The organism is Chitinophaga caeni (genome assembly GCF_002557795.1).
Classification (GTDB): domain Bacteria; phylum Bacteroidota; class Bacteroidia; order Chitinophagales; family Chitinophagaceae; genus Chitinophaga; species Chitinophaga caeni.
Genome location: NZ_CP023777.1, coordinates 1,380,001 through 1,437,671, shown reverse-complemented (window position 1 = coordinate 1,437,671; position 57,671 = coordinate 1,380,001). Strand labels below are relative to the sequence as shown.

Below are 57,671 nucleotides of genomic sequence, written 5' to 3'. Positions count from 1 at the left end.
CTTCTTCCCTTTCTCAAAATTGCTACCGCAGGCAGCGCTGCTAACATTTGTAAGAATCGTGATCGTATCGATTTTACTCCCTTTAAACACCTGTTCCACCTTAAATCGATAATATGCCTTATCTCCTACTTTGTAATCAACAACGGTGCCTATAAACACCCTATCCGCCCTTTGAAAATCCTGTGTCAACGAAACCAAGGCACACCTGCAAGCAAATACCTGTTGTACACTGAACAAACAAACCAAGGCTAGTAAACATAATTTCTTCATAGATCCATCCGTTTGTTTTGCAAAAATACGTATAAATATTTTGCTTTATAAATCAACATAAAACACTAATATCAATAATTGATCTATCAATATTAATTAAATACATCTACAGGTAATATCATCCGTGCAATCCTTAAATAAAACGTAATACGTGACTATTAACGTAAAAAGGATGGCAATTGTTACCATCCTTTCTATATATATTAATTATTTAATCTTTCAACATTAAGGCTGATGCAAGTTTACAGTATCAACCTCGGTGATACTACCACTATTTACATCCACCGTAAAACTAGTATCTTGATAAATTTCGTTCGTAGCGTCAAATTCCAATTGCCAAGTTCCTTGATCTAAACCACCGAAGAAATAATACCCGGTAGCAGCATCCGGCAATGCCAATAAAGTATCTGTATTCTTGATAGCCCAAACTTGCGCTGCGGCTGCTCCTGGCAGCACCCAACCTTTAACGCTACCACCTACAGCATCCATAAAGGCACGGATTACCGGTTTCAAGATGTATTGACCGCTATTACCTGCGCTAACCACGGATCTATTAGCATCAAAATCTATATACATCCTGTAAACGATCCCCGCATCGATATCCTGGTTAACCTTCAATTTTAACCCGGATTGTTGCCCTGATGGGGTTTTCAAAATAAATGGCGTGCCATCTATTACAACCGTGTTATTTTCCCCAAGCACCAGGCGTATTTGTCCTATTTTACCCGCCGGGATCATCGCGTCAGCCAACACGGTATCTATGCCGTTTTGGAAGTCCAACAAATTATATACACCGGGGGATATCAGCGGTAATTCTTTCCAACCATCCGTTGCAGCAGTATCGTTGGATACGTTGATCATGACAGACTGAATATCAACATTTACGGCGTCGTAGTTGGCAGGGGCATCGGTCAATAATACTTGTAAACGAGCGTTACCATTGCCCGTATCATCATCTTTCTGGCAAGCAATCATGGAAATAGAAGTGAAACCGACTATCGAAGCGGCTATCAGTAAGTTTTTCATTGATTATGATTATGGTTAAGTTATAAGTTTAACACCGTAGGCATTACAAACATTAAGCCAAAAGGCTTCTTATGCAGTAATACAGCCCCCTAAACCATAGCGGGAAAGATTAAAAAACACTACTTTCGCAGCAAAATTGAACAAGCCAGCATGAACATGATGACAAAGGTCAAGACCAATGCAAAAAGTTTTCTCCTTATCATATTAGGATCCCTTGTATTCGCAGCGGGAATAAACCTGATCGTTATACCCAACCAATTATCGGAAGGTGGTGTAACAGGTATTAGTATTATTACCTATTATTATTTTAAATGGTCGCCGGGTATTACCAACCTGGTTCTAAATATCCTGCTGATGTTTGTAGGATACCGTTTGCTAGATAAAAGAACGATGCTTTACACCATCGTGGGTGTTGTATTCTGTTCATTGTTCCTTTACTTGATACCGACAGATCATGCCCCGTTCACCGAAGATACTTTACTAGCCGCCATCTTCGCGGGACTACTAGTAGGTATCGGCATCGGCTTGGTATTTTCCGGCGGCGGTACAACCGGCGGCGCCGCGATAATTGTCCGCCTGATGGAAAAATACCTGGGTTGGGGTTTAGGCAATGCGATGTTGATAGTAGATTTAATCGTGATTTTTGCCTCATCATTTATGATTGGTTTAGAAAAAACGATGTATACCATGATCGCCGTTTACCTTGGCGCCAGGATGGTAGATTATATAGTTGAAGGGTTCAATAGCAAAAGGGCAATTACGATTATATCAACGGAAGCAGGCAGGATATCGGCTGGCATAACGGGGCAATTGCAGCGCGGGGCAACCATCCTCCATGGCCAAGGCGCTTTTACGAAACAGGAGAAAAACGTTTTATACGTAGTTTTACAGAAACAGGAAATTATGGATCTGAAAGAATTAGTGCAGGAAATAGATCCGGAAGCATTCATCGTGATACATGAAGTGCACGAAGTACTTGGAAAAGGCTTTTCTATCGTCAAATAAAAAGGGACATGCGTTCCGCTAAAAGCCGGCCATAGCGCCGGCTTTTTTGCATATTGAAAAACTTGTCAATTCTAAATATTTGAATATCAATATTTCATGTATGAAAAAACGCTAGGCAGCTATAAAAAATAAAAACCCGGCTAAATAACCAGGTTTTCTTTCAAAAAGGATTGATTAATTAAAACTACAACAAAATAATTTATATATTGATTTTCAATTAGTTAAGTTAAAAATGCTATTTCATAGTACCTCCACCATTCCCAAATTGCCCTTTTAATTACAATCCAGGGCAATTGGGTCCAATGGTGAATCTTGCTTTCCAACGGATTTATTGTACTTAATCCTTACCGGTAATGCCAACCTTATAACATTACCTTCATTAATGCATGGTTCCGTTTAAAGATGGTGCAAAATTAAGCCTGCCCATGGGCTGATAAATTGGATTATTCAGCAATGGACTTGGATTATTTGAACATTTCGTCCCGGAAATCCTGCGGGGAAAACCCGGAATGGTTCCTGAAAAACCGACTGAAGTAAGCCGGGTCTTCAAAACCGAGCTCGTAACATATTTCTTTTATACTTCTATGACTATAAGCTAATTGACGTTTTGCTTCCAAAACCAACCTATCGTGTACCAACTCCGAAAGTGTCTTTCCCGTGGCTTCCTTCACTATTTCATTCAAACGCTTCGAGGTTAACGCGAACTGCTCTGCATAAAACTTGACCTGGTGTTCCTGGCGAAAATTGCTTTCAATTAATTTCCGCAGCTGTAGCACCCGCGCATCGAAATGCCTCGCCGGTCGTTCGGGCAGATTTAAATGTAGCTCCCGCTCCCGTTCCAGTATAAGCATCAATGCATTCAGATAATGTTTCAGTATATTTTTGCCACAGCTACCCTCCTTCCCAACTTCACCGTACATTAAGATCGTTAATGCCTCCAGCTTGGCCACGGTAGCTTCAGAAATATTAATAGGCGCATACACTTGTGAATCATCATATAAACTGGTGAAATCGAATATGGAGCCCCTATCATTATTATTAGAAAAATAAAAATCTTCGGTGAACACGATCGCGTGGCCATCTTTGCCATCATCCAACAACTGGTGAACTTGCCCGGGCCGCAGTAAGTACACGACATTATCCTCCAGTTCATAATTAACAAAATCTACCACGTGCTTTCCTTTACCTTTCTCGAACCATAATATTTGGAAACTATCATGGCGATGTGGAAAGCGGGCCAAATCGTTGCTAAAACTACCTAAAGAAAATATCGAGAACTCCCCTGTTACCGGAAGTTGTTGATATGGTATATCTTGGTTATATAAATGTTTTCCCTGGGGCATTAAATTCCCTTCACTAGCAAAATAAAACTACAATTTCCATTGAATATGGTTCGTAGGAATAATATAATGTTTAATTTATGGGGGATAAGCGGTCAGAATATTAACTTTATATGGCCAAACTATTGCGATTATCTTTGTTAACTTTGCCTATACATAAATAATATTTTCAATGCAATTATATTGCAATTCACTTACATCATATAAAAGATTGCCCACTTTAGAAGTTAAAGTCGGCGATTTACTGTTAGGGAATTATCAACCGATCCGCATTCAAACGATGACCACCACGGACACTATGGATACGGAAGCGACTGTAAAACAAGCTATTAGGTGCATCGAGGCCGGCGCTGAATTGGTTCGCGTAACGGCTCCCAGCAAAAAAGAAGCGGAAAATTTACTCCATATAAAAAATTCCTTGCGCCAACAGGGCTATCACACCCCCCTGGTGGCAGATATCCACTTCACACCTAATGCCGCTGAAATTGCAGCCCGTATCGTGGAAAAAGTTCGTATCAATCCCGGCAATTATATCGATAAAAAGAAATTCGAATTCCTGGAATACACGGATGCCGCTTACCTGGAAGAGATCGAACGGATTCGTGACCGTTTTACGCCGCTGGTAAAAATCTGCAAAGAATACGGTACCGCCATGCGCATAGGCACCAACCACGGTTCCCTAAGCGATCGCATCATGAGCCGCTACGGCGATACCCCGATGGGGATGGTAGAAAGCGCGATGGAGTTTCTTAGGATCGCGGAAGATTTACAATTCCGCAATATCGTCCTGAGTATGAAAAGCAGTAACCCCCAAGTGATGGTGCAGGCATACCGGTTGTTGGTTCAAACCATGCAAACCGAACTCGGCCATTGTTACCCGTTACACCTGGGCGTTACCGAAGCCGGCGACGGTGAAGACGGCAGGATAAAATCTGCTATCGGTATCGGAACCTTGTTAGAAGATGGCGTGGGCGATACGATCCGGGTGTCGTTAACAGAAGATCCTGAATTTGAATTACCCGTTTGCAGGGATATCATTTCGCGTTATCCGCAGAGTATAATACCTGCTACGGATGAACCGCTCGATGAAAAAATTGTGCTCCCTTATTCACCCTTCGAGTATAAAAAAAGGGAGACGGAAGTGGTAGATAATATTGGCCAAAAGCAAGTGCCCGTCGTGGTGGCGGATGTTCACCATATAGAGTTGCTGTTACCCAATGATCTCAATGCGGTAGGCTATCATTACGATGTAGCCACAGACAAATGGAATATTGCCGATATTGCGGCCGATTATATTTATACGGGCGATCGCTTGCCCGGGTTTTCATTACCGGGCACCCTGCAAGTGATCTGCAATTACGACGCATGGCTTGAACAAGCCGATCCGCGCAGTAAACCATTAATCCCGGTAGAAACTTATCTTAGCGGCAAGGTTACAGCGCCGAAATACTTCGTGCAAGTAAACTTGGCCACTTTCGATACAGAACATCAAGTCCCATTATTCCAGCAGCTAAAGGCCGAACACGGTAAAGCCGTATTGGTATTAGAATGTGGGAATATGCAGCAAAGCCGCCGTTTTATGGCATCTATGATGGAAGCGGAATTGACCATTCCCGTCATCAACCGCGTACATTTCGATGCGGATGATCATTCCAAAATGTTGATACATTTCGCGATAGAAACCGGCGCTTTATTGCTGGATGGGTTCGGTGACGGTATTTGGTTTACCAAGGATGTTTTGCCAATAGATGACCAGGTCGTGAACAATATTGCATTCGGGATATTGCAGGCTACCAGGACAAGAATATCCAAGACTGAATATATTTCCTGCCCGTCTTGCGGTAGAACATTATTCGATTTACAGGAAACTACAGCAAAAATCAGGGCAGTCACCAACCATTTAAAAGGGGTAAAGATTGCGATCATGGGATGTATCGTGAATGGCCCTGGTGAAATGGCCGATGCCGATTTCGGCTACGTGGGAAGCGGTGTAGGAAAAATCACTTTATATAAAGGAAAAGAAGTTGTGAAGAGAGGTTTAAATAGTGATGTTGCCGTAAATGAACTGATTAATCTAATCAAGGAAAACGGCATGTGGGTAGACACACGTAATTAATACAATAAAAAGCTGCCGGCAAGTTGCCGGCAGCTAAGTATATTCAGAAAATAGTGTTTGGGGCATCCCCGGAGGGATTTGGGGTTAACTGCTGTTAAGCATTTTGTTTCACAAAGGTAATAAGCAATATTGCCTAATGTCAAGCGTAGTTCTACGTAATTTTACACGTAATTTCCCTCTTTGACAGCGCGCGGTAACATGAAGATGCCCCGGAATTGCCAGGTGAATAAGAATATGCAGTCGAATTTCAAATTTATCAAGACTCCTAACGATATTCCCATATAAACTGAAGCTTATTTTTGCCGTATGTTGGATTTCAGGTTAAAAGTATTTTATACGGTCGCGAAGGAACTTAGTTTCACGAAAGCAGCCCAGGCGCTATTTATATCGCAACCTGCCGTAACAAAGCATATACATGAGCTGGAGCGCCAAGTTGGAATTGCTTTATTCGAAAGGATCGGCAATAAAATACAGCTAACCGTAGCGGGAAAAATATTATACCACCACGCGATAGAAATATTCGAGCAGTACCGGTCTCTCACTTTTGATATACAACAATTAAAGGAAGAACATGCCGGGGAGCTGAACCTGGGAGCCAGTTCAACTATTGCACATTACGTATTGCCGAGGTACATGGCCAAATTTTATACCGGTCATCCTAATGTGCAGCTCACTTTACTAAACGGCAATACTTCCCAGGTTGAAAATGCTTTGATTAATAAAGATATCCAGCTGGGCGTGGTGGAAGGGAACTTAAAAAACCCTTCGATCAAGTACAGCCCTTTTATGCAAGATGAAATCATCCTTGTAGCAAACCCTAAATTTGCAACAGGTTTAGGGAAATGCACGGTAAAAAAATTAACAGGTATTCCTCTACTTTTAAGGGAACAAGGTTCCGGAACATTGCAGGTTATTACGGAGGCCTTGATGCAATACAAGATCAAGCGTTCCGAACTGAAGGTGCCCATTCAGCTCGGGAGTACGGAAAGCATCAAATCATACTTATACCAGGCCCCCGTTGCAGCTTTCTTATCGAAACAAACACTTCAAACAGAATTGGACTTCGGTTTACTAAAACAGATTGAATTGCCCAATTTCAAGATAGAACGTAAATTCTATTTTATCCAGTTGCAAGGTCATCAGGATAAATTAGCGCAGACTTTTATCAAGTTCATGAAACAATCTCTCGCGGCTGATGAAAGTTAGTATTCTAGGCAGAACAAAATGATGCAGCTCATGTTATAAGATCTTGCAGGACGATAGCTTTGCGAATATTATTTAACATGAATCTTTATGACAGCACAAGAAGCCATCCAATTAGTACAGCCGGGACATTCAGTCTTTATTCACTCGGCGGCGGCTACCCCGAAAGAGCTCGTTAAAGCCCTGGCACAACGTAGTGGTGAACTTAGCAATGTGCGCATCAGCAGCATCCATACAGAGTGGGAGGCTCCCTATGTAGAGCCAGGAAATGTACATGCTTTTGAAGTAAATGCATTCTTTGTCGGCAGCAATATCAGGAAAGCCGTGAATGATGGCCGCGCCAATTATATACCGATGTTTTTAAGCGAGATACCCAAATTGTTCCGGGGAGGAAATTACCCGATAGATGTAGCTTTAATCAGCGTTTCTATACCCGATGAACATGGTTATTGCTCCCTGGGCGTTTCCTGCGATGTTTCGAAAGCTGCCATAGACATGGCGAGAATTATTATTGCAGAAGTAAATCCAAATATGCCAAGGGTAATAGGCGACGGCATCATCCACCTATCAAAGTTAACGGCTACCGTGGAGGTCGATTATCCTTTGTACCAACAGAAAATATTAGATCCTACGGATCGCGAGATGCAAATTGGCCAACATGTAGCCTCTTTAATCGATGATGGCGCCACGCTGCAGATGGGAATCGGCGGCATTCCAAACGCCGTATTGAAATCCCTTACACATCATAAAGATCTCGGTATTCATACTGAAATGTTCTCCGATGGTATTATCGATCTCGTTGAAAGCGGGGTCATTACCGGGAAACACAAGGTTATACATCCCGGCATCGTGGTTTCCAGCTTCGCTATCGGTTCCGAACGTTTATACAAATTCATGAACAATAACCCGGTCATCCGTATGCTGGATGTAGAATATGTTAACAATCCCGCCACTATTAGGAAAAATCCTAAAGTAACGGCAATTAATAGCGCCATAGAAGTAGATCTTTGCGGGCAAGTATGCGCCGATTCTATTGGAACGATGCAATATAGCGGGGTTGGCGGGCAAGTTGACTTTATGAGGGGCGCCGCATTATCATCCCATGGAAAACCCATTATCGCGATACCTTCGATTACAAATAAGGGTATCAGCAGGATTGTAAGCAGCTTGAAACCAGGCGCTAGCGTGGTAACCTCCAGGGCGCACGTACACTATGTTATAACGGAGTATGGTATCGCGCATCTGCATGGGAAAAACCTAAAACAAAGGGCCAGGGCTTTGATTGATATAGCCCACCCCGAACACAGGGAACAACTTTTCGAAGATGCTTACAATATTTTTAAAGCGCATGTTTAACAATCTAACCGCGAAAGTTGTTATAAGCTAAGACATATCCTATAGAATATCATGAAACGCTTCAGCGCTATTTCCTGTATATCAATATTGCTTTGGGCATGTAATGCTCCCGGCACATCTAACCAACAAGAAGCTAATGATAGTAGCGCCGCGGCGCCTATCAGTTCTATTCCCAGCGATGAAAAAGACCTTCATGTAACATTGTTAGATCAATATTTCTTATCAAATAAGATCCATTTTGAGGATAGCATTTCTTGTTATGTTGTGACGGATAACGCTAAATTCGAAAACATGTTCGGCGTCGCTAAAACGATGACAAACAAGATCACTGTCCCCAACTTCGAGAAAGAATATGTATTTGCAATCGCGGTTCCAGCTACGGAAGTGAAAACAAGCTTCGTCATTGACAGCGCCAGGGTATCTGGTAATAATGCTGATATTTATTTTAGCATCACGCGGGGAGGGCGCCAGGGCTATAAATCTTCCCCGGTAATTTTAGGAACTTTTGATAAGTCGCCCAGCATTCAAAATATTGGATTTTATTATAAGGGGGAGATGGTTAAGATGATCCCGTTACCAGGTTGATTCGCGGATTCACAGGTTGATTGTTTTGGCAAGCATTTATAAATAGGGTTGGCAAGGGAATTTAGTTCGCCGATGAGTGACTATTTCGCAGGCCAGCCCTTGTTCACGGATTTTTTTGGGATTTAGGGATTGCACAGATTGCTTATTTTTTTGGGGGGAGTACGGGGCGAGCCCCGTACTGGGTGTTTATATTTTTAATCATTGTTGCCCGGCTAAAATTGCTTAAAATTTGCTTGAATTCCTTACCTGGTCAAGGATATAAGCGAAGGATGTTATATTCAATACCGGGTAGCCCCGCCAAGTAAACCGTGGAACTTCGCACCGTTGATAGCGAAGGGTAGCTTGGCCATACAGTAGTACAAAGGCCCGATCGAGCGATCAAATTAGTGGCCGTAATGGCCAATTTGTGCCCTTTTTTCGTGCTTTTTGGGTAAACAAAAAAGTACAAGAAACGAGCAGATGAACATTGAATCGAACTATTGAGGGATCAAAAGTGCTTCCCGGTTAAAATTTAGTCGGACAATAATGATTTTCAATTTTTTTTACATGTCGTATTCAAGGTTGGGGCGTAGCCATTTTTCGGCTTCTTCTACTGTCCAGCCTTTTCTTTCTGCGTAATTTATTACTTGATCCTTTTCTATTTTGCCGATGCCGAAGTATTTTGCTTGCGGGTTGGCGAAATACCAGCCGCTTACGCTACTGGCGGGATACATGGCTAGCGAGTCTGTAAGGGTGATGCCCGTGTTTTCCGTGGCCCTGATCAAGTCAAAAAGTTTATACTTTTCAGTATGTTCCGGACATGCCGGATAACCGGGCGCAGGGCGTATACCTGTATATTCTTCTTTTATTAATTGATCATTATTTAATGCTTCTCCCGGAACATAAGACCAAAATTCCTTCCTTACCCTTTCGTGCATTAATTCTGCAAATGCTTCTGCCAGCCTATCTGCCAGGGCTTTCAGCATTATGCTGCTATAATCATCATGTTCCTTGTGGAAATGCTCTAGCCATTTTTCAATCCCGATACCGGATGTAACAGCAAATGCGCCGATATAATCCTGCTTGCCGGTACTTTCAGGAGCGATGAAATCAGCTAAACAGAAGTTAGGTTGCCCCGGGGCTTTCTTAACTTGTTGACGCAAGAAATGTAAAGGCACTTTATTGCCATCGACCCCGGTTACCATCACGCTATCATTACCTATGGCATTAGCCGGGAAGATGCCAATCGCGGCTTTCGCTTGCAACCATTTTTCCTTCACCAGTTGATCCAGCATTTTTCGGGCTTCTTCATACAATTTAGTCGCGGCTTCACCTACCACATCATCACTTAATATCTGTGGGAACTTCCCGTGCAACTCCCAAGCAATGAAGAATGGCTGCCAATCGATATACTTTGCAATCTCCGCGAGATCATAATCTTCAAATACCGTGATTCCCGGCTTTTTAGGAGCAACGGGGCTATACTTTTCCCAATCAATTTGGCTTATCTGCTTGCGGGCGTCTTCCAAAGGCAAGTATTGTTTAACAGGCCTTTTGTTGCGGAAGTTCTCGTTTAACTTGTGATACTCGGCGGTAACCTCTTCTAGAAAATTTTTCTTTAATGCCTTGTTTAATAAGTTGCCTGTTACCGTTACGCTACGGGACGCATCCAGCACATGGACAACGCCATATCCATACTCCGGGGCGATCTTAACCGCCGTGTGCGTCCTCGAAGTGGTAGCGCCGCCGATCAATAGGGGAACATCGAAATTTTGCCGTTTCAACTCCCGTGCTACATTCACCATTTCGTCTAAACTGGGCGTGATTAAACCACTCAAACCGATGATATCCACATTTTCTTCCTTGGCGACCTGCAATATTTTTTCTGCCGGCACCATCACACCTAGATCTATAATTTCGTATCCATTACAGCCCAAAACCACCCCTACAATATTCTTACCGATATCATGCACATCACCTTTCACGGTAGCCAATAATATTTTTCCGGCGGATTTGTATTCACCGCCATGCTCTTCGATATATTTTAACTTTTCAGCCTCGATAAAGGGGGTCAGTACGGCCACGGATTTTTTCATCACGCGGGCGCTCTTCACAACCTGCGGCAAGAACATTTTACCGGCCCCGAACAGGTCGCCTACAATATTCATCCCATCCATCAACGGGCCTTCGATTACATCCAATGGCTTTGGATATTTCTGGCGGGCCTCTTCAGTATCACCCTCGATGTAATCAGTGATGCCGTTTACCAAGGCATGGCTCAAGCGTTCTTCTACCGATCCTTGCCTCCAGGACTCATCCTTTTCAATCACTTTCCCTTTAGCCTTCACTGTTTCAGCATGCGCAATCAACCTTTCAGTAGCATCCGGGTTACGGTTCAGGATGGCATCTTCACATAAATCCCTCAATGTGGGCTCAATTTCATCATAAATTTGGATCATGCCCGCATTCACGATTCCCATATCCATACCTGCCTTGATAGCATGATACAGGAATACGGAGTGCATCGCTTCCCGCACCAAGTCATTCCCCCGGAAAGAAAAGGAGATATTACTAACACCTCCGCTCACTTTTGTTAAGGGCATTAACTGTTTAATTTGCCTGGTGGCTTCGATAAATTCAACAGCATAGTTATTATGTTCTTCTATCCCCGTTGCAATAGCGAAAATATTCGGGTCGAAGATGATATCCTGCGGATCATACCCAACAACTTCAGTTAAAATTTTATAAGCCCTATGGCTGAAAGACACCCTTTTTTCCAAGCTGTCTGCCTGTCCATTTTCATCGAAAGCCATCACTACTACAGCCGCACCGTATGCCAAGCAAATTTCTGCTTGCTCGATAAACTTCTGTTCACCTTCTTTCAAAGAGATAGAATTTACCACGCATTTGCCTTGGATACATTTCAATCCCGCTTCGATGATCGAGAACTTGCTGGAATCGATCATAACCGGGATCTTGGATATATCCGGCTCGCTCGCTAATAAGTTCAGGAAAGTAGTCATCGCTAGTTCACCGTCAAGCAGGGCGTCATCCATGTTTACATCCAGTATCTGCGCACCGTTTTCAACTTGCTGACGGGCCACCGAAAGCGCTTCCTCGTAGAGTCCTTCCCTAATGAGGCGGGCAAATTTCTTGGATCCCGTAACGTTGGTTCTTTCACCGATATTAATGAAGTTGGTTTCCGGGCGAACCACCAATGGTTCCAACCCGCTTAATCTCATGTATGGAAAGATTGTATTTTGATTAGTCATTGTACCGGGTTTCCCCTATTAAGCATTTACCAAAGAAGTCTCCGTAGCGGGTAAAGCCCTTGGAGCGATATTTTTCACATGTTCCGCGATATGGCGAATATGATCGGGAGTAGTTCCGCAGCATCCGCCGACGATATTAACAAAGCCGGAGCTGGCAAAGTCTTCCAGGATGCAGGCCGTATCTTCCGGTTCTTCATCGTATTCACCAAAAGCATTCGGCAAGCCGGCATTTGGATAGCAGCTCACGTAGCAATTGGCAATTTTAGCCAGCTCTGCAACGTAAGGACGCATTTGCTGTCCGCCTAAAGCGCAGTTTAACCCGATTGAGAAAGGTTTAGCATGCATCACGGAAATATAGAAAGCTTCCAGGGTTTGCCCACTTAATGTTCTTCCGGAGGCGTCCGTAATGGTGCCTGAAATCATTATGGGTAAAGGTTGGAGATTATTTTTCTTAAAGAAATTCTTGATGGCAAATATCGCTGCCTTGCAATTCAAGGTATCGAAGATCGTTTCAATCAGTAACAGGTCAGCGCCGCCATCAACCAAACCACGAATCTGTTCCATGTAAGCATCCACCACTTCATCGAAGGTTACGGAACGGAAGCCCGGGTTGTTTACATCTGGCGAAAGGGAAAGTGTTTTGTTGAGCGGCCCGATGGCTCCCGCTACAAACCTGGGTTTAGCAGGGTTCTTCGCGGTATATTCAGCCGCCACCTCCTTAGCGAGCTTTGCCGAGGCCAGGTTTAGCTCGTAAGCCAGGGCCTGTAAATCATAATCGGCCTGTGCAATTACGGTAGACGAAAACGTATTCGTCTCTATAATATCCGCCCCTGCCTCCAAGTATTCACGGTGAATGGCTTGGATGATTTGTGGCTGTGTAATACTTAAGATATCGCTATTACCTTTCAGTTCGATGTGATGGTTGGCAAATCTTGTTCCCCTGTAATCGGCTTCTTGGAGCTTGTAGCGTTGGATCATGGTACCCATGGCACCGTCAATTATAAGTATGCGCTCTTTCGCGCAATCGTAGATCGATTTCATGCTCAAACGTTTATTAGTTACTGTTAAAGGATGAAGCCCCCGGGTCGAACAATAAACAAATCCACCCTAGAGCGATGCAAAGATAGCAAACTCCCCGGTCAAAACGAAAGGGCATATAAAAGCCTATAATTTGATGACAATTCGATAAAATTCACATAAAGTTTACAAGCAGCTCCCCTTAAACCTCCCTAATTCAAGTTATTTTTACATCGTGAATGTTAGTACAGGAAAAGATTCCATTAAAAAGTTATCCAAATATTTTGAATACTCTATAAACCCTATTATATTTGTAGAGTATTAAACAAAACTGCTTTTTAGAGGTTGATATTATAGAAAATTGGTTTATAATTCAATACAATGGAGTCTATACCCTTACCCTGGTTGCTTCGCGGGGCATCCCGGTAAAAAATTAGGGACATTTATATTTTAACCCATTGATTTATAACCGCAAAGCATTAAATTGTATGTATCCCATGCAAATATCGATGCTGTTACAAAATTTCGAGTAATCATCTGTTTAAAGACCTTTATATGAGCATTCAAGAATACCTACAACAGCTCAAGGCAGACTTTGATAAATTCGGTTTACAAAGGGTTGCCGCGGAAGAGCCAGACACATTGACGAATCATACTTTCAAAGTATGCTTTATTAACAAGTTTGAACTCAGCAGCCGTCAAACGCTGTCGCAAGATATACAACCCGATTTATCGGCCACCCGAAAAGGTGAAAAATAAAATGCAACAACAATTGCGTATTCATAACGTGGAATAGTTACCGTAGACAGGTGCTTTCAAGCACCTGTATTTTTTATTCAAGCCGTTACGCCCAAGCAAACTATACTCAAAGCATCTACATATGGCAGCAAGGCTTGCGCAGCCGATTCCATAGTAGCACCCGTAGTTACCACATCATCGATTAACAATACATGTTTGCAGCTTGCCGTTCCCTGATCGCGTACTTCGAAGATACCTTCGACATTCTCCCAACGATCTACCCGCCCCTTCCGGGTTTGTGAATTGTTATAGGATTTTCTGCGCAAGTAATCAGCCATCAGGGGCAATTGCAATTTCAGCGCTAAACCCCGGGCCAATTCTTCTGCTTGATTATAGCCCCTAACTTTATACTTCTGGGGATGCAACGGCATCGGGACAATAGCATCAAATAGGATCGGGATACCCGCTTCCAGGAACTGCTCCCCCATGCATTTACCGAACCAAACCGCTAAATGAGGCGTCTCTTTATATTTAAACCGGTGTACTAACCGTTGCAAGATGGAGTCCTTATGATAATAATAAGTTGCAGCAGCCATTTTCAAATCCACCCTGCCGTAAAACATTTTGGCCACGGGATTTTCAGGCCAGTGAAGAAAATTAGTTGAAGGTAGTTTGCCGAAACAAGAAAGGCATAAATACCGTTCCGAATTAGTCAAGCTAAGGCCACAAGCCTCGCAGCAATGCGGGTAAAATAAATTCATCAAGTTGGTTAACATAACAATAGGGTACGAATTAGATCATACCCTGTGAATTTATGACTTTAGAACGGCATGTTAAAATAACAATTGGTATACCTCTTCTACCCTCCCGACAGGAACAATTTCTATCTTAAACTTGGAGAGGTTTAATCCCTTTTTATGGTATTTGGAAATAAAGATTTTTTCAAAGCCAAGTTTCTCCGCTTCCGCGATCCTTTGTTCAATACGGTTTACCGCGCGGATTTCCCCGCTTAATCCTACCTCCCCTGCAAAACAAACATGGTTCGAAAGCGGGATATCTTCATACGAAGAAAGCAATGAACAAAGAACGGCTAAATCGATCGAGGGATCTTCTACCCTTATTCCCCCGGCGATATTTAAAAATACGTCCTTCACACCGAAATGAAAGCCACCCCGTTTTTCCAACACGGCCAGCAACAATTGCAACCTACGCAAATCGAAACCCGTCGCCGTTCGTTGCGGGGTACCGTAAACGGATTGTGTGACCAAGGCCTGCACCTCGATCAACATCGGTCTTAACCCTTCAATAGTGGCCGCTATCGCGATCCCGCTCAGCTGGTCTTCCCTCTGGGATATTAATATCTCCGAAGGATTGCTCACTTGGCGCAAGCCATTGCCGGTCATTTCATAGATACCCAGTTCAGCCGTGGAGCCGAAACGATTTTTAATAGTTCGCAATATCCGGTATGCATAATGTTGATCTCCCTCGAACTGCAAAACGGTATCTACCATATGCTCCAAAACTTTTGGTCCGGCGATGGCTCCATCCTTGGTGATATGACCGATTATAAAAACGGGAACTTGTGATTCCTTCGCGAAACGTTGCAATTCAGCAGTTGTTTCCCTCACCTGGGAAACGCTGCCGGGAGCTGAATCGATCATGGGGGAATGAAGTGTTTGAATAGAGTCGACGATAACCAAGTTCGGTTGCAACTTTTTAATCTCTTGGAAAATTTCTTGGGTGGAGGTTTCCGTTAGCAGGTAGAAATCATCGTTCAAAATATTCAAGCGATCCGCCCGCATTTTTATTTGTTGTTCACTCTCTTCACCGCTTACATAAAGTATTTTAATTCCTTTTAAAGCCAGCGCATTCTGTAAGAACAAAGTTGATTTACCAATACCCGGTTCACCACCAACGAGGACGAGCGAACCTTCAACGATACCTCCACCAAGCACCCTATTCAATTCCGCATCAGGAGTGAGTATCCGCCTTTCTTCAGCACCTTCAACCGCCGACAATTGCACGATCTTCGTTTTAGCAACATGCGCCTCTTTGGAGTCTCTCCAATCATAATGCCTCGGGGAAATATCTTTTTGAATTTTTTCTTCGACGAATGTATTCCAACTATTACAAGAAGGACACTTACCGGTCCATTTTGCAGATTCATAACCACAAGCCTGGCAGAAGAAAGCCGTTTTAATTTTACTCATTGCATAAAAATAGGAAGATAAAATTATTCGAAGAGGGGATGTATTAAATGCCCCTTGGTAATAAAATAAAAAGTAAGTACAATTTTGTCAGTTTGGTAGTAGAAAAAAAAGTATGGAGAGTTTCTAGGTAGATAAAAATTAACCGGTTAATGAGAAAAGCTTGTAATCAAACTTTATTATTATCATCGTAAAAAATACTTAATCAATTTATTAGGAAAATTTTTTTGCGCAGAAATATTCTTTGGCAACAAAAGGTAAGTTTTATCAACTTGGGCTAAAATGAGAAAAGAGCCAACGGTTTTCACCGCTGACCCTTTCTACTTACTAACCCATTAAATTCAGGACTAAATTACTAAATGCGGTCAGAATAAAAAAGTTTATTTAATGGATGTGAATAACTTTTAAAGTATATCGCATTGCTACTGCCAGTAGGCTAGAAAGCCCTATCATAGCCCTTTTAAATTCAAAATTATTAGATGTAAGCGTACATAAATTATTGATAGATAGGAGAAGTGGGGAGCTTTACAATATATAAAATATGTTTAATATTAAACAAATAATATATATTTATTCAAGGGTTTAAAAAGCAGGAAAAATCTTCAAAAAATGACAAAATGACAGCAATATTTTTTTATTTTAGGTAAAGTGCTCCTTACCTGGCGACAAAAATACCATTCCCCGGCTATATTTGTTAAAAATTTCCCAATTGCCGGGTTTTGGAAGGCAATTTGATCGATTATCCTAAACTAAATAACAAGCTATGACACCAAGCGTAATGGTAATTTCCCTAATATTTGTAGGGATCAGCATGCTGGTTAGCTGGCGCCTTAAATCCAAATTCAACCAGTACAACCAGGTATTTCTTTCCAACGGTCTCACGGGAAGGGAAATTGCTGAGAAAATGTTGAGAGACAATAACATACACGATGTGCAGGTAAAATCATCGGAAGGCTTCCTTTCCGATCACTATAACCCGGCTAACAAAACGGTAAACCTGAGCCCCGATGTATATAATAACGCCACCATTGCCGCCGCTGCCGTAGCAGCCCATGAATGCGGTCACGCGGTGCAGCATGCAACGGCTTACCGCTGGCTCAATTTCAGGAGTAAGATGGTTCCCGTGGTACAATTCAGTTCCGGTATCGTGCAATGGGTGCTGCTGGCAGGTATTTTATTAATAAAGGCATTCCCGGTGCTACTATTGGCCGGAATTATCCTTTTTGGCTTGACCACCTTATTCTCTTTGATAACCTTGCCGGTAGAATTTGATGCTTCCAACCGTGCCTTGGCCTGGTTAAACAACACGTCAACTTTAAACAAAGGGGAACATGATAAGGCAAAGGACGCCTTGTGGTGGGCAGCGATGACCTACGTTGTAGCCGCAGTCTCCTCAGTCGCAATATTAATCCAATATATATTTATCTACCTGGGCGCCAGCCGAAGGGATTGACGATCAAGATAAATTTATTTCATAAAGCCCGGCCCGTCCAAATTAGGACGGGCCGGGCTTTTTTTTGAAAACTTATATATATTTTTGAATTTATAATAAAAAGAATTATTTACTTTGGTATCTCTAAACGCAGAATCCAGGATACCCTATGCATTAAAGAACATTAAAATCAGAGCAATTTAGCCCTAGCGAAACCAAATTCCCTTCTCAAAATTGGAAATCACTAATATTTACTCAATACCCTAAATTGTGTGTATGCGCATTATTCACCTTGCTATAATGGGACTAATACTACTATTCCCTATAGTAACTAGTGCTCAAATTAGAGCAGTCCACGGAAAGGTTACAGACTCGAGAGACAAAGCTCCTTTACCCGGTGTGACAATTAAAATAAAAGGAACACTAATCACCACGGTATCGAACATTCAAGGAGAATATTCAATGACTCTTCCTGAAAATGTAACAACTTTAGAGTTTTCCTTCATAGGCTATACTACTATGGAAGTTCCCATTCATGGCGATGAGATAAATGTATCATTAACCTTAAGTGAACGTAGCTTAAATGAAGTTTTGGTAGTCGGATATGGCACCCAAAAGAAAAGGGAGGCAACGGGCTCACTAGTCAAACTTAACACGGTAGACGTAGCGAATTACCCTGCTCCCAGTTTTGAATCAGCTATCCAGGGAAAGGCCGCTGGCGTGGTAGTTGAATCAAGTAGCGGCAAAGTTGGCCAAGCCATTAAAATCCGTATACGTGGGACTTCTTCGATTTCAGCAACGAGCCAACCATTGTACATAGTAGATGGGCAGCCAATCGTGTCTGGCAGCTTATCAGATATCAACAATGATCCGACAAACCCTTTGATCGATATTAACCCTTCAGATATTGAATCTGTTGAAATTTTAAAAGACGCTGCCGCTGCCGCGATATATGGAGCTAGGGCTTCAAACGGGGTAATCTTGATTACTACGAAAAAAGGGCGGCAGAACCAGAAAACTGTATTCTCCCTAGACTTGAGAAGTAGTTGGGGGAAACCAACCATGAAAAGAGGATTTCTAAACACCAAGGAATATGTAGAACTCTTAACTGAAGCTGCTGTCAATGACGCAAAAACAAGCTTTGAAAATGGGCAATACGGCACGATCGATGAAGCAATGGCAGTGTACGTTGGCAATGTTGAAAGTCTTTTCGATGATCTATCCCTTGGAACCGATTGGAAAAACCAAGAAGTTAATACCAATTGGGAAGATCAAGCATACAGAAAAGTAGCTAAAGGTCAAGGCGTAAACATATCAGCTACAGGTGGCAACGAGAAGACCAATTTTTATATTTCCGGTTACTATGATAAACTTGAAGCAATCGTTATACGGAATGAATTTCAAAGGTATGGCTCTCGCCTAAATATTGCACATCATCCTAACGACAAGGTACAATTTGGTGTGAATATGGCCATCAACCGATCAGAATTAAACAGGATAGCGAATGACAATAGCTATTCGACCCCAGGGCAGTTATTCGCGCAATCACCATTATCTCCAATCATAGATCCCACTTCCGGCCAATTAAACTCTACTACTCTTTATAGCAATGGCTTGATCGATGCAAAGTTAAATAGTGATGACCAAGTTACCTTCCGCATTTTAGGTAATGCATTTGGTGAGTTGAAAATCCAACCATGGATAAGTTTCCGTTCTGAGTTCGGAGCTGATATAAACCAGCTTACACAAGAATCCATTGCTGCTAAGGGCTCCATAGATGGTGGCGATAAAGGTTTGGGACAAGGAAGATATTCACAAGCGGTCGGTTATAATACTAATAATTACTTTACGTTTACACCGTTATTTAAGAATGCTAACCATTCGTTTAATGCTACTCTCGGTATGAGCTACCAACAAAATAACAGCTACAATACAACGGTTCAAGCAGAAAACTATCCTTCGAATGCCCTGAAATACCTTTCGGGAGCAACGAATATACTGTATGGAAGTTCCCCCCACAGTAAATATAATTTCATGTCTTATTTCTTGAGAGCCAATTATTCATTTGCCGGTAAATACCTGTTGGCCGCTAGCATCCGCAGGGATGGTTCTTCAAGGTTCGCTGAGAATAATAAGTATGGCAATTTTTATTCCGGATCAGCCGGCTGGTTAATTTCAGAAGAAAATTTTCTTAAAGAAGTGCCCTTTTTAAATATCCTAAAATTAAGAACCAGCTATGGAATAACAGGTAATGCGGAGATAGGAGAAGGAGCTTATTATAGTTTATACAGCGTGGCCAACTATCCGGATTACCCGGGTTATATGCCGATCCAAATTGGCAACCCTCATTTACATTGGGAAAAGACAGATCAGTATGATATAGGGTTAGAGTTTGGATTGATTCATAACCGTTTGTCAGGAGAAATTGATTACTACAATAAAAAAACTGCTGATTTGTTGCTAAATGTCAATATACCAGGCACCACCGGGTTTTCTACACTTCTTCAAAACGTTGGTAACATGACAAATAAAGGATTAGAAATTACGTTGAACTCTATAAACATAAATGGGGCATTCTATTGGACTACCAACTTCAATATCTCGTTCAATAAAAACAGGGTAAAGAATATAAAAGGGCAAATTATAGAAGATGGACAACAACGTGCAGTTGAAGGGCAGCCTATAGGAGTATTTTACATGCGTGAATATGCAGGTGCAGACCCTGAAACCGGCGTTGATACTTATATTGGCGACGATGGAAAGCCAACTATTGATTATGATGCAGCCCCAAGAAAAGTATTCGGCTATTCCAACCCAGACTTTACAGGTGGAATTACCAACACCTTTAATTTCAATGGGTTCGACCTAAGCGCATTCTTTATGTTTGTTTCCGGCAACAAGATTTACAACAGGGCTGGTATATACCAAGCTTCCGGTTTCAGTGGGGCATATGACAATCAACTTAAGGAAATATTAAATAGATGGCAAGAACCAGGAGATCATTCATATATCTCTAAATTATCATTTGAAAATGGTAATCTTTACAGGCCTTCCAGCCGCTATTTATATGATGGATCCTACATACGTTTGAAAAATATAACTTTGGGTTACAACCTTCCCAAGACAATTAGCAATAAATTGAAACTAAATAGTGCCCGCCTTTATGTTTCAGGCTATAATCTTTGGACTTCTACCAAGTATATCAGCGATCCCGAAGTCAATACCGAAGTTTTAGGCAACATTTCAGGAGGCATCGATTTTTATACAGTACCCCAAGCAAAGCAAATCCAAGTAGGCCTGAATGTGAAATTCTAGGTCTAGAAGTTATTTTAAATTAATCCATTATGAAATTATTTAAATCTAAACATATAATGGGAGCTTTCTTAATTACAATGGTATTTACTAATACTGCTTGTAATAAGAAATTGGAAGTCCTCCCTATTAATATGATCACACCGGATCAAATTCAAGATGATGAGGATATTTTTGCCATTTTAAGCGGGTGCTATAACTCATTCCAAAATTTTGATAGCTACGGTGAACGATTCTTTATCGTAGCAGATCTCTTGGCAAATGCCGGGCAAGTATACTGGGTTGGAAATTACCCTTCCTACAGGGATATTGAAGATAAAAAACAAATATCCGACAACGATCTAGCCGCAGGTATGTGGTTAAATAGTTACTCTATTATCTACAGCGCCAACACCGTATTAAAATATATAGACCTAGCAAATAATAACAATAAAACTGCTTACGAAGCCGAGGCCCGTTTTATCCGTGCGTTAGCATATTTTAACCTTGTGAATTTTTACAGCTTACCGTATTCAGATGGTAATGCAGCCTCAAATGAAGCTGTTCCATTGATTCTAAATGCCTACGAAGATTATCAAGAAACTAGGGATAAAGTAAGCCGTACTACTGTTGAGAAGGTATATAATCAAATCATTGATGATCTAACTTTTGCTGCAGAAACAGAAGATTTCGCAATTGCTAAAGGCAGGGGCAATAGGTACGCTGCTTACGCATATTTAGCCAAAGTTTATTTAAACCAGGGTAAATATGCCGAAGCTGCTAATGCAGCTAACAAAGCCGCAAGCACTAACTTCGTATTAAGCAAGAGCTTTGAATCCGAGTTTAACAACTCTGATCCGACCCCGGAAGACTTATTCGGTATTCTCCAATCATCCCAAAGCAATTCAGGTACTGCTAACAATGGTATACACACCCTGTTGGCACCTCATCCAGAAGGTCGAGGGGACATCCGCATCGATACTTCGTTATTAAATATATACGAAAATGGAGATGACAGAAAAGATTTCATAATTTGGGGAGCCGGGATTGCCGTACTAACTCAGGGGCTTTATACAAAGAAATATTTAGAATTATACCGCGTCATCCCCATCATCCGCTTAGCCGATGTACTCTTGATGAGAGCCGAAGCTAATTTGCGTAACAATTCCACCATAGGGGCTGATCCTTTAGACGATATTAACGCCGTAAGGGGACGAGCACATGCCAGTTTACTGGATGACGTTACTGCCGACGACGTTGTTGCAGAGCGTTTACGCGAGCTAGCTTTTGAAGGAGATCGCCTTTGGACCTTAAAACGCCTGAAGATGGATGTAGGTGATTACCCTTACAATGACCCGATGCTGGTATTGCCAGTTCCGCAAAGGGAACGTGATGCCAACGGTAACCTGAGCCAAAACGAAGGTTACAATGATTAATTGAATAATTATTTATATATATTTTTTCAAACAGCCACTCTTTCCGGGGTGGCTGTTTTTCATTTGTCCCATTCTCGATCGGCAGAAATAAGCTAATTTTGGGTTGAATATGCTCTTCCAAAGCCGGATTTTCAACTATGTTAATAACATTTTGTCAAAATTTTTATTGAAAATCAATTCATTGTAAAAGCCCCATGAAAAAAAGCCCCTAAATTTCATTGTTATATTACCAATACATATTAGCTTTGCGTTCCCTAATAAGCGGACAAAAAATTTATTCTATTAAGCGATGAATACTTTAAGTTTCAGAACAAAATCTGCTAACGAAGCTACAGTAAAGCGCGATTGGTACGTTGTAGACGCGACCAATATGACGTTAGGCAGAATGGCTGCAAGGATTGCGGCTATCTTAAGAGGTAAAAACAAACCTTATTATACTCCTCATACTGACTGTGGAGATTACGTAATCGTTATTAATGCCGACAAAATCGTTTTGACCGGTAACAAAATGAACGATAAGGAATACGAAAACTACTCCGGTTACCCAGGTGGTCGTAAAGTAGAGATCGCTAAAGATCTTTTACGTCGTCGTCCAATTGTACTGACAGAGAGAGCAGTGAAAGGTATGTTGCCTAAAAACCGTTTAGGCCGTGCGATGTACAAAAAATTATTTGTATATGCAGGTGCAGAACATCCACATGCAGCACAAAAACCACAGTCATTAACTTTCTAATTTTTTCTAATACATGGAAAAACAAAAAAATACTCTCGGTCGTCGTAAAGAAGCAGTTGCACGTGTTTACATGAGCAAAGGCAGTGGTAGCATTACCGTGAACGACAAGGACTATAAAACATACTTTCCCCTGGTTTACTTACAAAACCAAGTTGAAGCGCCGTTGAAAGCAATCGATGCTTTAGACAAATTCGACGTGAAAGTAACTGCTCAAGGTGGTGGTATTAAAGGTCAAGCTGAAGCTATTAAGTTAGGTATTGCCCGCGGTTTATGCGAAATCAACCCTGAATTCCGTCCTGTATTGAAAGCAGCCGGCTTCATGACCCGTGATCCTAGGGGCGTTGAACGTAAGAAACCAGGTAAAGCAAAAGCAAGAAGGAGCTTCCAGTTCTCTAAACGTTAATCTTTTAGCGAGGATCTTGACCGCGGCCTTTGCCCGGTCTTTATCACCTAATTATTACTGATATTTTAATTTCGAAATATAACATGGAAAATAATACCTCATTACAGCAGCAGTTACTGGAAGCCGGTGTACACTTTGGCCACTTGAAGAAAAAGTGGAATCCAAAAATGCTGCCTTATATTTTCGCAGAAAAGAAAGGTATTCACATCATAGACCTCAACAAAACTGTTGAAGGCTTACAAGATGCAGCTGCTGCATTGAAATCTATCGCTAAAAGCGGTAAGAAAATCATGTTCGTAGCTACTAAAAAACAAGCGAAAGAAATCGTTGCCGATGCCGCTAAACGCGTGAACATGCCTTACGTTACCGAAAGGTGGTTAGGTGGTATGTTGACTAACTTCGCAACGATCCGTAAGAGCGTGAAGAAAATGCAAAGCATTGAGAAGATGTTGACTGACGGAACTTTCGATAACATCACTAAAAAAGAACGTCTTACCTTAACCCGCGATAAAGAGAAAATGGAGAAAGTATTGGGCGGTATCGCTCAATTAGCTCGCGTTCCTGCTGCTCTTTTCATCGTGGATATCAGTCACGAACACATCGCTTTAGCTGAAGCTAAACGCTTGGGTATCGCTACTTTCGGTATGGTGGATACTAACTCCGACCCTACCAAGATCGACTTCCCTGTTCCTGCCAACGATGACGCTACTAAGTCTATCGCTATCATCACTAACTTCATCGCAGCTGCTATCGCTGAAGGTTTGTCTGAAAGAGCTAACGAGAAAATCGAAGATGTAGTTGAAGAAGAAGAATCAGATGCTAAACTGCGCAACTTCGATGTTGAAGGTGGTGAAGAATCTGAAGGTGGTAGAAAACCTCGCACTGGCGGCCCTGGTCGCGGTCAAGGTGGTAACCAACGTGGTGGTCAAGGTGCTGGCCGTGGCGGTCAACGCGGTGGTGGACAAGGCGGTGCTCGTCGCCCATCTAACGCCGGTGCTAACAAACGCCCAGGTGGTGGCCGTTAATCCTTAACGAACATACATCCTTTATAATATGTATAGTTAACAGTACTCCGTTGCCGCCGGTTATCCGGGTTTTCAGCAGCGTTGAACTGTTAACTTTACAGTTTCGGGCTTAGCCCATTTCCATTTTTAATCATTTAAACTCATTATATACCATGGCACAAATTACAGCGGCCGACGTAAACAAATTGCGTCAGCAAACAGGAGCTGGAATGATGGATTGTAGAAAAGCTTTAGTGGAAAGTGATGGTGATATCGAAAAAGCGATCGACTACCTGCGCAAAAAAGGTCAAAAAGTTGCTGCTTTACGTTCTGATCGTGAAACTAAAGAAGGTGTGGTAATTGCTAAAGTTAATGGTGACGCCTCTGCTGGTGTGATCCTTTGCTTGAGCTGTGAAACCGACTTCGTAGCTAAAAACGAAGATTTCGTGAACTTCGCTCAAACTTTGACTGATCTGGCTTTGACTTCAGGTGTTAAGACTTTGGATGAATTAAATGCTACCGCTTTCGATGGCGCTACCGTTGCTGATAAAGTAAACGAACAAGTGGCTAAAATCGGGGAAAAAGTAAACCTTAGCAAATTCGAAAGAGTTGAAGCTGCTGCCGTTACTGCCTATATTCACGGTAACTACCGCATGGGTGTGTTGGTTGGCTTCAACAATGCTGTAAACGAAGAAGTGGGTAAAGATGTAGCGATGCAAATCGCCGCTATGAACCCATTGGCTATCGATGCCGACAGCGTTCCTGCTGAAACGATCGCCCGCGAAAAAGAAATCGCGGTTGAACAAGTGAAAGCTGAAGGTAAACCTGCTGAAATGGCTGAGAAAATTGCTGCCGGTAAGGTGAACAAATTTTTGAAAGAAAACACCTTGCTTGCACAAGCTTTCGTGAAAGATGGCAACAAATCCGTTGCCGATTACTTGAAGTCTGTTGGTGCGGACCTTAAAGTAACCACTTTCAAACGTGTTGCATTAGGATAATAAATCCTCAAAATAAAAAAGGAGAGAAATTAACATTCTCTCCTTTTTTTTGCACTTATGACTCTTTTATCCCCATCTACTGATGGAGAACTGGAAAATTGACCCCATATTTGTATATTAGAAAAGAATTCGAGAAAATAATCTTACTATAATCAAAGCATCATGTTGCCAAAGTACAAACGTATCCTGCTAAAATTGAGTGGTGAATCTTTAATGGGAGAAAGTAATTACGGAATTGATCCGAAAGTTATCCAGCAATATGCTCAAGATATCAAGTCCGTAACTGACCTGGGCGTACAAGTAGCTGTCGTAATAGGCGGTGGCAACATTTACCGTGGAATGAACGAGGCAGAAACCGGTATTGAAAGGGCACAAGGAGACTATATGGGCATGCTCGCCACCGTGATTAACGGTATGGCCATGCAAAGTGGATTGGAAAAAATCGGTCTTTATACCCGCTTACAGTCTGCCATCAAAATGGAACAGATCGCGGAGCCTTATATCCGCCGCAGGGCCATCAGGCACCTTGAAAAAGGACGGGTAGTGATTTTCGGCGCCGGAACCGGTAATCCTTATTTTACTACGGATACGGCTGCTTCCCTTAGGGCCATCGAAATACAAGCCGATGTAATCCTGAAAGGCACCCGCGTAGATGGCATCTATACCGCCGACCCGGAAAAAGATAGCTCCGCCGTGAAATACGAAACCATCTCTTTCTCGGAAGTTTACCAAAAATCCTTAAACGTGATGGACATGACCGCTTTCACGCTTTGCCAGGAAAATAAACTCCCCATCATTGTATTTGACATGAATCGCCCCGGTAATTTACTACATGTTATCATGGGTAGAAATGTAGGTACCTTGGTACAAGCATAGGACTATTGAATATAAATGAAATTATAACGGCCATATCTGCTCGATATGGCCGTTATTTATATCGTGTGGAGTGTTTTTCTATTTAGGTAAATATTCAGCGTTTACAACGTCTTTTATTTCACTAAAAGGAACGAAAAGTGTTATTTGTCCATTGGCATACGCTGCAATCTCGTAAGGCGCATAGCTAAATAGGACGCCCCTATTGGTAAAGAAAAAATTATCATTCGGCTCGATCTTATTTTCAAATAAGACTGATTGTAGGGGTTCATTATCTTTCAACTTATATTTCGTTCTTACCGCTTTTGCCAATGCGTTGCCCAATGTGGCTTCAAATCCCGGTTTAAACACATCGGTAACTTCCAATTCCTTTTTCTTGGCGAGATCGAACATTTGATACCTTGAACTATGGTTCCCATGGGCGCCCCCTGTAAAGGCATAGATAAATCTTTCCAAGGCTAGGTAAGGGTAACTATTCCAAGCAACGAGCATCTTGGTTTGCTGATCCCAATTATAAGACATCCCCATGCCTTCGGATATCATACTGCTTAAACCCGTAGTATCATTCATCATCACGTAGCTGGCCTTGAAGGAATCAACATATTGCTGGGCATATTGAGCCGGATCAGTATAAACTTGCTTACAATCCAGGGAAGTAATTGAATCTCTCAAGAAATTCAGCGTAGCGGCATCTGCACCGGCAGCCGGCCATAAAACTGTTGCAGAAACGCGACCAATCGGAGATTTTTCTTTCCAACTCGGTACCAAGAGTACGGAGTCCGCTGCTACGGTGACAGCGAAAGAGATAGTCGAATCTTCTTTAGTTACCGTTAAATGAAATGGAAAAGATTTATTATCGCCGTGCCAAGTGCCTTCAAAAGTACCTTGGTCGTCAACTTTACCTTCGAAATATTGCGGGACTTCCCCGGCATCATCTTCATGCAATACCAGGTTACCGGTAGAGTCAACGCTACCCCAAATCTTTATGGGTTGGTTGATTTTATCATAACTATACCAGCCAGCATATTCCTTGCTGCCCGATTTCAATAACTCCATGGTAACCGCTGCGTCTGCAACTGTACCTTTCAAATGCTTAGAGAAATATGGATCTGTGGCCAATGCAATAGATTCCGTAGCTACATTACTCGAATCCCCGTTTTTCTTATTGGAGTTTTGCCCACATGAAAATAGCCCAATTGTAGCGGCTAGGAGCAGCAAACATTGTTTTTGCATAGAACAGCTATTAGGTACGCTACAAATATACCTAAACATTGGCAATCACTTGCACAATATAAAATTAAGATACCTTTGTAGATATGTAAAAACTCGAATGCCATGATCAATCCTAAAGTAGCGGATTTACGAAAAGATTACCGCAAGGCCTCGCTAGATGAGCAAGATATAGCACAAGACCCCTTTGTACAATTCGATACCTGGTGGCAAGAAGCCTTGAATGCAGGCGTTGATGAAGCCAATGCCATGACCTTATCGACAGTGTCGAAAGATGGCTTCCCGACTAGCCGTATCGTATTATTAAAAAGCTATGACCGGGATGGGTTCATTTTCTTCACGAATTATAGCAGTAAGAAAGGACAAAACATGGCTGAAAATCCGCATGTGGCCTTGCTATTCTTTTGGCGAGAGTTGGAGCGCCAAGTACGTGTAGAAGGTAGTGTTCGAAAAGTCAGCCCGCAGGATAGCGATATTTACTATAATAGCCGCCCGCTCGGTAGCCGTATCGGGGCGATTGCCTCGCCGCAGAGCCAAGTAATCCCCAACCGTGAATATTTAGAAGCTGCCGTAAGCAAATTAGAAGCTGAATATAAAGACCATGCGCCGCAGCGACCGGAACATTGGGGTGGATATATTGTTGTACCCGAATTGGTAGAATTTTGGCAAGGAAGGAGCAGTAGGTTACATGACAGGATTCAATATACTAAAGACGCGGGAGGAAAATGGCAACCAGTCCGCCTGGCGCCCTGAGAAATAGGTAAGATCAAGAAGAAATATGCATGAGAAAAAGCCGGGACCGGAAAGATGATTATACGGTACCCGGCTTTTTACGTTAAGCTTTAGCCTTAGCAGCCTTGGTAGCTTTCTTAAGTTTGGCAGGTCTTTTCTTTCCGAAAGAGCCTTTAGCGATTTTACCTCTCTTTGTTTTTACATCACCTTTTCCCATGATATAAGAATTTTAGAATAATGATAAAATATGCTGTCCATCATTAATGTTCTACTTTAGAGCGTCAGACAGCGGAATACAAAAATAAAAAAAGCAAGAAACAAAACTGTTCCTTGCTTAAATAAGTTGGGTTCCAACTGATTAAAGCTTGTCAGACAAAGCTTTACCAGCTTTGAATTTAGCCACTTTCTTAGCTTTGATCTTAATGATCTGGCCAGTTTGGGGGTTTCTACCGTTACGAGCTGCACGTTTAGAAACAGAGAAAGTACCGAAACCTACTAAAGTTACTTTACCACCTTTTTTCAAAGTGTCTGCAACTGCTTTAGTGAAAGAATCCAAAGCATCGTTAGCTTGGGTTTTAGTGATTTCAGCGTCTTTGGCAATTCTGTCGATCAATTCGGCTTTGTTCATAGTTAGTTAAGATTTAACTAGTGAGAAAATGTTTGATGTGAGCAAATATAGTACGTTTTACCAGATTACCAAATTTTTACAACCTTTTTTAATTACATTTTTATCGGCTGAAAAACCCTACAGGTAACGGTTACAGGCGATTGCCCCCACCCGCCCCGTGGAACGTAATCCGTGGAACATTTACTAAAACGCTGTACTACAGTGCGTTTTAGCTTATATTCTTGTAAACGTCGCTACAGCTTCAACTATTGTACCAAATTACAAAGCCCTTGAAAATAGTGAATTTCGTGTGGATAAATTCCGGGTTAAACGACCTGCATAACCGTCCTGAAGGCCACGAAATTGTCGCCCCACATATCGAAAGAGAGCTCCCTGAACTTGGCTGCATACTCCTGGAGGTAAGTTTGGTAGTTCTCGTAACTATCCGTGTAATACTGGACCGTGTACGTTGGCCCATCGGTGTCATCTTGCTCTAACAACCTGGACATCCTATAATCGTGGAATAAACCTGTATCGAGTATACCGGGGATATGAATTTCTTTCATCCAGATAAGCCAGTCCAAGTTTATTTCCGGGGATACCTTTATCGTAACGTTATAAATAATCATACAGTGCTACTGGAGCCTTTTAGCGTTCCTAACATTTTCATCCTTATTAATTGACATAATAATAATTAGGATGTTTTCAATTGTAAATATACGGGACAATGGTCGGAGTGCTTTACATCTTGCATGATGGAAGCGCCTACCAATTGGCTTTCCAGGGGATTTGTAACGTTGATATAATCAATGCGCCATCCCTTATTATTTGCCCTGGCATTGGCCCTAAAACTCCACCAGCTGTATTCATCTGGCTGCGGGTTGAATACGCGGAAGCTATCAACGAAGCCATTTTGGAAAAATTTATCCATCCAAGCCCTTTCTTCCGGCAGGAAGCCTGATGAGTTTTTATTTGATACCGGGTTATGAATATCGATTGCTTTATGGGCGATATTATAGTCTCCGCATACAACCAATTTGGGCCGGGCCGTTTTCAACTCGTCCAGGTAGCCGTAAAATTCCTCTAACCATTGGTATTTATAAGTTTGCCGCTCATCCCCCGAGGTGCCGGAAGGGAAATAAGCATTTACCAGGGTGATATCTTCAAAATCCAGCCTGATGACGCGGCCTTCCGCATCGCTTTGCATATAACCATTCCCGTACTGAACGAAACTAGGTGTCATCTTGGTTAACACGGCTACCCCGCTGTATCCCTTTTTCTGGGCAGGATACCAATAGTCGTTATACCCGAGGGCCTCGAACTGTTTAAAGTCAACATTTTCACGGTGAGCCTTCACTTCTTGCAGGCAAATAATATCAGCCGGATTGGTTGCTAACCAATCAACAAAGCCCTTATTCATTGCAGATCTCAGGCCATTCACATTATAGGTGATGATTCTCATATCCAGTATTTCAAACAAAAATAAGGAATTGTCCGGGTATAGTAACATAGAAAGGGGCGCCTCGATGGGGCGCCCCTAATTACAAAATATCCTGTTACGCTTACAAGCTAAGGCCCCCTAAAAGGTTGTTTAAAGTGCCTGAAAGCGTACTTAATAAATTACCAACAACCGGCAAACCGGAGCCAATATCGACACCGCCGCCGCCATTGTTACCACCACCTAAACCGACACCACCTAGTAAATCACCGATAGCGTTCAAATCTAAAGAAAGGGTCAGTACACCATTGTTGTTTGCAAGGTTTAAGAAACCGCCGTTAATATCCTGAAGATCATTGATGGCTAGTTCTTGGCAGCCGAACTGCTGCAATTGTAAATTTTCCATATATGTTATAGTTTAAGACATGATTAAATAAAAGACCTCCGGCCATATTAACCGAAGATTAAACTTTTGTTAAGGGACAATAGCAAGCGGGTTAATTATACCCCTGTTTTTTTAAGAATTGCTTAGTTTTAAAGCTAGAAATGAAAGTTAAGTAAGTGCAGCCAGATAGACGCCGTTCATTTTATTCATTTTGCCAAACAGTTACTATAACTATTCATTCTATACAAAATGGAGAGAAATTTCTTAGATTGTAATAAAAGTTGGCATCTTTTCTGCCATAAGGGGTAACTGGCAATTTCTTGTTTTATTGAATGTTTATGATGAAAACATTAAGCATCGCTTTAATATATCTATGTACCCTTTTACCAACCGCACCCTCAAAGTCCCAGGTAAAAACATATTTATCGCCGGAAGAAAGCGTCAATGATAGCACGAAGCTGGTTGACCATTATAATTTTCTTGCATCCAAATATGCAACGATTCAACTAGACTCTTCATATTACTACTGTTCATTGGCTAAAAACTTGGCTGACCGTATCGATTATACGAAAGGTAAAGGCATGGCCATGCATAATATCGGTATATACCATACTTTGCGTAACAATTGGATATCTGCCGCCAACTATTACGCCCAAGCCCTCGATCAATTTGAGGAAACCGGGGATACCGAAAATACGGTCATCACCATGTCCGACATCGCCTCTTCCTATTATTTCTATCAAAACAGGGAGGAAGAAGCCATCTACTTTTTCCGCGAAGCCATTAGGCGGGGCGCCCACCTAGCGAAAGATTCCGTGAATGCTTACGCCTGGATCAATTATTACAGCATCCTACAGAAAGATAGCACCAAGCTCGATTCTGCAAAGTTAGCGCTAGAAGAAGCCAAGAGGATAGCCCTGAAATACCACGACCAAAGAATCATCTTGTATACCGAGTTAATTGAAGCCACGCATGAATTTGATACGCTACGCTGGCAAGCAGGTGAAAAAAAATTCATCTCACTCGCTGATTCTGCCATCGCGATGCGGGATCATTACCTGGCCATTCAAGCCTATTGCACGGTATGCCAGCTACTGTACCCGGTAGTTCCGGACACCGCGATCAAGTTCTACCAAAAAGCATATGACCTCGGCCTTGAATCAGGTTACTTCGAAGCCTTAACCGACGTGGCCTACTCCCTTTTTTCACATTATATGAAGCACGGGCAGGAAGACAAGGCATTACAATTGGCAGATACATTTATTAACAATGCCCACAGGGCGGAGCAATTAAAAAAAGAGCAACGGCATTTCAACCTCGAATATTTATTAAAAAATTCGGAGAATACCAACGAGACCTTGGCAAACAATAATAGGAAACTAGCGCTATCTGTTATGGTGATCTTGGCAGTATTCCTAATTATCATAACATTTATTTTTTACAGCTCTTACCGTAAGGCCAGGCAGTACGCCATCCTGATGAAAAATAAAAACGACGAGATAACAGAAAAGAATAAGCAACTAAATAATGAGGCGGAGTTTAAAAACAAGCTATTATCCATTATAGCACACGATTTTAGAACACCCCTCGCGAATATCATACAGTTGGCAGCCGTACATAAGGATCAACCGTTTGACAATGCTTCCCTCGGCATGATGCTCGACGCTATTTCTACGACATCCCAAACCACCTTGGATTTGTTTGAAAATACGCTCCGGTGGATTAAATCCCAACTACCTGGCTTTATTTATCAACCCGTACCATTATCAGTTAATATTTTGATAGATAGCGCGGTAGATTTATACAATGATGAAATCCGGCAAAAACATCTACAGCTCCGGGAGAATATTAGTCCGGAAACCGGCATTTTAGCCGATAAAGAGATGGTTCAATTCGTGAATAGGAACCTCATCCACAACGCAATTAAATTCTCGCCGCAGAATGGTAGTATCGAAATCAATACCGCTCAAAATGAAGGCAAAGTGTCGATATCGATAAAAAACACCGGGTTTCAATTAAACGGGGAGCAGCTCGGGCATCTCTTCGAGATACAGGGAGATTCGGCTTCCCGGAATAACCAGTTTAAAGGGGCCGGTGTGGCCCTGATAATATGCAAAGACTTTATTGAGAAGATGGGCGGTACCATCAACGCTTTCCGTGAAGGCGATTTTACCGTTTTCCAATATGAATTACCCGGCGCATAATAAATTAACCCGGCGGAACCAGCTATTGAAGCAACAGGACATATTAAAATGAACAGTATATTAGATTTCCGTACCTGAATGAACAAAATGAATAAGATCCGTGTATCTTAATTCCCTATCTTTACTTTAAATCAATTGCAATCAATCTCTCTTCATGATTGCTGGGGCGCATAAAAGCAGTATTTAATTTGTATTGGCCTACAAATAATCTTAGTGAATAGATTACCAAACTCTTTAAATGGTTTCTTATGATAACCAACTGTTACATTGCAACAAAAAAGCAAAAATTAGATGCGCTAAAGACAATTTTCCTTATTGCACCCATTTATCTAAAATCATTTTCCAGGAATTATTAGCTGGCCGGCTTATTGGTATACGGTTAATTATCCTAACTAAGTTCGCATTAGTATAATAGTAAAGGAAAGGCTATATATTTTGGGGATTGGATGAACATTATTCATTGTGCTTCATTATGAGGTATGAATAAGTTCGATAGCATAGAGCGGAGATATATGTCTATATATTTCCTTAACAAATGCGATCCATTTTTCTAAAAAGAATATCGTTGACCTTGGATTAAATTATGCGGCAGTAATTAACATTGCAACTAACAGAAGTAATTAACATTGCTACTAACAATTAACGCTCCGAAAGCGTACGATGCTGTATAACAGTCTTGTCATTTTACAGTTTAATACATCATCGTAGCACATTATCCTAAAGTGGGGTTATAATCGGATGATATAAAATCGACCTATATCTATAGGTTGATCCTTTCAGAATCTTTATTAGTTAACCCGTATTGAGGACTGCAATACATAAATATTCTAGATCGTGTATAAACATATTCGTTCCCCGCCCGCGCGGCAATCAAACATACTTCTATTGACCATTCAACACAATTGTCCAACTAAAACTTGATACTAATTGGTTGTATCGACTTATAGGGAAGCGCTATAGGCTGTAAAAGTCACTTGTACTCCTATAGGGGATTATCCATTAATAATGTGGATGTCCAAGTAACATTGAGGATGTTCAAGTAACATTGAGGATGTTTCAAGTAATAATGGAGATGTTCAAAAAATGGCGATCCGAAGCTTGTTAACACAGCAAAACAAAGCTTCGCCGGGCAATTTAATGTGTAAATGCTTTGGCCAATATCATAACGCTTTGTAAGCGTTCCCTATCTGTAGACAGAAAGTGTATGCGGTGGGGCAAAAGCAATTTGCCCAAATATCTATAGGGATTAGTTTTAGTAGGACTACTGATAATATTGTATTGTGCGAGATCGATACGTGATCGATACGTGATCAAAAGTTATGCATATCTCTCATTATTTGAGCTACTATATCGAATATCCTTTGTTTGTTAATCCTAGCAATCCATGCATGTAGCGATTCTTAAAACGCATTGAGGCATGCATGGATGCTATAAATCAGTTATCATGAAACATATTTCAATGAGCTCTTTCGACAATCCGGGTTTGCTACCCTTAACTATTGCAGAAATGAAAAATACCTCGGGAGGGAAATTTCCCAGCATTTTAAAACGGTTAACCTTCGCCGCCTTAGTTACCTGGACAATTGAAAACTGGACAGATATTAAAAAAGGGGTCAATGACGGTTGGGATGCTGATCATTGGGAATAATATAGATGCCATTCTCGATTATTGAATGCATAAATATTGTGCCTACGCTCTTTATATTATAAATACAATAAAGAACTAGGATCGGCAAAATTGAGCTGAGAATTTATGCATTATCATATTACTATTATATCATCATAACAGTAAAAACTATTAATTAACATGCACCATAAATTTAAAACATTATGAAGATTGAAAAATATAACTGTACGCCCCTTACAGCGGAAGAAGCCGTTAACATTAATGCGGGAGCCACACCTAACAGCGATAGCAACTTTGCTTATGATGTCGCTTTCATAGTTGGCAGGATATGTAAAGGATATTGGGAATTTATCAAGGCAAATAGACGGGAAGGGTTACCGAATGCTTCCACTTACAAGTAAGGGTTGCAGCAAGGGAGCATGTTGTTCCTGTAAAGGTTCATAAATAAAACAATTAGGCCTTCCATTTGTAAATAAAGCTAATAAATGCTGTCTATGAGTAAAACATATTCCCAGTTATCGATGCGAATAGAAAGGTTATCGAATTGGAAACGGATTCTCATACTTTACTTCTTAATGATCGTGATGACATATTCGTTATTAGCAATCATACCAGGAAATAAAGAATATAGGGCTGAACAGTTTATTTACTTTAAGAATACCTGGGAACGGTTTCTCTATGTTATATTTCTCGGGCCATTAATAGAAACAATGTTTTTCCAATACGCGTTGATAGAGTTATTTCAAACCTGGATAAAGAAAATATACTGGTCGATAATATTATCAGCTTTCGCATTCTCAGTATCACACTTAGGGTTTAGCAGGTATATGATTGTATATTTTCTCGCGGGATTGATTCTCGGTTTTTGCTATTCCCTAAAAAATAGCATTTGGATGAAAATTGGCAGCACATTTATCGTGCATGCAATGGTTAATCTAACAACGTTTGTAATTCAACAAATTTTAATGTCTAAGCATTAAGATCCATTCATTTTTATTTGTTGAAAGCAATACAACTTTTCCTGTTAAGCGGTCACATCATAACAAACAACAGCTTTAATTTGAAGATTTAAAGATGCATCTTCATTCTTGTTTGATGCTAGATGGATGGAAATTCAAATTAAGTTTTAAAACGGTGGGTATAATCTTATACCTACTTATTAACTATATCTGCTGGAAATATTTCCTCTACGCGCTGCCGCCTGTAAGAAAATATATCTTGTAATTGACGTTGCACGAATAAGTTATTTGCTAAACGACCGAGCCAACCGAGGGGCAACTTATAATGAACGATATCTATCATCTCCGTTCCCCCATCATTAGCTACAAATCGATGTTCATGATGCCAAAATGAATAAGGGCCGGATTGCTGTACATCTATAAAATATTCATGTTCCTTAACCTGGGAAATAATAGTTACCCATTTCATGGGTATACCCAATACAGGCTTCACTTTATAGGTAATCAACTGGCCAGCGTAAATACCATTCGTATGCAATTGAGATATAATCTTGAAATTCATATACTGCGGTGTAATTAGCTGGAGGTTTCCGGGATTTGAAAAAAACTCCCAGGCCTGCTCAATGCCGGTAGGCAACTGTTGAGTTGATCGTATAGAATATAACTTACCCATAGTCCATTCTTTATGTAATTTAATATTAACCCTTATTTTAAAGATACTTCAAATTTATTCGCAGATCCCATTTATCGCTACCTTTGGTATCCGATCACATTGATTCTGATTTAAATTGACGATCCAGTGAATGCCAGTTTACCATATGCTGAACTTTTTCAAAGATTGTACCAGCATACCACCATCCAAGGATTTGACGATCCTGACCAACAATATGCAAGTATCGTACACGGGATAACTCAACTCGTTAAGAAAGGCGTTCCCGCCCATGAAATTGCAATTGTTCTCCCGGCTTCATATACCGCGCGATCTTTATATAAGCAAATTGAAGAACAACTGGGTATTATAATATATACCGAATCAAATAAGCATTTGTTCAATTCGTGGAAAATATTGGAGTATATAATCTTTGAATGGAATTATCGCGGATCCTGCGATGATTTACTATTTGAAATTTTGCATTTCCAATATTTCAATATTGATCCTTTAAAAATTATCCAAGCCAACAGGTCAGCCTATTCCAAAAAAATGACCTTTTCAAAATTCTGCCGGCAGTTGGAACAGCCGGTGCAATTCAGTTTATTTGAAAGTGGTAGCCCTGACCCTATCCAGGTAGCTTATCAAAATATTCAGAAGTGGATGTCATTAGCTTCAGCAGAAGGCATCCCGAAAGTTTATGAAGAGGTTGTAGGCTTTATTCAATCTGTAACCGCAGTTAATCTAAAAACCGATCCCCATTATATCGAAACATTAGACTTTTTAAGGCAACTCAAGCAACATGATGATCAACCATTGTACTGGGTAAATTGTTTATTCTTAATAAATGCGGGTAAGTTACAGCTACCAAGGCCAAGCTTACCTAGCAACCAATTACGCATAATAAGAACTAATGAGCCCCCGCCTGCCGGGGTTTCGAAAATATTCCTCGTAATTGACCAACCCAATGGAGGGTTCGCTTCCCGAAACTTTGAAAGCTATTCACCTATCTTCCTGTCCCATTGGCTGGACAGGGAAAGCCTGGCTCCTATTCATTTATATATTACATACAATAATGAAAAAGCCCAAGATGTCTTCTTAGCAGCGCTTTTAGATAACATGGACCGGCAGCAGGCCCAAATACCTGTTTCAATACCGGCTGTAACCCCGGTTCATATCAATTATATCCCGTTAGGTATGCTTAGGCCCCTATTAAAAGGATTCAACTTGAGCGCCAGCTCTTTAAATAGTTTTTTAAGCTGCCCGCTCCAATTTCTATATGAACACTTATTACGTAGCCCAAAGTCAAAATCCGCAGCAATGGCTTTCGGATCGGCTATCCATCATGCATTGGAGCAATTCTTCCTGGATAAACAAAAGAGCAGGGACCGGCAACAACAAGATGAAGTGAAATCATTGCCGGGGTATTTCTTAGAAATAATGCAAACTTTCAAAAAACACTTTGCCCCGGGGGAGTATGAACAACGACTTCAATATGGTCAAGAAATATTAGAACATTATATAAAAAACGGGCAGGTTACCCGTTCAAATATTTACAGCATAGAAAGAAATTTCAAGAACGTGCCGGTAAAACACATGCTATGGCAGGGAAAAATCGATAAACTCGAATTTGATGGGAATGATGTTGCCATTTTAGATTACAAAACGGGGAACCCGGGCAAAAGATCCACGCAGTTTGCCCGCCCTTCAGGAGCAGCGCCGCTCGGTGGAAATTACTGGAGGCAGGGTATCTTCTATCGCATCCTGGTTAATAACTTTCCCGGCAAGGCATGGAAAGTAAATGAATGTACTTTTCATTACATAGAGCCGGATGCCGACGGAAAAATCATCGAGGTGCCGGTCGAAGGTCACGAGCCGGATGTTACAACGGTTGTTGAACAGGCGGCTATAGCTTGGGATCAAATCCACCAGTTAAACTTATTTTCCGGTTGCGGTAAGCCGCGATGCTATTGGTGTAATTTCGTTAAAGAACACCGGTTAAGCACCCCCGGCAACCAAGAAAATGTTAAAAAATAAGAAAATTGCCATTTCAATAGCCTATTTCATAGAATGTTCTAAGTTTGCAATACTTTATTTTACGAAGGATGGGAAATCTGTATCAATTAAGAAAGTTTTTACCAATAACTATATTATTTTTTATTGTCATATATTTTTCAAATTGTGCCAATATTGTGCCCCCGGGTGGTGGTCCGCGCGACACGATTCCACCCGTGTTTGTGAGCGCAACCCCGAAGGATTCTTCCTTGCATTTTAATAGCCACAGGGTAACTTTTTATTTTAACGAGTATGTTGAACTGGATAATGTCTTGGAAAAATTGATCGTTTCCCCGACCTTAAAAAGAACCCCGGTAGTAACTGCCAAGTTCAGAACGGTTACGATTAATATAAAAGATACACTTAAACCTAATACTACTTATACATTCAATTTTGATGACGCTATCAGGGATGTGAACGAAAGAAACCCCGTCAAAGATTTCCAGTACGTAGTTTCAACCGGCGATTACCTGGATTCATTAGAAATTAAAGGAATGCTCAAGGTAGCGGAAACAGGCTTGGCGGATAGTAACGTAGCAGTTATGCTATATACTAACTTGGAGGATTCCGTAGTATCGAAGGAAAAACCTCAATACCTTGCCAAAACAAAAGGTGACGGCAGTTTCCATTTCCGAAATCTAGCACCCGGCACTTATAAAATGTTTGCCATCAAGGAAGAGGATAGGAACTTGCAATATTCATCCATGGAAGAACCCATCGCATTTTTGGATAGCACGATTTCTATCCTATCTGAAAATGTAGAGGATGTACAGCTTTTATTGTTCAAAGCCTATGATACCACCCAACCTTATGTTGCCCCCCTACTCGAAGAAGAAGAAAGCAACGATAAGAAGGCCAAAAAACCGAAACTCACCGTTAGCAATAATCTTAGCCAGGGCAAACAAGAGCTGAATGATACCTTTCACTTGAAATTCTCTATCCCGATCGCGGACCTTTCGATGGTAGACAGTAGCAGGATGACACTCGCAGAAGATACTACCCTGCGTACAGTTCCTTTCAGGACTTTGTTTGATAGTACGGGTACAAGGTTGTCTATCCTGTACGATTGGAAGGAAGGTCGTCCATACCGGCTAATTTTGCCAAAAGGCTTTGCTACCGACACGCTCGGACAAACAACCGCGAAGGCCGATACCTTAAATTTCTCTGCCAAGACGAAGACGGATTACGGAATTTTCATAGGAAAACTTGAGATATCCGATGAAACACGGAATATTTTAAATGCCGATACCAGTTTGCGGCTCATCATGCAATTGGTCGCTGATAAAAAGGTGGCATATTCAGGTGACATCACCGGGGGAACCTGGAAGCAAGAACTGATCAATCCCGCAGAATATGAAATACGGATTCTATTCGATCAGAATGGAAACGGCATTTGGGATACGGGTTCGTATTATATTTCACCGAGAAAACAGCCGGAACGGGTCGTTGCTTTCCCTAAAAAAATTAATATTAAGGCGAATTGGATGATGCCGGAAACATTCTCGTTATAATCCATTCGCTCGACTTTATTTCTATCAAATAGCCATTGGAACTGCATTTATAGCATATTACAATTGATTAACTTTGCATTATGGTATTCTCATCCGCTTTAATTGAAAATGCAGTCAATGAATTTGCAAAATTGCCCGGGATCGGCAAGAAAACGGCTTTGCGCCTAGTGCTGCACCTTTTGAAGCAGGAACCGGGACAAGTGGAAAACTTCGGTGAGGCAATTACACGCATGCGCAAGCAGATACAATTTTGTAAATATTGTCATAATGTAAGTGATGAAGAGGTTTGTTCCATCTGCAAGGCGCCTTCCCGAAATAACGGCATTGTTTGCGTGGTGGAAAGCATCCGCGATGTAATGGCAATCGAGAATACCCAACAGTTTAACGGGAAATACCATGTACTGGGGGGCATCATCTCCCCGATCGACGGCATCGGCCCCGACCAACTAAACATTTACAGTCTCGTTGAACGTGTAAAGGCGGATGAGATCAAGGAAGTTATTATGGCTGTTAGTCCAACTATAGAAGGCGACACCACGATATATTACATCTCCAAAAAATTGAAAGACTACCCCGTAAAGGTTACGACGATAGCCAGGGGAATCGCTTTTGGCGGGGAATTGGAATATGCCGATGAGATGACCCTCGCCCGCTCGCTGACTAACCGTTTACCATTAGAAAATTATTTACAGCAAGGGAAATAGTCTGCCAAGTTTCGTAAATTCGGAGATAAAACTATTATACCATGTTAAAATTATGGGTACTGTCCGCTGTGCTTTCCATGACTACAGCATTTTCAAATATTTACGATTTCAAGGTTGCAGGTATTGATGGCAATAAAATCGACCTTTCCAGTTATAAAGGCAAAAAAATATTGATCGTCAATACGGCCTCGCTTTGTGGGAATACGCCGCAATATGCAGAATTGGAGGCTTTATATAAAAAATATAAATCATCCTTGGTTATTATCGGTTTCCCGGCTAATAATTTCGGGAGCCAAGAACCGGGCAGCAATGCCGAGATAAAAGAATTTTGCACCAAGCAATATGCTGTTACATTTCCGATGGCAGCAAAAATCTCGGTAAAAGGCGCTGATATTCATCCCCTTTATAAATGGCTGATCGAGCAAAGCAAGGAAAAAGGGTTTACTCCAACGGAGGTTACCTGGAATTTTCAAAAATACTTGGTTGATGAAAAAGGCAACTTAATCGCTGTATTCAAACCTAAAACTTCGGTAAACTCTCCCGAAGTAATTGCAGCGATTGAAAAAAAATAAAGAGTATGTTTTTGTCATATCAAGAAACCGTTCCTTGGGACGGTTTTTTTTATTAAGTTCTCTTAAACTTTTCCCGGATCATTATAATAATTAATTAAAAACGAGTACTTTCGCTCCAGCTCATATCAAGGGCCCCAAATCCTTCTTTTTGTAATCCAATTTATTCTATACGCTGAAAATTTATAATGTAATTTTTTTACATTAAACCAAACCAGTTATGTTCCGAATGCATGTTCTGAATACCGTGATCCTATGCGGTATCTTACTCTTTTGTACTCAATGTGACAAAGATGTATATGTCGATGATAATTGTCAATATGCTTCCATGTATATGTTTTTGAATGGGGATAGTACAGACTTATCCGTACTCCATAGTACGCTGCAACGTTCCAGCTCGATGGGTGAAGATTTCAAGTTATTTACACTTGCCGCTATCGACAAAGAGTATAAAATAATATTTAATATTAAAGATGTTCATACTACGATTGATAGCAGCTTCCTAGAGAATAAATTGAGATATAATTTATATACTTATAATAAATCGTCGCTAATAACCCAGCCATTGGTAAGCGTCGGTAAGTATAACGAAGATCACTATGAATACGCTCAAAGTGACACCGCATCTATTACCATTTCATCGATCAATGAAAATAAATTACTGATAACCGGGGAGTTTTATGTCAAAACCAGCCAACCTGAATACGAAGCGCGGGGAAAATTCTCCAAAGTTTGTTTCCTCTCCTTCAAATAACTTATTTTCACACCTGGAAAAAATGGGAGTTCTCAACAGATGTTATTTTCACAGGTTATAGGTCAACAAAACGTAAAACACCAGCTACTCAGCGCTGTTACCAACCAGCGCACGAGCCATGCCATGTTATTTCTTGCGCCGCAGGGTGCCGGGGGCTTAGCCTTGGCGCTAGCTTTCACGCAATTTTTGGTGTGTGAAAACAAGCAGGAAACCGACGCTTGTGGAAAATGTTCCGCCTGTATAAAAGCGCGGCAATACATCCATCCGGATATACATTTTTCCTATCCCGTTATTCCCAGGAAAGCCGGGGACAAACCATTAAGTACAGACTATGTTGCAGAATGGCGGGAATTTATCGCGCAACAACCTTACGGTAGCACTTACGATTGGTTGCAATTCATCGGCGCCGAAAATAAGCAGGGTAATATTACGGCGCACGAATGCCAAGATATTATCCGAAAGCTTAACCTCAAAAGTTTTGAAAGCGAATTTAAAATACTATTGATGTGGATGCCCGAATATCTCGGGAACGAAGGCAACCGCCTGCTGAAACTAATCGAAGAGCCGCCGGCAAATACGATTTTTATCCTCGTGGCCGAAAACCAGGAGCAGATCCTGGCCACTATACTATCCAGGCTGCAATTGATCCGCATCAATCCTTTACCGGTTAATGATATAAAGGAAGCGTTAATTGAAAGAAACGGGGCCAATGAACAAAGGGCCCGCCAAGTAGCCACGATAGCTTCGGGCAACTACCGGGAAGCGCTGTATTTATTGCAGCATACTGATAGCGATTACCATGAAATGTTAAGGGCATGGCTCAATTGCATCTTCCTACAGAATAGGCAAGCCCAGCAAGAATGGGTCGAGATGATTTCCAGTGCAAAAATCGGCCGGGAAAACCAGAAACAATTTTTGCGGTATTTTATCAATGTCCTTGAACATACTATCCGTTTACAATTTATGGATGCCGGGCAACTAGGATTCTCCCCCGAAGAAGTGGATTTTGCACAAAAATTGCAAAAATTGGCTAATATTCAACAAGTTGAACAGATTATGCAAATCCTAGATGATGCATATTACCATATCGAGAGAAATGCAAATGGCAAGATTTTATTTCATGCCCTCTCCATCAAATTGCAGTATATCTTCAAACAAATGCCTTTACCGATAAGCGCTTAATATTGAATTATAGGCTGGGCTAGCGGAATAATCCCCCCAAGCTGGCAATTTTTAACGTACCTTTGCTTACTATTATCCCTAAGTCTGCAATGTTAAAAATTATTCAGTATCTTAGTTTCGCCCGGTAATACCTGGCAATATATAGTGGAGTGGTAATGTGTGGACAGGAATTTATTTTAATCATTTATTTAAATTAATTATAATATGGCTTGTGCCGGATGTGGTACAGGTGCGAGTGGGAAGCCAAAAGGATGTAAGAGCAATGGAGGATGCGATACGGGCGGTTGTAACCGTTTAAACGTATTTGATTGGTTGGCGAATATTCCCCTGGGCGATAGTTTAGCACCATTTGATATCATAGAAGTAAGTTTTAATAACGGAAGTAGAAAAGATTTCTTTCGCAATGTTACCAAGCAAATGTTCGATAAAGGCGAGATGGTCACTGTGGAAGGAGTTAGCGGTTTTGATGTAGGAATGGTCAATTTAACCGGCGAATTGGTGAAACTCCAGATGAAAAAACGCCGGGTAGAAGACACCCCCGAAGTAAAAAAGATCTTACGCAGGGCTTCAAATGACGACCTCAACCGGATGTCTGATAACAAGGCCCGCGAAAAAGAAGCGCTAATCAAGGCAAGGGCACTTGCCCGCAACCTCGGTTTGGAAATGAAACTCACAGAGGTAGAAATTCAAGCGGATGGCCGAAAAGCGACTTTCTTTTATACGGCGGATGATCGTGTCGATTTCCGCGAACTTATCAAGGTTTACGCTTCCGAATTTAAAGTAAAAGTGGAAATGCGCCAGATCGGCGCCCGCCAAGAAGCTGGAAAAGTTGGTGGCATCGGTAGCTGCGGCCGCGAATTGTGCTGTAGCACCTGGTTATCCGATTTTAAATCTGTTAATACCACCGCTGCCCGTTACCAAAACCTCTCCATTAACCAGGCAAAATTGTCCGGTCAATGTGGTCGCCTGAAATGCTGCTTGAACTACGAACTCGACACCTACCTCGATGCCCTGAAAGATTTCCCCGACGATGCCGAAACCATCGAAACGGCTTCTGGAACTGCCAGCCTCCAGAAAAGGGATATCTTCAAGAATCTCATGTGGTATTCTTTCGATAATAGCAATAAACAATACCCGCTAACGATTGATAGGGTCAAGGAAATTCAGAAGCAAAACCGTCAAGGTATTAAGCCGGATGAATTAAAAGCCGTTGAAATCGTTGCCTCCAAACCGAAGGAAATCGATCTTGGTTTCGTAGACGTAGTGGGACAAATCAGCTTGCGCTCTTTGGAGAAAACTTCCCACAAAAGGAAGCAAAAGAACAAAGAGAAAGAAAAAGGCAAGCAAGGAGTAAAACAGTCGAATGCTCAACAGCATAAACAGCAGCATGGCACTCCAAATAAAAATCAACCCAAAGGGCCCAAGCCATCACAGCAGCCCAAGCATGCGAGGCCAGATCAAAAGCAGGGTAAACCGCAAGATCAAGGCAATAAGCAAGCCGCTGCCAAGGAACATCACGTAAAAAGTAATAAATCATCCAACCGGCCGCAACCGAGGAATAAACCAAGACCTCAGAAACCGCAGCAGGATCAAAAATAGGAATTTAAGGTCGACCACCAGGTCGGCCTTTCTTCTTCGCCAATAGGTTTTGTTAAAAGTAGAACAGCTTTTTGCAAAATGTGGCAGCAATAATTAAATTACATCAAACTAGTAACTCACCAGGATGATCGGATTTCCCCCGGGGCGATCTACTCCTTTCGCCTACGACCAGGTTTCTCGGAGTCAATTCTTCACCTACACTTGCATGGCCCTCGAAAGCCTGAACTGGGATATCAGTTTTGCTAACGAGCAATATATTATTGCCTTTACCCACTTTAGTTGGAAATCTTGGAACGAGCAGATCACGGTGCAAATGTTTGATGATCATGCCATTATCCGCAGCCAATGCACCGGTGCCCAAGTAATAGATTTCGGGAAAAATAAACAGAACTTACAAGAGCTGACAAGCCTCATCCAATCAATCGCCGCCAGTACGAACCCCGATCATTACGCCTGGCAACACGGGCAATATATAAAGCAGTTCGAAGAGATTAACAAGGAACATACCGGCACTTTGCATTTGACTAGGAAGCGGAAAGTAATTAAGAATTTTCTATCCGTTTTCCTCCCTGTAAAGGGTTATTACGTTACGCCGATATTAATAGCTTTAAATGTCTTTTTCTTTGTACTCATTACCCTTAATAGTTATGATTCCAATGCCGTAAACCCATTCGACTTACAATTTTTTGCCAATTACAAGCCCAGTACGTTACGCGGTCAAGCTTACCGCTTGGTGACTTGCCTGTTCGTGCATTTCGATGTGCTACACCTGTTTTTTAATATGTATTTCCTAATGGTGGCAGGTTTATACCTCGAATCTTTCCTTGGAAGCAGGCGTTTCTTATTAACATATATATTATGCGGGCTCTCGGCAAGCCTGGCAAGTGTTTGGTGGAACGATTTCATTGTTTCCGCGGGAGCTTCAGGCGCGATCCTAGGTTTATACGGCGTAATATTGGCAATCACTACGCAAAAATTATTAGAACCGAGGGAAAGGAAAAATCTATTTATATCGATCGGGATCCTCGTTGGCATCCAATTATTACTCAGCTTAAAAAATAATTCTAATATCGATCATGCTTCACATATCGGGGGATTATTAGCGGGTTTTATCCTTGGCTGGTTATATTACCCATCCCTACTACACCCAACTTGGAGGCGTCTACAGCAAGTAACTTTTTTCCTGGTTATGATCGGTGGTTTGGGAACCTCTGTGTTCGCCTATCAAAATATGAACCGCGATATTTTCCGGTACCAGGAAATTTTGGATACTATCGATCGTAACCGGCAGCTGGCTTTCAGCATTTATAATCTTCCTTCTACTTATACCAAGGAACAGCAATTACGTCAAATTAAGGAATATGGAATTTTCTATTGGGATGAAAACCTAAGCTTATTAAAGGAAGCGGATCATTTGCAAATTTCCCGGAAATCGAAGAAATTCAACAGGATATTAAAGAAATATAATCTTGTACAGAAGAAGATCTTTATATATCAATACAAACGTATCGAAGAAAATACTGAAAAATACGATTCCCTGATTCTTGCCGGGAGGGCAACTGCCGATGAACTATCGCATGAGGCTAACTTCTAGCTTTCGGATTCGAAGTATAACTTATAGTATTGCATATTCGTTAATTCATCATATCCCCTTTCAATCTTATCGCGGTCACCGTGAATATATACATGGAAATTTTTATCCAGTTTTAAAACACTTTTGAAATCTTTCTGGTTTCTTTTTACAGCGGGCGCAGAAATGTCGAACTCATCGGGAACATCCAGCCGGAAATCTTTCTGAAATTGTTCCTTGTATGAGCGGAAAGAAGCTACCGCATCTTCGTGCCCGAATACATTCTGGGCAAACTCATCCATCTCGAATTGTTCATTTTCCTTGAAATAAGCGGCCGATTTATTCAATAAGTCGATCTGGTCGGCTTTATTCATCTCGTACTGGTTTGGCAAATGATTTTGAATAAACTCCTTGCACATCGTTACCGCCGTTTCCGTTTGGTGGTAACTATCCTCCAGTCGTTGTACTTGTAAGAAAGCATCTTTCCAATAAATGGCCTCGTTTTGCTTGCTGATACTATCCACGATACTTACCTTGTACCCTTCATCCCTCTTAGTATTGAATACCAGGCAACCCTTGTCCAGCTTGTTGATATTAATACCATCATCATAATTAACCCCGTAATTATCTTGTTGTAAAAAGACTTTCAGGTAAGTATCTTTCGTTTCCGATTTAAATATCCCTACCGCTTCCATCTCTTCCCCATCTACCTGGCAATTATCAAAATATACGATATACAATTCACCCCCCTTGATCTTAGGATGCGTGGAGCTTTTATATAAGTGCTTCGCGATATGAATTGATTGCTCATGGAATTGATCTTTATCGTCGAAGATTAAGCTACAATATTTATAAATTTCATTCAGCTCAATATCGGCATCATGTGTAAAATGAAAATATTCCGCGTTCTTAACAAACGGTTGGATAAAATAATTCAATAGCAAATTAGCTACGGTTTCATCATCCAAATTCAAGTTCGAAGGAGAAAGGATCAAGGGCTCTTCTTGCCCGGCATTTCCAACTTTATGAATGGCTAGTTGACTTAGGTTATTAGTATCTGCTACGTGAATCATAACTTACAAAAATGTACGGCGAAATAACGGAAATTTTGGCAAAGAATTAGTCCTCCCAGCCACATAAAGTTCTCCCTTTATCCTTTGCTTCTCCCAAGCTGACTTTCTCAATTTTTGTAGAACAATTTCGTAATCCCCGGCATTTCTCGACGAGATGGTATTTTTTGCTATACTTCCCGTTGCAGATATAAACCATTTTCTTCCCTGGAGCAGATACACAGGGAGCACAAAACAATAGACCAAGATATAGGAATAGATATTTCATAAGCACAAACAATGAAATAATATATTAAAAAATCTATATACTACGTTTGTCAAATAAATTTACATCCATTCCGGCAAAATATTACTTTTATCCAATCATCGAAGATTAAAATTATACATACGGATGAAAAAATTATTGATACTTTTTACCGCTTCCACGTTAGTACAAATGTCTTGCAAAACCTCTTCGGAAGAGCTTTACAAAGCCCAAGATCTAACCAAGGAAAACATGTTTTCCAAAAATATTGAAGGCCCTAATTTCGATAAGGATGGCAATTTTTACGTGGTAAATTTCCAAAAAGACGGCACCATCGGTAAGATTGATACGAAAACCGGGGAAGGTACCATCTTCGTAACCCTGCCGGATAGCAGTATTGCCAACTCCGTGCAGTTCAACAGCAAAGGAACGATGTTAATGCCTGATTTTGTGGGCCACAACATCTTGCAAGTTGATATGAATACCAAGCAAGTCAGTGTTTTTGCACATGATAGCCTGTTTAATCAACCCAATGATATTTGTATCAACAGCAAGGATCAACTATTTGCCAGCGATCCTAACTGGAAAGATCAAACAGGGAAACTATGGCGCATTGATGCCGATGGCAACACCCACTTGCTGGAAGATAGTATGGGTACAACGAACGGGATCGTATTGAGCCCCGATCAAAAGATTTTATATGTCAATGAAGGGATTCAACGCAAAATATGGAAATATGATGTCGATGAAGCCGGCAATATTTCCAATAAAACATTATTTGCCACTTTCAACGATCATGGTTTCGACGGTATGAAAGTAGATGCAGAAGGAAATTTGTACATCGCAAGATGGGGAAAAGGCACCATCGCGGTGATGTCGCCAGCAGGAAAGTTAATCCGTGAAGTTGAACTGAAAGGAAAGCAATGTAGCAACTTAATTTTTGGCGGACCGGATAAAAGGACGGTGTACGTTACCTTACAAGATCGTAAATGTATAGAAACTTTCAGGGTTGCCATACCTGGCGTATAATACTTTCGATTATAAAAATATGCCTCTTGGGCTATGATCCAATAAAAAATGGTGAAGCAACGATGTTCCATCGCTTCACCATTTTCTCTATCAACTCTTTGTTTTATTCTATTATTAAAAGCCAACCCCTAGCAGGTTGTACCGGTATTGTTTCCCCTACTTTAAACAGCCTGCCTTCTTGGAAATTTTTCACGGGCAAAGCTTTAATACTGGCCTTTTTAGGATCTATGCCTAATGTTTTCCAATCGATCTCCAGGGATACCTCTACCGCTTGCTCTTTCCAACTGGCGAGCGCTACCAAGGCCTTTCCTTTCTTTTTATAAACGGTGGCCAACACTGCCGGGTCAGATGTTTTCACGGGGTTGTTTTCCAGCCAGTATCCTAACATTTCAGAACCTACGATGCCGAAAGTATCCCATAATTTCCAGATCGGCCGGGGATCAGCTTCCGCACTCCAAGGCAAACGGTTCGTCATGCCGAACACCATGCCCCTCCACAGGTTTCCGCCATCTTGCAACATTTCTCCCATCAAACCGAATGGAATACCACTCACTTCCGTTAAGAAAAATTCGGGTGAGTTATGCTCGTAATCAAAATACTCACCAAACCAAAGTCGGTTCAGGTAAGGGAAATGTTCCATGTACAAGTTTGCACTGTTTTGGAAACCATCGCTCTTGTTATATTGATTAGCTGAATGTAAATCTATAATACCCGGATGGCCGTCTTTCGTTAATACGCGCTTGATACGTTTCATCGTCACACGATCGAAGGCAACATCATCCAGGTAGATCCCATCGATACCCACATTTTGCACCAACCAGTTCATCCCTTCCACGTAATAATTATGCCACCTGCTCATCCCGCTATTCACGATAGCAGCATCTTTAATCTCCGGAACAAACCATGCAGCGATATAATCTTCACCGATATGCTCCTGTAGCCAGGAGTAGCCGCCGCCTTTTCCATGCGAATAAATTTCATGGTTCAAACTCCGTAATGGGAAAGTTTCATAAGCATGGTTCGACAGTTCTCTTACGGTATTGTAAATTTTAACCTGCAAGCCCTTTTGATGCGCTTCATCAATATACGCCTTCATCTTGGCATGTTCGATGAATGGGTAGTTGATCCATGGATTGATCGGCGTAGCGTGGTGAATGTTAATAACATTTGCCCCTTTCGCCTTAATACTGTCAATATTGTCGTACTTATGATAAAAACGGTGAGTCCATTGGAAATCCGTATTGATCGGGTGGAAAGGTGTGATCAGCAAATCGAAATTGTAATATAAAGTATCCCCCGCGTTCATCGTTCTGGCACCGGAATAATTATTTACCCAAACCTTATTGTCATCTTCGGCAACACTGATCCCCCCCTTGTTGTTATTACCCCAGGAGGTCGGTAATAATAATGGTTGTTGTAAATAAAAGTTCGTATTCAACGGGCGCCTGTAATGTTCATCCCTTAAAGAGAATTGCAAACCGGCATTTACATTTCCAATCCAAGCGCCGTCCTGGTTTTTATGCGCTACATCCCATTTCCAATCGTAAGTAGCCGGTCTTTTGCTCCCTTTCAATTGTAAACCCATCATATACTTTGCCATTTCTTTGGCGAAAGGGATACGTAATTGTATATCGGAGATATCCTGGTTTACAAGTGCAATTACCTGTACCTGGTAGGATAAGTGACCGTCAAACTCCATGCTGGCCTGGATATTCATCTTCATTCCAGCAGCAGTATTGGTTGCTGTCCAGCTCACCGTTCCCGCTTCTTTCTCCGTGAAATGAACACCGGAGCTTTTCCATGTCAAAACTTCATCGCGGGCATTTTTCACATTGAATTCAAATGCCGAAGCCAACAAATTATTAGCTTTAGAGCCGATGGATGTCATCTCGGGTTTAAAATATGTTTGGATCATGCTAGGCAACCCATCCTTACCTAGCGTGATTTTTCTTCCTAGTAAATCGATGCTATTACCTTTCACCAACAGCGGGGTATAAGGTTTGATCACCTCATTTTCTTGTGCCAGGGTAGAATTAAGCCATTTCAACCTGGTTTGCAGTTGTGGTTGGTTGGCGCCACCGTTTATAGCAACCTGGTTCGTTACCTCTATGCTCAAATCGATGGTAGAAGGTGTATGATCGTCCGCTTGCACAATTGCCGTTCCTTTGTATATTCCCGCTTTCGTGTTAACAGGAATATCGATGCCGCACCATAAAGGCTGCACTTTCCCTTTTTCAATATTAACGACCCTTTTTAAAGGATAGCCTTTATAATCTGTTCCGTCGGTATTCACGCAACTGATCAACTTTTTTGAAATGATATTCCCTTTATCATCTGCCAGGTCCGTAAAAACAACTTTAGCGTTGTCAAGGTTTTCCAAGGCATATACCCCTAGTTGTAAAGCAAAATATTCCCCTTTATCGGCTGTACCTTTTAAATAGGTGGCGGGGGCATTCAATATCCATTTCATCGGTAAATGCTCCTTCATACGGATGGGGTATTCCCGGGATTCAGGGAATATGATATAACCTTTATTGCCATATTTTTTAACAAGCCCCTGCACTTCTTTACCAGTTGCCACGACTTCCATCGGGTAAAAACTGTTAAATGCATCGACCGATTGAATGGTTTCTACATGGGCATTTGTTTTAATTCCAGCAGGTTTCTCTCCTTGCAACCAGCTTGAATTTGAATTGTCGGCAGCTGCCAGGTAAACGCCCCTGGGATAGTTAGAACGCCCTTCATTTTTGTAGGGCATATAATAAACATTATAGCGTTGTTCTCCGCTAAGTGGTTTAAAATAAATATCCACTCCCTCTGCGGAACAATTTTCTATTAAATAATTCTTGACCAATTGATGTTTCGTGGCCGACTCTATTATAATTTTCTTATCACAAGGATTTTTGTCCCGCCTACGCCATTCAAGGTATACATGCGCAATGGCAGCATCGTTATCCAAATTAATAACAGCCCGGTGATTTCCTAACGAATCCCGGTCCCATGGCTGCGAAGGAACCGAGTAAGGTACATGAGAGTAGCGATTGTCCTGGGCAGATGTAGATAAACTAGAAAAAATACATCCGATAAATGCCCAACAGAGCAAAGCTGATCTTGTCATTCTTTGCATTTTCATAACCCTTTTTATAAATGGTTTGATTTAAAATAGTAAGTATTCTTCGATAATAAATGTACTAGATACACCTTTAATTTTAGACAAAAATGTAGAAACGGTTGTAAGTTAGGTAGATCGGTAAAATTTTTACAGAAGAAATGTATCAATTTTATGTATCAAAAGGATCAAATCGACTTTATTGCTGTAACAAAATACGCCAATAAAAAAGGGTTCGTTATCATACGAACCCTAGCAAATTCTTTTTTAATTTCTATTTCAACTATTGAAATAGATGCCCGAGCTTATATCTTCCAACAAGCCTGAATGGTTGGGCGACCAAGTCAATGTTTTCTTAGTCAATTCACTGGAAGCCAAGCAATTAATACCTGCAAATCTTGCAAACCAGCCGAAATGTTGCTCCACGGCCTCCCCTGCCAGGCTAAGCGTTTCCAAGTCCATGCCTCGCCCGATCGTATTTGCGATATCTTTGAAAGGTATCCCCTGCTCTGCAACGGCATGGAATGTCCCCTGGACCGGTTGTTGTTCAACTACCAAGCGATAAACCTGGGCTGCATCTAATCGATGCACCGCTGGCCATAAGTTCTGGCCATCCCCAATATATGCGGATTTTCCATTTTCCCTGGCCTGTTTGACTACCATAGCAATAAACCCATGGTCACCTGGACCATGAACGGTCGGCGGAAGCCGAACCACGTAAGATTTCAACCCTTTTTCGGCAAGCGCCGTTGCAGCTTCTTCGGAAGCTGCCCTCGGAATGATGGCAGAACTAGGCGCTTTAACGTCTTCTGTAGCGATCTTGCCATAATCCAATAAACCCATACCGGAGGTAATCACTAGCGGCCGATCTGTACCTATTAGGGCTTCACCGATTGCCATGATGACCTTCCGATCATTTTCACAATTTTCCTTGTACTTACTAAAATCGTGATTGAATGCCGTGTGAATCACCGCATCGCATTGCGCAGCGCCGTTTTTCAAGCTATTTAAGTCTTCCAGGTTTCCGGGGTATGCTTCGGCGCCCGCTTTGACTAAAGCAGCAGCAGCCGTTTCGCTACGTACCAAGCCTAATACTTGATGTCCTGCTTGTAATAATTCTTGAACAACTGCCGAACCTACAAATCCGGAAGCTCCTGTAACAAATACTCGCATAATAAATGATTGAATTATTTCTTACAAAATTCAATACATCCGGGTTCAATTTCGTGGTCATTTGACCATATTTCTTTTAGCGATGTAATTGGGCGTGACGGATCCTGGTTAATGTTTTCAGAGATATTCCCAGGTAGGCAGCGATCATATGTAAAGGAATCCTATTCAGAATATCAGGGTAATGCTGTAAAAAATCATTATACTTTTCTTCAGGGGATCCGCTTAACGAAGAAAACAATCTATGCCTACTGCTATAACTACTGTGGGAAAGTAACTTTAGTGAGAACGATTTTAAGGCAGGAATCTCGTTCAATAATATTTCAAAATCTGGCTTTGTCCAAAGCAATAATTCGCTTTGTTCAATAGCTGCGATACTAAATGAAGCGGGCGTTTGATGATCGTAACTTTCAGGGTCTAATGTCCAAGTATTTTCGGGAGAAAATTGTAAAATACGTTCTGTGCCATTTTCCAGTGTTCCAAAAATCCGCATCAAACCTTTTACAACGAAGGTTTTATAGCGACAAATTTGCCCCTGCTGTAAAAGCATTTCATTACGCTGCAAGGTTTTAGGTATCGCCAACATACTAATCCTCTCCAGGTCTTGCTCACCAAGACTCATATGGGAACGCAAATATGTATGGAAGGCTAGGCTCATATTGATATCAAAATTAGCTATTCTATGGAGAAAAATCTAGATTGTTGAAATAGCTTTTTGTAGCCATCGTTGAGTTCACTATTGAGCAGCCGTTGGTCACTCACTTCAGTTTTGGGAGCATCCTGATGCTTCCATTGAGTTTTAGTCGTAATCCTTTTTAATACAATCGCAACGATTATACCTTGTATCCGTCGTAAAATGAGCTGGGGCAGAAGTATACGATAATAATGATATTATTTTATATCATTTACAACAACTAATTCGGCATTGACCATATTATCAAAAATATATTTATTAATTAACTCGGCATTGACCTGGTTAATATTAAAATTTACAGCTTGAATACTACCTTCATTATTATGGAGCAGTAAAATGCTCGCATTAGCAATTTTAATTTTCGTCAGATGCTTTATATCTATGGGATCTTTCAATCCATAAAGCTTTAATATGTTTTCTTTTATATGCATTTTTCCTTTAGGCAAATCCAAGATTCCATTAAAAAAAATTAGTAGTCCAAGGAAAATACCAATAACAGCATAATTCATAAGGGGGCTCGTAATTATTAGAATATAAATACTTATGAAAAATATAATTGCTCCCAATGTTAAGGATGCTATTCTAAAAAAATCATCATTTCGAGTTGGGATAAGTATATAATCTGCATACCCTTTCCGGTATTGGATTTTATGATAAAGGGTTTTCAAGCCATAAATAATCCATAAGGCCAATGTGAAGTATATGAAGCTTGGATTGTCAATCTTCGAAATAATAAAATATATAGCTCCGTAGATCAACACCCGAATTATTAATTTTATATCCTCTCTATATTTTCTCATTTGGTTTATTACATGGGTAAAAAACTGTAGCCCCCAGATAAACTGGTGCAACTGATTACTATCTTTTAGCTAGTATTAATAATAATAATAGACCTACAGAAATAATTATTTTTGGACTTACTTGTGGTTTTGACTTATAACTCCAAAATATAAGCCCACTTACCATTAAATAAATGCCCAAAAGAGTTCCCAATTTAAGGTCATTTTTCATTTCGCTTTTAGCTCGTTGAATACTTAAATATTCGCGCTCGCCTTTAGTTAAGGATTTGATTTCTACGTAATCGTCAAACAATCGGGCTTTATTGATATTAGCAAATTCTAAGCTATCAATTTTGACGTTTATTGTATCTCCTAATTTTATGCTATCTAAAATTTCCTGTTTAATTAATTCGCTGAAATTAAAACCTGCTATTTGAAATGGTTTATTATATGCTTGAATATGTAATATAATCCGTCTTTTGTTTCCACGTCTACCCATCTTGATTTCAGGGGCCTTTTCAACAATTAATTTATGTAGTACTACTAATTCATTTCCATGATTGCCTTCCAAATTCCTGGGAATAAAATAAAAGGCAATGGTAATTATGGCTCCAACTATAGCAAGCCACAAATATGCCTTTCTTTCATCATCCCAGTTTACTTTTTTCGACGCTTCCATATATTATATATAATAAAAATTTCCGTGGTCTTAATTCTAAGCTGGTGCATTGTGTTCTCCCTCATTCCACGTTGATTGCGAAAACTTAGCATATTCCCCATATAAAATTTATCAATTAGGTTTAGTTCTCTGCGCATAATTAAATAGGGGATTTCGAGCGATTATAGATAATATAACGTTGCAGAATTTTACATTTATATCCTCTGAATTTGGCGCTATTTCAAATAAAGTTACATATTAAAATTTACCGATGAAAGGTATCTCTATCTGATTGTATTCTTCCCGGTTAGCACACACATCATTTCCTTCGACTCCCGGTTTTTAATAAATGATCGGGGTAATTCTTGATACCTACAAGGTTATAATAGCATTGTTTCCGTTCCATGGATTCGGGAAACGGGCTTCCCTGTTAAGGGTAGCGGGTTGAATAAGACCGGGCAAGTCCACGCGGTACGGGGATGGGTCAAGGGTAATTATTATAAAGGGCTGTATAAAAACCGGGCCCGCGGCCCCGGGGGCGGTACGAAACAAAAAAGCCCCGGTCTAACGACCGGGGCCTCAATAAATATGGCGGCTACCTACTCTCCCGCATGGTTGTGCAGTACCATCGGCCATGGGGGGCTTAACTTCTCTGTTCGGGATGGGAAGAGGTGAACACCCCCGGCATAACCACCATAAGATCTTCTCGCTGCCGCCGCGCGGCAACGTTACTAATAAGGTCATACTGGGAAAAAAACGCGGGGCGGGATGCGCCCGGTATATCTACTTACCTTACCCGCCAACCTCGCGGCGGCGCGGTAATAATAAAGTTAAAGCTTACGGGCAATTAGTACTACTCGGCTGCGGTGTTACCACCCTTACACCTGTAGCCTATCAACGTCGTCGTCTCCGACGGCCCTTGAAAGTAAACTCATCTCGGGGTAAGTTTCACGCTTAGATGCTTTCAGCGTTTATCTTGACCGTACATAGCTACTCTGCACTGCACCTGGCGGCACAACAGATACACCAGCGGTACGTACGACCCGGTCCTCTCGTACTAAGGTCATATCCCCACAATTTACTAACGATCACAACAGATAGGGACCGAACTGTCTTGCGACGTTCTGAACCCAGTTCACGTGCCACTTTAATCGGCGAACAGCCGAACCCTTGGGACCTTCTCCAGCCCCAGGATGTGACGAACCGACATCGAGGTGCCAAACCTCACCGTCGATATGAGCTCTTGGGTGAGATCAGCCTGTTATCCCCGGAGTACCTTTTATCCTTTGAGCGACGGCCCTTCCATGCAGAACCGCCGGATCACTTTAGCCTGCTTTCGCACCTGCTCGGCTTGTATGCCCCACAGTCAAGCACCCTTATACTAATGCGCTCTGCGTACGATTACCAACCGTACTGAGGGTACCTTTGCGAGCCTCCGTTACCTTTTAGGAGGCGACCACCCCAGTCAAACTACCCACCAAACAATGTCTCCCGCTTGCGCGGGATTAGACTCTAAGTAACAGGAGGTTGGTATTTCAACGACGACTCCGCGCGCCCTGGCGAGCGCGCATCAAAGTCTCCCAACTATCCTACACACCTATTACCCAAAATCAATGTTAAGTTGTAGTGAAGGTTCACGGGGTCTTTCCGTCCCGTTGCGATTAACCGGCATCTTCACCGATACTACAATTTCACCGGGCTCGTGGTAGAGACAGTGTCCAACTCATTAGACCATTCGTGCAGGTCGGAACTTACCCGACAAGGAATTTCGCTACCTTAGGACCGTTATAGTTACGGCCGCCGTTTACTGGGGCTTCAGTCAGGAGCTTTGGGTTACCCCGAACACCCTTCCTTAACCTTCCAGCACCGGGCAGGTATCAGGCTCTATACGTCATCTTTCGATTTTGCAGGGCCCTGTGTTTTTGTTAAACAGTTGGTTGGACCATTTCACTGAGACCGCATCGCTGCGGTACGCCTTATCCCGAAGTTACAGCGTCAATTTGCCTAGTTCCTTTACCACGGATCACCCGAGCGCCTGAGGATACTCTCCTCGACTACCTGTGTCGGTTTACGGTACGGGCCGCCACGCAACTGGCCTTAGGGGGTTTTCTCGGGAGCATGGTTAGGGACGTTATCGGCTTGGCCGGGGCCTCGCCGTACTATCAGGTTCGCCAAGCCGCGCGGGTTTTCCTACGCGGCCTATAACTACACCCTTCAACGCAGTATTCCGTAACTGCGCAGTCCTTTCACTTCTCCGTTACCCCGTCGAATTGCGGGCGGGTGCCGGAATATTCACCGGCTTGCCATCAGCTTCGCCTCTCGGCTACGCCTAAGGACCCGACTAACCCTGATCCGATTAGCGTTGATCAGGAACCCTTAGTCTTGCGGCGGGGGGATTTTTCATCCCCCTTATCGTTACTTATGCCTACATTTTCTTTTCCGGCCGCTCCAGCATACCTCGCGGTACACCTTCGGCGCAGGCCGGAATGCTCCCCTACCGGTGGGCGGCTTATGCCGCGCCACCCTAGAGCTTCGGTTGCACGCTTGATGCCCGATCATTTTCCGTGCCCGGACCCTCGACCAGTGAGCTGTTACGCACTCTTTAAATGAATGGCTGCTTCCAAGCCAACATCCTGGCTGTCGTAGGATCCGGACCGCGTTTGTTCAACTTAGCGTACCATTGGGGACCTTAGCTGCTAGTCTGGGTTATTTCCCTCTCGGCCACGGACCTTAGCGCCCGCAGCCTCACTCCCGGGTACGTATCGTAGCATTCGGAGTTTATCAGGGTTTGGTAGGCGGTGAAGCCCCCTAGCCCAATTAGTAGCTCTACCTCTACGATACCTCCATCCCGGGGCTGTT

At 41.7% G+C, this 57,671-nt stretch carries 48 protein-coding genes and 2 rRNA genes (2 of these 50 only partly in view); 28 read left to right on the top strand and 22 right to left on the bottom strand.

The window, feature by feature from the left end; genetic code table 11:
- On the bottom strand, nt 1–270 hold the start of the coding sequence (locus COR50_RS06080; protein ID WP_098193164.1) for a hypothetical protein. 450 nt of this gene lie to the left of the window's left edge; only the first 270 of its 720 coding nucleotides appear in the window; the start codon lies at nt 268–270; its stop codon lies off the left edge, out of view.
- 225 nt (nt 271–495) lie between these two features.
- On the bottom strand, nt 496–1,296 hold the full coding sequence (locus tag COR50_RS06075) for a DUF4382 domain-containing protein (RefSeq protein WP_098193163.1): 801 nt from the start codon (nt 1,294–1,296) through the stop codon (nt 496–498).
- Nucleotides 1,297–1,446: 150 nt separating this feature from the next.
- Here COR50_RS06075 and COR50_RS06070 point away from each other — a divergent pair, with 150 nt between their 5' ends.
- Nucleotides 1,447–2,301, top strand: coding sequence for a YitT family protein (locus tag COR50_RS06070; RefSeq protein ID WP_198405788.1), 855 nt, complete (start codon nt 1,447–1,449; stop codon nt 2,299–2,301).
- A gap of 464 nt (nt 2,302–2,765) precedes the next feature.
- On the opposite strand, the gene COR50_RS06065 is transcribed toward COR50_RS06070, so the two are convergent.
- Nucleotides 2,766–3,644 carry a helix-turn-helix domain-containing protein gene (locus COR50_RS06065; protein ID WP_098193162.1) on the bottom strand — a complete coding sequence of 293 codons (879 nt, stop codon included), beginning with the start codon at nt 3,642–3,644 and terminating at the stop codon, nt 2,766–2,768.
- A gap of 169 nt (nt 3,645–3,813) precedes the next feature.
- Here COR50_RS06065 and ispG point away from each other — a divergent pair, with 169 nt between their 5' ends.
- The 4 genes from ispG to COR50_RS06045 all read left to right on the top strand — a co-directional run bounded on the left by ispG (nt 3,814) and on the right by COR50_RS06045 (nt 8,901).
- Nucleotides 3,814–5,757, top strand: coding sequence for a (E)-4-hydroxy-3-methylbut-2-enyl-diphosphate synthase (gene ispG, locus COR50_RS06060; protein ID WP_098193161.1), 1,944 nt, complete (start codon nt 3,814–3,816; stop codon nt 5,755–5,757).
- Nucleotides 5,758–6,063: 306 nt separating this feature from the next.
- The gene (locus COR50_RS06055; RefSeq protein WP_098193160.1) at nt 6,064–6,963 is read left to right on the top strand and encodes a LysR substrate-binding domain-containing protein; all 900 of its coding nucleotides are present in this window, start codon (nt 6,064–6,066) and stop codon (nt 6,961–6,963) included.
- Between the two features lie 87 nt (nt 6,964–7,050).
- A complete protein-coding gene (locus COR50_RS06050) occupies nt 7,051–8,316 on the top strand; it encodes an acetyl-CoA hydrolase/transferase family protein (protein ID WP_098193159.1) in 1,266 nt (421 codons plus the stop codon).
- A gap of 51 nt (nt 8,317–8,367) precedes the next feature.
- Entirely contained in the window at nt 8,368–8,901 is a 534-nt protein-coding gene (locus COR50_RS06045) for a hypothetical protein (protein WP_098193158.1), read from the top strand.
- A gap of 542 nt (nt 8,902–9,443) precedes the next feature.
- On the opposite strand, the gene metH is transcribed toward COR50_RS06045, so the two are convergent.
- Nucleotides 9,444–12,152 (bottom strand): methionine synthase, encoded by a 2,709-nt coding sequence (gene metH, locus COR50_RS06040; RefSeq protein ID WP_098193157.1) that lies wholly within the window; start codon nt 12,150–12,152, stop codon nt 9,444–9,446.
- Nucleotides 12,153–12,170: 18 nt separating this feature from the next.
- A complete protein-coding gene (locus COR50_RS06035) occupies nt 12,171–13,193 on the bottom strand; it encodes a homocysteine S-methyltransferase family protein (RefSeq protein ID WP_098193156.1) in 1,023 nt (340 codons plus the stop codon).
- Between the two features lie 531 nt (nt 13,194–13,724).
- Here COR50_RS06035 and COR50_RS06030 point away from each other — a divergent pair.
- Nucleotides 13,725–13,928 (top strand): hypothetical protein, encoded by a 204-nt coding sequence (locus COR50_RS06030; RefSeq protein WP_098193155.1) that lies wholly within the window; start codon nt 13,725–13,727, stop codon nt 13,926–13,928.
- 77 nt (nt 13,929–14,005) lie between these two features.
- Here COR50_RS06030 and COR50_RS06025 read toward each other — a convergent pair whose 3' ends face one another.
- The gene (locus COR50_RS06025) at nt 14,006–14,668 is read right to left on the bottom strand and encodes a ComF family protein (RefSeq protein ID WP_157760647.1); all 663 of its coding nucleotides are present in this window, start codon (nt 14,666–14,668) and stop codon (nt 14,006–14,008) included.
- Between the two features lie 72 nt (nt 14,669–14,740).
- Nucleotides 14,741–16,117, bottom strand: coding sequence for a DNA repair protein RadA (gene radA / locus COR50_RS06020; protein ID WP_098193153.1), 1,377 nt, complete (start codon nt 16,115–16,117; stop codon nt 14,741–14,743).
- Nucleotides 16,118–16,877: 760 nt separating this feature from the next.
- Here radA and COR50_RS06015 point away from each other — a divergent pair.
- The 8 genes from COR50_RS06015 to pyrH all read left to right on the top strand — a co-directional run bounded on the left by COR50_RS06015 (nt 16,878) and on the right by pyrH (nt 26,287).
- A complete protein-coding gene (locus tag COR50_RS06015) occupies nt 16,878–17,567 on the top strand; it encodes a zinc metallopeptidase (RefSeq protein WP_098193152.1) in 690 nt (229 codons plus the stop codon).
- 255 nt (nt 17,568–17,822) lie between these two features.
- Nucleotides 17,823–20,861, top strand: coding sequence for a SusC/RagA family TonB-linked outer membrane protein (locus COR50_RS06010; protein WP_098193151.1), 3,039 nt, complete (start codon nt 17,823–17,825; stop codon nt 20,859–20,861).
- A gap of 29 nt (nt 20,862–20,890) precedes the next feature.
- Entirely contained in the window at nt 20,891–22,273 is a 1,383-nt protein-coding gene (locus COR50_RS06005) for a RagB/SusD family nutrient uptake outer membrane protein (protein WP_098193150.1), read from the top strand.
- Between the two features lie 289 nt (nt 22,274–22,562).
- Complete coding sequence (gene rplM, locus COR50_RS06000; protein WP_098193149.1) at nt 22,563–23,006, top strand: 50S ribosomal protein L13; 444 nt, start codon at nt 22,563–22,565, stop codon at nt 23,004–23,006.
- Between the two features lie 13 nt (nt 23,007–23,019).
- Complete coding sequence (gene rpsI / locus COR50_RS05995; protein ID WP_098193148.1) at nt 23,020–23,409, top strand: 30S ribosomal protein S9; 390 nt, start codon at nt 23,020–23,022, stop codon at nt 23,407–23,409.
- Nucleotides 23,410–23,492: 83 nt separating this feature from the next.
- Nucleotides 23,493–24,434 carry a 30S ribosomal protein S2 gene (gene rpsB / locus COR50_RS05990; protein ID WP_098193147.1) on the top strand — a complete coding sequence of 314 codons (942 nt, stop codon included), beginning with the start codon at nt 23,493–23,495 and terminating at the stop codon, nt 24,432–24,434.
- Between the two features lie 152 nt (nt 24,435–24,586).
- Nucleotides 24,587–25,411, top strand: a complete 825-nt coding sequence (gene tsf, locus COR50_RS05985) for a translation elongation factor Ts (RefSeq protein WP_098193146.1) — start codon at nt 24,587–24,589, stop codon at nt 25,409–25,411.
- A 162-nt stretch (nt 25,412–25,573) separates the two neighbouring features.
- Nucleotides 25,574–26,287 carry a UMP kinase gene (pyrH, locus tag COR50_RS05980; protein WP_098193145.1) on the top strand — a complete coding sequence of 238 codons (714 nt, stop codon included), beginning with the start codon at nt 25,574–25,576 and terminating at the stop codon, nt 26,285–26,287.
- Nucleotides 26,288–26,365: 78 nt separating this feature from the next.
- On the opposite strand, the gene COR50_RS05975 is transcribed toward pyrH, so the two are convergent.
- Nucleotides 26,366–27,517, bottom strand: a complete 1,152-nt coding sequence (locus COR50_RS05975; RefSeq protein ID WP_157760645.1) for a DUF3298 and DUF4163 domain-containing protein — start codon at nt 27,515–27,517, stop codon at nt 26,366–26,368.
- 102 nt (nt 27,518–27,619) lie between these two features.
- Here COR50_RS05975 and pdxH point away from each other — a divergent pair, with 102 nt between their 5' ends.
- Nucleotides 27,620–28,267: a pyridoxamine 5'-phosphate oxidase gene (pdxH, locus tag COR50_RS05970; RefSeq protein WP_098193143.1), complete on the top strand. Its 648-nt coding sequence runs from the start codon at nt 27,620–27,622 to the stop codon at nt 28,265–28,267.
- An 82-nt stretch (nt 28,268–28,349) separates the two neighbouring features.
- Here the strand turns inward: pdxH and COR50_RS05965 are convergent, their stop codons facing one another.
- From COR50_RS05965 to COR50_RS05945, 5 genes are all read right to left on the bottom strand, one after another.
- Entirely contained in the window at nt 28,350–28,463 is a 114-nt protein-coding gene (locus COR50_RS05965) for a 30S ribosomal protein THX (protein WP_098193142.1), read from the bottom strand.
- 141 nt (nt 28,464–28,604) lie between these two features.
- Nucleotides 28,605–28,874 carry an HU family DNA-binding protein gene (locus COR50_RS05960; RefSeq protein ID WP_098193141.1) on the bottom strand — a complete coding sequence of 90 codons (270 nt, stop codon included), beginning with the start codon at nt 28,872–28,874 and terminating at the stop codon, nt 28,605–28,607.
- Between the two features lie 305 nt (nt 28,875–29,179).
- Nucleotides 29,180–29,482 (bottom strand): DUF4286 family protein, encoded by a 303-nt coding sequence (locus COR50_RS05955; protein WP_098193140.1) that lies wholly within the window; start codon nt 29,480–29,482, stop codon nt 29,180–29,182.
- Between the two features lie 65 nt (nt 29,483–29,547).
- The gene (locus COR50_RS05950; protein WP_098196114.1) at nt 29,548–30,315 is read right to left on the bottom strand and encodes an exodeoxyribonuclease III; all 768 of its coding nucleotides are present in this window, start codon (nt 30,313–30,315) and stop codon (nt 29,548–29,550) included.
- A gap of 100 nt (nt 30,316–30,415) precedes the next feature.
- A complete protein-coding gene (locus COR50_RS05945) occupies nt 30,416–30,697 on the bottom strand; it encodes a hypothetical protein (protein ID WP_098193139.1) in 282 nt (93 codons plus the stop codon).
- 317 nt (nt 30,698–31,014) lie between these two features.
- Here COR50_RS05945 and COR50_RS05940 point away from each other — a divergent pair, with 317 nt between their 5' ends.
- The 4 genes from COR50_RS05940 to COR50_RS22720 all read left to right on the top strand — a co-directional run bounded on the left by COR50_RS05940 (nt 31,015) and on the right by COR50_RS22720 (nt 35,487).
- Nucleotides 31,015–32,880 carry an ATP-binding protein gene (locus COR50_RS05940; RefSeq protein WP_198405787.1) on the top strand — a complete coding sequence of 622 codons (1,866 nt, stop codon included), beginning with the start codon at nt 31,015–31,017 and terminating at the stop codon, nt 32,878–32,880.
- 1,444 nt (nt 32,881–34,324) lie between these two features.
- Nucleotides 34,325–34,528 (top strand): hypothetical protein, encoded by a 204-nt coding sequence (locus COR50_RS05935; RefSeq protein ID WP_157760643.1) that lies wholly within the window; start codon nt 34,325–34,327, stop codon nt 34,526–34,528.
- Between the two features lie 182 nt (nt 34,529–34,710).
- Complete coding sequence (locus COR50_RS05930) at nt 34,711–34,908, top strand: hypothetical protein (RefSeq protein ID WP_098193136.1); 198 nt, start codon at nt 34,711–34,713, stop codon at nt 34,906–34,908.
- An 84-nt stretch (nt 34,909–34,992) separates the two neighbouring features.
- Nucleotides 34,993–35,487 (top strand): CPBP family intramembrane glutamic endopeptidase, encoded by a 495-nt coding sequence (locus COR50_RS22720; RefSeq protein ID WP_098193135.1) that lies wholly within the window; start codon nt 34,993–34,995, stop codon nt 35,485–35,487.
- 172 nt (nt 35,488–35,659) lie between these two features.
- On the opposite strand, the gene COR50_RS05920 is transcribed toward COR50_RS22720, so the two are convergent.
- Nucleotides 35,660–36,139, bottom strand: coding sequence for an SRPBCC family protein (locus COR50_RS05920; protein WP_098193134.1), 480 nt, complete (start codon nt 36,137–36,139; stop codon nt 35,660–35,662).
- A 126-nt stretch (nt 36,140–36,265) separates the two neighbouring features.
- Between COR50_RS05920 and COR50_RS05915 the strand changes: the two genes are divergently transcribed.
- From COR50_RS05915 to COR50_RS05880, 8 genes are all read left to right on the top strand, one after another.
- Nucleotides 36,266–38,152 (top strand): RecB family exonuclease, encoded by a 1,887-nt coding sequence (locus tag COR50_RS05915; RefSeq protein WP_098193133.1) that lies wholly within the window; start codon nt 36,266–36,268, stop codon nt 38,150–38,152.
- 155 nt (nt 38,153–38,307) lie between these two features.
- Nucleotides 38,308–39,681, top strand: coding sequence for an Ig-like domain-containing domain (locus tag COR50_RS05910; RefSeq protein WP_157760640.1), 1,374 nt, complete (start codon nt 38,308–38,310; stop codon nt 39,679–39,681).
- An 80-nt stretch (nt 39,682–39,761) separates the two neighbouring features.
- Entirely contained in the window at nt 39,762–40,385 is a 624-nt protein-coding gene (gene recR / locus COR50_RS05905; RefSeq protein ID WP_098193131.1) for a recombination mediator RecR, read from the top strand.
- A gap of 41 nt (nt 40,386–40,426) precedes the next feature.
- Nucleotides 40,427–40,957: a glutathione peroxidase gene (locus tag COR50_RS05900; protein WP_098193130.1), complete on the top strand. Its 531-nt coding sequence runs from the start codon at nt 40,427–40,429 to the stop codon at nt 40,955–40,957.
- Between the two features lie 217 nt (nt 40,958–41,174).
- Entirely contained in the window at nt 41,175–41,708 is a 534-nt protein-coding gene (locus COR50_RS05895; protein WP_098193129.1) for a hypothetical protein, read from the top strand.
- A 39-nt stretch (nt 41,709–41,747) separates the two neighbouring features.
- Nucleotides 41,748–42,890: a DNA polymerase III subunit gene (locus COR50_RS05890; RefSeq protein ID WP_098193128.1), complete on the top strand. Its 1,143-nt coding sequence runs from the start codon at nt 41,748–41,750 to the stop codon at nt 42,888–42,890.
- Between the two features lie 204 nt (nt 42,891–43,094).
- On the top strand, nt 43,095–44,489 hold the full coding sequence (gene ricT / locus COR50_RS05885) for a PSP1 domain-containing protein (RefSeq protein WP_098193127.1): 1,395 nt from the start codon (nt 43,095–43,097) through the stop codon (nt 44,487–44,489).
- 124 nt (nt 44,490–44,613) lie between these two features.
- Entirely contained in the window at nt 44,614–46,083 is a 1,470-nt protein-coding gene (locus COR50_RS05880) for a rhomboid family intramembrane serine protease (protein WP_098193126.1), read from the top strand.
- Here COR50_RS05880 and COR50_RS05875 read toward each other — a convergent pair.
- A complete protein-coding gene (locus tag COR50_RS05875) occupies nt 46,080–47,132 on the bottom strand; it encodes a nucleoid-associated protein (RefSeq protein ID WP_098193125.1) in 1,053 nt (350 codons plus the stop codon). The genes COR50_RS05880 and COR50_RS05875 overlap by 4 nt on opposite strands.
- Nucleotides 47,133–47,520: 388 nt before the next feature.
- Between COR50_RS05875 and COR50_RS05865 the strand changes: the two genes are divergently transcribed.
- Nucleotides 47,521–48,402: an SMP-30/gluconolactonase/LRE family protein gene (locus COR50_RS05865; RefSeq protein WP_098193123.1), complete on the top strand. Its 882-nt coding sequence runs from the start codon at nt 47,521–47,523 to the stop codon at nt 48,400–48,402.
- Between the two features lie 103 nt (nt 48,403–48,505).
- Here COR50_RS05865 and COR50_RS05860 read toward each other — a convergent pair whose 3' ends face one another.
- The 7 genes from COR50_RS05860 to COR50_RS05830 all read right to left on the bottom strand — a co-directional run.
- Nucleotides 48,506–51,520: a glycoside hydrolase domain-containing protein gene (locus COR50_RS05860; protein ID WP_198405786.1), complete on the bottom strand. Its 3,015-nt coding sequence runs from the start codon at nt 51,518–51,520 to the stop codon at nt 48,506–48,508.
- A gap of 270 nt (nt 51,521–51,790) precedes the next feature.
- Nucleotides 51,791–52,684 carry an SDR family oxidoreductase gene (locus tag COR50_RS05855; RefSeq protein WP_098193122.1) on the bottom strand — a complete coding sequence of 298 codons (894 nt, stop codon included), beginning with the start codon at nt 52,682–52,684 and terminating at the stop codon, nt 51,791–51,793.
- 76 nt (nt 52,685–52,760) lie between these two features.
- Nucleotides 52,761–53,339 carry a Crp/Fnr family transcriptional regulator gene (locus COR50_RS05850; protein ID WP_098193121.1) on the bottom strand — a complete coding sequence of 193 codons (579 nt, stop codon included), beginning with the start codon at nt 53,337–53,339 and terminating at the stop codon, nt 52,761–52,763.
- A gap of 233 nt (nt 53,340–53,572) precedes the next feature.
- Nucleotides 53,573–54,175 carry a hypothetical protein gene (locus COR50_RS22410; protein ID WP_198405785.1) on the bottom strand — a complete coding sequence of 201 codons (603 nt, stop codon included), beginning with the start codon at nt 54,173–54,175 and terminating at the stop codon, nt 53,573–53,575.
- 58 nt (nt 54,176–54,233) lie between these two features.
- Complete coding sequence (locus COR50_RS05840) at nt 54,234–54,833, bottom strand: hypothetical protein (RefSeq protein WP_098193119.1); 600 nt, start codon at nt 54,831–54,833, stop codon at nt 54,234–54,236.
- A gap of 565 nt (nt 54,834–55,398) precedes the next feature.
- Nucleotides 55,399–55,510, bottom strand: a 5S ribosomal RNA gene (gene rrf, locus COR50_RS05835).
- 129 nt (nt 55,511–55,639) lie between these two features.
- Nucleotides 55,640–57,671 (bottom strand): 23S ribosomal RNA (locus COR50_RS05830) (it continues 859 nt past the right edge of the window).

What these genes read in the sequence shown, in the direction of transcription:
- COR50_RS06075 (WP_098193163.1), bottom strand. Translation starts at nt 1,296, where the DNA reads ATGAAAAACTTACTGATAGCCGCTTCGATAGTCGGTTTCACTTCTATT.
- COR50_RS06070 (WP_198405788.1), top strand. Translation starts at nt 1,447, where the DNA reads ATGAACATGATGACAAAGGTCAAGACCAATGCAAAAAGTTTTCTCCTT.
- COR50_RS06065 (WP_098193162.1), bottom strand. Translation starts at nt 3,644, where the DNA reads ATGCCCCAGGGAAAACATTTATATAACCAAGATATACCATATCAACAA.
- ispG (WP_098193161.1), top strand. Translation starts at nt 3,814, where the DNA reads ATGCAATTATATTGCAATTCACTTACATCATATAAAAGATTGCCCACT.
- COR50_RS06055 (WP_098193160.1), top strand. Translation starts at nt 6,064, where the DNA reads ATGTTGGATTTCAGGTTAAAAGTATTTTATACGGTCGCGAAGGAACTT.
- COR50_RS06050 (WP_098193159.1), top strand. Translation starts at nt 7,051, where the DNA reads ATGACAGCACAAGAAGCCATCCAATTAGTACAGCCGGGACATTCAGTC.
- COR50_RS06045 (WP_098193158.1), top strand. Translation starts at nt 8,368, where the DNA reads ATGAAACGCTTCAGCGCTATTTCCTGTATATCAATATTGCTTTGGGCA.
- metH (WP_098193157.1), bottom strand. Translation starts at nt 12,152, where the DNA reads ATGACTAATCAAAATACAATCTTTCCATACATGAGATTAAGCGGGTTG.
- COR50_RS06035 (WP_098193156.1), bottom strand. Translation starts at nt 13,193, where the DNA reads ATGAAATCGATCTACGATTGCGCGAAAGAGCGCATACTTATAATTGAC.
- COR50_RS06030 (WP_098193155.1), top strand. Translation starts at nt 13,725, where the DNA reads ATGAGCATTCAAGAATACCTACAACAGCTCAAGGCAGACTTTGATAAA.
- COR50_RS06025 (WP_157760647.1), bottom strand. Translation starts at nt 14,668, where the DNA reads ATGAATTTATTTTACCCGCATTGCTGCGAGGCTTGTGGCCTTAGCTTG.
- radA (WP_098193153.1), bottom strand. Translation starts at nt 16,117, where the DNA reads ATGAGTAAAATTAAAACGGCTTTCTTCTGCCAGGCTTGTGGTTATGAA.
- COR50_RS06015 (WP_098193152.1), top strand. Translation starts at nt 16,878, where the DNA reads ATGACACCAAGCGTAATGGTAATTTCCCTAATATTTGTAGGGATCAGC.
- COR50_RS06010 (WP_098193151.1), top strand. Translation starts at nt 17,823, where the DNA reads ATGCGCATTATTCACCTTGCTATAATGGGACTAATACTACTATTCCCT.
- COR50_RS06005 (WP_098193150.1), top strand. Translation starts at nt 20,891, where the DNA reads ATGAAATTATTTAAATCTAAACATATAATGGGAGCTTTCTTAATTACA.
- rplM (WP_098193149.1), top strand. Translation starts at nt 22,563, where the DNA reads ATGAATACTTTAAGTTTCAGAACAAAATCTGCTAACGAAGCTACAGTA.
- rpsI (WP_098193148.1), top strand. Translation starts at nt 23,020, where the DNA reads ATGGAAAAACAAAAAAATACTCTCGGTCGTCGTAAAGAAGCAGTTGCA.
- rpsB (WP_098193147.1), top strand. Translation starts at nt 23,493, where the DNA reads ATGGAAAATAATACCTCATTACAGCAGCAGTTACTGGAAGCCGGTGTA.
- tsf (WP_098193146.1), top strand. Translation starts at nt 24,587, where the DNA reads ATGGCACAAATTACAGCGGCCGACGTAAACAAATTGCGTCAGCAAACA.
- pyrH (WP_098193145.1), top strand. Translation starts at nt 25,574, where the DNA reads ATGTTGCCAAAGTACAAACGTATCCTGCTAAAATTGAGTGGTGAATCT.
- COR50_RS05975 (WP_157760645.1), bottom strand. Translation starts at nt 27,517, where the DNA reads ATGCAAAAACAATGTTTGCTGCTCCTAGCCGCTACAATTGGGCTATTT.
- pdxH (WP_098193143.1), top strand. Translation starts at nt 27,620, where the DNA reads ATGATCAATCCTAAAGTAGCGGATTTACGAAAAGATTACCGCAAGGCC.
- COR50_RS05965 (WP_098193142.1), bottom strand. Translation starts at nt 28,463, where the DNA reads ATGGGAAAAGGTGATGTAAAAACAAAGAGAGGTAAAATCGCTAAAGGC.
- COR50_RS05960 (WP_098193141.1), bottom strand. Translation starts at nt 28,874, where the DNA reads ATGAACAAAGCCGAATTGATCGACAGAATTGCCAAAGACGCTGAAATC.
- COR50_RS05955 (WP_098193140.1), bottom strand. Translation starts at nt 29,482, where the DNA reads ATGATTATTTATAACGTTACGATAAAGGTATCCCCGGAAATAAACTTG.
- COR50_RS05950 (WP_098196114.1), bottom strand. Translation starts at nt 30,315, where the DNA reads ATGAGAATCATCACCTATAATGTGAATGGCCTGAGATCTGCAATGAAT.
- COR50_RS05945 (WP_098193139.1), bottom strand. Translation starts at nt 30,697, where the DNA reads ATGGAAAATTTACAATTGCAGCAGTTCGGCTGCCAAGAACTAGCCATC.
- COR50_RS05940 (WP_198405787.1), top strand. Translation starts at nt 31,015, where the DNA reads ATGATGAAAACATTAAGCATCGCTTTAATATATCTATGTACCCTTTTA.
- COR50_RS05935 (WP_157760643.1), top strand. Translation starts at nt 34,325, where the DNA reads ATGAAACATATTTCAATGAGCTCTTTCGACAATCCGGGTTTGCTACCC.
- COR50_RS05930 (WP_098193136.1), top strand. Translation starts at nt 34,711, where the DNA reads ATGAAGATTGAAAAATATAACTGTACGCCCCTTACAGCGGAAGAAGCC.
- COR50_RS22720 (WP_098193135.1), top strand. Translation starts at nt 34,993, where the DNA reads ATGCTGTCTATGAGTAAAACATATTCCCAGTTATCGATGCGAATAGAA.
- COR50_RS05920 (WP_098193134.1), bottom strand. Translation starts at nt 36,139, where the DNA reads ATGGGTAAGTTATATTCTATACGATCAACTCAACAGTTGCCTACCGGC.
- recR (WP_098193131.1), top strand. Translation starts at nt 39,762, where the DNA reads ATGGTATTCTCATCCGCTTTAATTGAAAATGCAGTCAATGAATTTGCA.
- COR50_RS05900 (WP_098193130.1), top strand. Translation starts at nt 40,427, where the DNA reads ATGTTAAAATTATGGGTACTGTCCGCTGTGCTTTCCATGACTACAGCA.
- COR50_RS05895 (WP_098193129.1), top strand. Translation starts at nt 41,175, where the DNA reads ATGTTCCGAATGCATGTTCTGAATACCGTGATCCTATGCGGTATCTTA.
- COR50_RS05890 (WP_098193128.1), top strand. Translation starts at nt 41,748, where the DNA reads ATGTTATTTTCACAGGTTATAGGTCAACAAAACGTAAAACACCAGCTA.
- ricT (WP_098193127.1), top strand. Translation starts at nt 43,095, where the DNA reads ATGGCTTGTGCCGGATGTGGTACAGGTGCGAGTGGGAAGCCAAAAGGA.
- COR50_RS05880 (WP_098193126.1), top strand. Translation starts at nt 44,614, where the DNA reads ATGATCGGATTTCCCCCGGGGCGATCTACTCCTTTCGCCTACGACCAG.
- COR50_RS05875 (WP_098193125.1), bottom strand. Translation starts at nt 47,132, where the DNA reads ATGATTCACGTAGCAGATACTAATAACCTAAGTCAACTAGCCATTCAT.
- COR50_RS05865 (WP_098193123.1), top strand. Translation starts at nt 47,521, where the DNA reads ATGAAAAAATTATTGATACTTTTTACCGCTTCCACGTTAGTACAAATG.
- COR50_RS05860 (WP_198405786.1), bottom strand. Translation starts at nt 51,520, where the DNA reads ATGACAAGATCAGCTTTGCTCTGTTGGGCATTTATCGGATGTATTTTT.
- COR50_RS05855 (WP_098193122.1), bottom strand. Translation starts at nt 52,684, where the DNA reads ATGCGAGTATTTGTTACAGGAGCTTCCGGATTTGTAGGTTCGGCAGTT.
- COR50_RS05850 (WP_098193121.1), bottom strand. Translation starts at nt 53,339, where the DNA reads ATGAGCCTAGCCTTCCATACATATTTGCGTTCCCATATGAGTCTTGGT.
- COR50_RS22410 (WP_198405785.1), bottom strand. Translation starts at nt 54,175, where the DNA reads ATGAGAAAATATAGAGAGGATATAAAATTAATAATTCGGGTGTTGATC.
- COR50_RS05840 (WP_098193119.1), bottom strand. Translation starts at nt 54,833, where the DNA reads ATGGAAGCGTCGAAAAAAGTAAACTGGGATGATGAAAGAAAGGCATAT.